The organism is Streptomyces mabaensis (assembly GCF_053763515.1).
The window spans coordinates 1-56,466 of sequence record NZ_JBSOPZ010000043.1 but is presented as its reverse complement, the minus strand read 5'-3'; the positions used below and the strand labels follow the sequence as shown (position 1 = coordinate 56,466).

Annotated in this window: 55 protein-coding genes (1 of these 55 only partly in view); 19 read left to right on the top strand and 36 right to left on the bottom strand. The window is 69.9% G+C overall.

Annotation, left to right across the window (positions count from 1 at the left end; translation table 11 throughout):
- The 17 genes from ACWV17_RS29645 to ACWV17_RS29565 form a co-directional block, all read right to left on the bottom strand.
- Positions 1-133: the beginning of a hypothetical protein gene (locus ACWV17_RS29645; protein ID WP_455362086.1), read on the bottom strand. 281 nt of this gene lie to the left of the window's left edge; only the first 133 of its 414 coding nucleotides appear in the window; its start codon is at positions 131-133; the stop codon falls past the left edge of the window.
- Between the two features lie 218 nt (positions 134-351).
- A complete protein-coding gene (locus ACWV17_RS29640; protein WP_455362085.1) occupies positions 352-687 on the bottom strand; it encodes a hypothetical protein in 336 nt (111 codons plus the stop codon).
- A 1-nt stretch (position 688) separates the two neighbouring features.
- Positions 689-952: a hypothetical protein gene (locus ACWV17_RS29635; RefSeq protein WP_455362089.1), complete on the bottom strand. Its 264-nt coding sequence runs from the start codon at positions 950-952 to the stop codon at positions 689-691.
- A 475-nt stretch (positions 953-1,427) separates the two neighbouring features.
- Positions 1,428-2,051 (bottom strand): OmpA family protein, encoded by a 624-nt coding sequence (locus ACWV17_RS29630; protein ID WP_455362084.1) that lies wholly within the window; start codon positions 2,049-2,051, stop codon positions 1,428-1,430.
- Positions 2,052-2,055: 4 nt separating this feature from the next.
- Positions 2,056-2,649 carry a hypothetical protein gene (locus tag ACWV17_RS29625; protein WP_455362083.1) on the bottom strand — a complete coding sequence of 198 codons (594 nt, stop codon included), beginning with the start codon at positions 2,647-2,649 and terminating at the stop codon, positions 2,056-2,058.
- A 32-nt stretch (positions 2,650-2,681) separates the two neighbouring features.
- Positions 2,682-3,350, bottom strand: coding sequence for a pilus assembly protein TadG-related protein (locus ACWV17_RS29620; RefSeq protein ID WP_455352761.1), 669 nt, complete (start codon positions 3,348-3,350; stop codon positions 2,682-2,684).
- On the bottom strand, positions 3,350-3,583 hold the full coding sequence (locus ACWV17_RS29615; protein ID WP_455362082.1) for a hypothetical protein: 234 nt from the start codon (positions 3,581-3,583) through the stop codon (positions 3,350-3,352). The genes ACWV17_RS29620 and ACWV17_RS29615 overlap by 1 nt, the downstream gene beginning before the upstream one ends.
- 230 nt (positions 3,584-3,813) lie before the next feature.
- A complete protein-coding gene (locus ACWV17_RS29610; RefSeq protein ID WP_455362081.1) occupies positions 3,814-4,899 on the bottom strand; it encodes a response regulator in 1,086 nt (361 codons plus the stop codon).
- Positions 4,900-4,945: 46 nt separating this feature from the next.
- Positions 4,946-6,286: a sensor histidine kinase gene (locus ACWV17_RS29605; protein WP_455362080.1), complete on the bottom strand. Its 1,341-nt coding sequence runs from the start codon at positions 6,284-6,286 to the stop codon at positions 4,946-4,948.
- A gap of 61 nt (positions 6,287-6,347) precedes the next feature.
- Positions 6,348-7,217, bottom strand: a complete 870-nt coding sequence (locus tag ACWV17_RS29600) for a DUF5936 domain-containing protein (protein WP_455352765.1) — start codon at positions 7,215-7,217, stop codon at positions 6,348-6,350.
- 13 nt (positions 7,218-7,230) lie between these two features.
- Positions 7,231-8,169, bottom strand: a complete 939-nt coding sequence (locus tag ACWV17_RS29595) for a type II secretion system F family protein (RefSeq protein WP_455352766.1) — start codon at positions 8,167-8,169, stop codon at positions 7,231-7,233.
- Between the two features lie 17 nt (positions 8,170-8,186).
- Complete coding sequence (locus tag ACWV17_RS29590) at positions 8,187-9,524, bottom strand: CpaF family protein (protein WP_455352767.1); 1,338 nt, start codon at positions 9,522-9,524, stop codon at positions 8,187-8,189.
- A 59-nt stretch (positions 9,525-9,583) separates the two neighbouring features.
- Positions 9,584-9,976, bottom strand: a complete 393-nt coding sequence (locus tag ACWV17_RS29585) for a TadE/TadG family type IV pilus assembly protein (protein WP_455362079.1) — start codon at positions 9,974-9,976, stop codon at positions 9,584-9,586.
- A gap of 4 nt (positions 9,977-9,980) precedes the next feature.
- On the bottom strand, positions 9,981-10,361 hold the full coding sequence (locus ACWV17_RS29580; protein WP_455362078.1) for a TadE family protein: 381 nt from the start codon (positions 10,359-10,361) through the stop codon (positions 9,981-9,983).
- 32 nt (positions 10,362-10,393) lie between these two features.
- Positions 10,394-11,650, bottom strand: a complete 1,257-nt coding sequence (locus ACWV17_RS29575) for an AAA family ATPase (RefSeq protein ID WP_455362077.1) — start codon at positions 11,648-11,650, stop codon at positions 10,394-10,396.
- Positions 11,651-11,656: 6 nt separating this feature from the next.
- Complete coding sequence (gene cpaB / locus ACWV17_RS29570; RefSeq protein WP_455352771.1) at positions 11,657-12,361, bottom strand: Flp pilus assembly protein CpaB; 705 nt, start codon at positions 12,359-12,361, stop codon at positions 11,657-11,659.
- 155 nt (positions 12,362-12,516) lie between these two features.
- The gene (locus ACWV17_RS29565; RefSeq protein ID WP_455362076.1) at positions 12,517-13,395 is read right to left on the bottom strand and encodes a hypothetical protein; all 879 of its coding nucleotides are present in this window, start codon (positions 13,393-13,395) and stop codon (positions 12,517-12,519) included.
- Between the two features lie 268 nt (positions 13,396-13,663).
- Between ACWV17_RS29565 and ACWV17_RS29560 the strand changes: the two genes are divergently transcribed.
- Complete coding sequence (locus tag ACWV17_RS29560; RefSeq protein WP_455362075.1) at positions 13,664-14,167, top strand: hypothetical protein; 504 nt, start codon at positions 13,664-13,666, stop codon at positions 14,165-14,167.
- A 117-nt stretch (positions 14,168-14,284) separates the two neighbouring features.
- Positions 14,285-15,376 carry a PDDEXK nuclease domain-containing protein gene (locus ACWV17_RS29555; RefSeq protein ID WP_455362074.1) on the top strand — a complete coding sequence of 364 codons (1,092 nt, stop codon included), beginning with the start codon at positions 14,285-14,287 and terminating at the stop codon, positions 15,374-15,376.
- On the opposite strand, the gene ACWV17_RS29550 is transcribed toward ACWV17_RS29555, so the two are convergent.
- Entirely contained in the window at positions 15,333-16,730 is a 1,398-nt protein-coding gene (locus ACWV17_RS29550; RefSeq protein WP_455362073.1) for an Nramp family divalent metal transporter, read from the bottom strand. The genes ACWV17_RS29555 and ACWV17_RS29550 overlap by 44 nt on opposite strands.
- Before the next feature lie 156 nt (positions 16,731-16,886).
- On the opposite strand from ACWV17_RS29550, the gene ACWV17_RS29545 reads away from it, so the two are divergent.
- Entirely contained in the window at positions 16,887-18,221 is a 1,335-nt protein-coding gene (locus ACWV17_RS29545; protein ID WP_455362072.1) for a M14 family zinc carboxypeptidase, read from the top strand.
- Between the two features lie 85 nt (positions 18,222-18,306).
- Here ACWV17_RS29545 and ACWV17_RS29540 read toward each other — a convergent pair whose 3' ends face one another.
- Positions 18,307-19,170: an ABC transporter permease gene (locus tag ACWV17_RS29540; protein WP_455362071.1), complete on the bottom strand. Its 864-nt coding sequence runs from the start codon at positions 19,168-19,170 to the stop codon at positions 18,307-18,309.
- Complete coding sequence (locus ACWV17_RS29535; protein ID WP_455362070.1) at positions 19,167-20,075, bottom strand: ABC transporter ATP-binding protein; 909 nt, start codon at positions 20,073-20,075, stop codon at positions 19,167-19,169. The genes ACWV17_RS29540 and ACWV17_RS29535 overlap by 4 nt, the downstream gene beginning before the upstream one ends.
- A 133-nt stretch (positions 20,076-20,208) precedes the next feature.
- Between ACWV17_RS29535 and ACWV17_RS29530 the strand changes: the two genes are divergently transcribed.
- Together ACWV17_RS29530 and ACWV17_RS29525 are read left to right on the top strand one after the other, a co-directional pair.
- Entirely contained in the window at positions 20,209-21,453 is a 1,245-nt protein-coding gene (locus ACWV17_RS29530; protein WP_455362069.1) for a sensor histidine kinase, read from the top strand.
- Positions 21,450-22,109: a response regulator gene (locus ACWV17_RS29525; protein WP_455362068.1), complete on the top strand. Its 660-nt coding sequence runs from the start codon at positions 21,450-21,452 to the stop codon at positions 22,107-22,109. The genes ACWV17_RS29530 and ACWV17_RS29525 overlap by 4 nt, the downstream gene beginning before the upstream one ends.
- Before the next feature lie 14 nt (positions 22,110-22,123).
- Here the strand turns inward: ACWV17_RS29525 and ACWV17_RS29520 are convergent, their stop codons facing one another.
- The 4 genes from ACWV17_RS29520 to ACWV17_RS29505 all read right to left on the bottom strand — a co-directional run bounded on the left by ACWV17_RS29520 (position 22,124) and on the right by ACWV17_RS29505 (position 26,314).
- The gene (locus ACWV17_RS29520) at positions 22,124-23,605 is read right to left on the bottom strand and encodes a GntP family permease (protein ID WP_455362067.1); all 1,482 of its coding nucleotides are present in this window, start codon (positions 23,603-23,605) and stop codon (positions 22,124-22,126) included.
- Between the two features lie 95 nt (positions 23,606-23,700).
- A complete protein-coding gene (locus ACWV17_RS29515; RefSeq protein WP_455362066.1) occupies positions 23,701-24,138 on the bottom strand; it encodes a RidA family protein in 438 nt (145 codons plus the stop codon).
- Entirely contained in the window at positions 24,135-24,896 is a 762-nt protein-coding gene (locus ACWV17_RS29510; RefSeq protein WP_455352784.1) for an IclR family transcriptional regulator, read from the bottom strand. The genes ACWV17_RS29515 and ACWV17_RS29510 overlap by 4 nt, the downstream gene beginning before the upstream one ends.
- Positions 24,893-26,314 carry a sugar kinase gene (locus ACWV17_RS29505; RefSeq protein WP_455362065.1) on the bottom strand — a complete coding sequence of 474 codons (1,422 nt, stop codon included), beginning with the start codon at positions 26,312-26,314 and terminating at the stop codon, positions 24,893-24,895. Before ACWV17_RS29505 ends, ACWV17_RS29510 begins: the two co-directional genes overlap by 4 nt.
- Positions 26,315-26,462: 148 nt before the next feature.
- Here ACWV17_RS29505 and ACWV17_RS29500 point away from each other — a divergent pair, with 148 nt between their 5' ends.
- Positions 26,463-27,749: an alanine racemase gene (locus ACWV17_RS29500; RefSeq protein WP_455362064.1), complete on the top strand. Its 1,287-nt coding sequence runs from the start codon at positions 26,463-26,465 to the stop codon at positions 27,747-27,749.
- Positions 27,750-27,760: 11 nt separating this feature from the next.
- Positions 27,761-29,374, top strand: coding sequence for an N-acyl-D-amino-acid deacylase family protein (locus ACWV17_RS29495; protein ID WP_455362063.1), 1,614 nt, complete (start codon positions 27,761-27,763; stop codon positions 29,372-29,374).
- A gap of 73 nt (positions 29,375-29,447) precedes the next feature.
- Here the strand turns inward: ACWV17_RS29495 and ACWV17_RS29490 are convergent, their stop codons facing one another.
- Complete coding sequence (locus ACWV17_RS29490) at positions 29,448-30,824, bottom strand: carbohydrate-binding protein (protein WP_455362062.1); 1,377 nt, start codon at positions 30,822-30,824, stop codon at positions 29,448-29,450.
- An 84-nt stretch (positions 30,825-30,908) separates the two neighbouring features.
- Positions 30,909-31,868, bottom strand: coding sequence for a LysR family transcriptional regulator (locus ACWV17_RS29485; protein ID WP_455362061.1), 960 nt, complete (start codon positions 31,866-31,868; stop codon positions 30,909-30,911).
- Positions 31,869-32,026: 158 nt separating this feature from the next.
- Between ACWV17_RS29485 and ACWV17_RS29480 the strand changes: the two genes are divergently transcribed.
- Positions 32,027-32,854 carry an arylamine N-acetyltransferase family protein gene (locus ACWV17_RS29480; RefSeq protein WP_455362060.1) on the top strand — a complete coding sequence of 276 codons (828 nt, stop codon included), beginning with the start codon at positions 32,027-32,029 and terminating at the stop codon, positions 32,852-32,854.
- An 11-nt stretch (positions 32,855-32,865) separates the two neighbouring features.
- Here ACWV17_RS29480 and ACWV17_RS29475 read toward each other — a convergent pair whose 3' ends face one another.
- The gene (locus ACWV17_RS29475) at positions 32,866-33,273 is read right to left on the bottom strand and encodes an ATP-binding protein (protein ID WP_455362059.1); all 408 of its coding nucleotides are present in this window, start codon (positions 33,271-33,273) and stop codon (positions 32,866-32,868) included.
- A gap of 92 nt (positions 33,274-33,365) precedes the next feature.
- Between ACWV17_RS29475 and ACWV17_RS29470 the strand changes: the two genes are divergently transcribed.
- Positions 33,366-34,160 (top strand): helix-turn-helix domain-containing protein, encoded by a 795-nt coding sequence (locus ACWV17_RS29470; RefSeq protein WP_455362058.1) that lies wholly within the window; start codon positions 33,366-33,368, stop codon positions 34,158-34,160.
- The gene (locus ACWV17_RS29465; RefSeq protein ID WP_455362057.1) at positions 34,157-34,420 is read left to right on the top strand and encodes a DUF397 domain-containing protein; all 264 of its coding nucleotides are present in this window, start codon (positions 34,157-34,159) and stop codon (positions 34,418-34,420) included. Before ACWV17_RS29470 ends, ACWV17_RS29465 begins: the two co-directional genes overlap by 4 nt.
- Positions 34,421-34,441: 21 nt before the next feature.
- On the opposite strand, the gene ACWV17_RS29460 is transcribed toward ACWV17_RS29465, so the two are convergent.
- Positions 34,442-34,873 (bottom strand): pyridoxamine 5'-phosphate oxidase family protein, encoded by a 432-nt coding sequence (locus ACWV17_RS29460; RefSeq protein WP_455362056.1) that lies wholly within the window; start codon positions 34,871-34,873, stop codon positions 34,442-34,444.
- Between the two features lie 266 nt (positions 34,874-35,139).
- Here ACWV17_RS29460 and ACWV17_RS29455 point away from each other — a divergent pair, with 266 nt between their 5' ends.
- Together ACWV17_RS29455 and ACWV17_RS29450 are read left to right on the top strand one after the other, a co-directional pair.
- Positions 35,140-36,351: a pyridoxal phosphate-dependent aminotransferase gene (locus ACWV17_RS29455; protein WP_455352795.1), complete on the top strand. Its 1,212-nt coding sequence runs from the start codon at positions 35,140-35,142 to the stop codon at positions 36,349-36,351.
- A gap of 82 nt (positions 36,352-36,433) precedes the next feature.
- On the top strand, positions 36,434-36,817 hold the full coding sequence (locus ACWV17_RS29450; RefSeq protein WP_455352796.1) for an SCO4983 family protein: 384 nt from the start codon (positions 36,434-36,436) through the stop codon (positions 36,815-36,817).
- Between the two features lie 146 nt (positions 36,818-36,963).
- On the opposite strand, the gene ACWV17_RS29445 is transcribed toward ACWV17_RS29450, so the two are convergent.
- Entirely contained in the window at positions 36,964-38,784 is a 1,821-nt protein-coding gene (locus ACWV17_RS29445) for a phosphoenolpyruvate carboxykinase (GTP) (protein ID WP_455362055.1), read from the bottom strand.
- A 208-nt stretch (positions 38,785-38,992) separates the two neighbouring features.
- On the opposite strand from ACWV17_RS29445, the gene trhA reads away from it, so the two are divergent.
- Together trhA and ACWV17_RS29435 are read left to right on the top strand one after the other, a co-directional pair.
- Entirely contained in the window at positions 38,993-39,703 is a 711-nt protein-coding gene (gene trhA / locus ACWV17_RS29440) for a PAQR family membrane homeostasis protein TrhA (protein WP_455362054.1), read from the top strand.
- Between the two features lie 17 nt (positions 39,704-39,720).
- Positions 39,721-40,371: a TetR/AcrR family transcriptional regulator gene (locus ACWV17_RS29435; protein ID WP_455362053.1), complete on the top strand. Its 651-nt coding sequence runs from the start codon at positions 39,721-39,723 to the stop codon at positions 40,369-40,371.
- Positions 40,372-40,409: 38 nt separating this feature from the next.
- Here ACWV17_RS29435 and ACWV17_RS29430 read toward each other — a convergent pair whose 3' ends face one another.
- The 5 genes from ACWV17_RS29430 to ACWV17_RS29410 all read right to left on the bottom strand — a co-directional run bounded on the left by ACWV17_RS29430 (position 40,410) and on the right by ACWV17_RS29410 (position 49,282).
- Positions 40,410-42,779, bottom strand: coding sequence for a galactose oxidase-like domain-containing protein (locus ACWV17_RS29430; RefSeq protein WP_455362088.1), 2,370 nt, complete (start codon positions 42,777-42,779; stop codon positions 40,410-40,412).
- Between the two features lie 65 nt (positions 42,780-42,844).
- On the bottom strand, positions 42,845-44,047 hold the full coding sequence (locus ACWV17_RS29425; RefSeq protein WP_455362087.1) for a glycosyltransferase: 1,203 nt from the start codon (positions 44,045-44,047) through the stop codon (positions 42,845-42,847).
- A gap of 2 nt (positions 44,048-44,049) precedes the next feature.
- Positions 44,050-45,699, bottom strand: a complete 1,650-nt coding sequence (locus ACWV17_RS29420) for an ArnT family glycosyltransferase (RefSeq protein WP_455362052.1) — start codon at positions 45,697-45,699, stop codon at positions 44,050-44,052.
- Positions 45,696-46,958: a glycosyltransferase gene (locus tag ACWV17_RS29415; RefSeq protein WP_455352802.1), complete on the bottom strand. Its 1,263-nt coding sequence runs from the start codon at positions 46,956-46,958 to the stop codon at positions 45,696-45,698. Before ACWV17_RS29415 ends, ACWV17_RS29420 begins: the two co-directional genes overlap by 4 nt.
- A gap of 284 nt (positions 46,959-47,242) precedes the next feature.
- Positions 47,243-49,282: a thioredoxin domain-containing protein gene (locus ACWV17_RS29410; RefSeq protein WP_455362051.1), complete on the bottom strand. Its 2,040-nt coding sequence runs from the start codon at positions 49,280-49,282 to the stop codon at positions 47,243-47,245.
- A gap of 121 nt (positions 49,283-49,403) precedes the next feature.
- Between ACWV17_RS29410 and ACWV17_RS29405 the strand changes: the two genes are divergently transcribed.
- The 3 genes from ACWV17_RS29405 to ACWV17_RS29395 all read left to right on the top strand — a co-directional run bounded on the left by ACWV17_RS29405 (position 49,404) and on the right by ACWV17_RS29395 (position 53,432).
- Positions 49,404-49,634: a hypothetical protein gene (locus ACWV17_RS29405; protein ID WP_455352804.1), complete on the top strand. Its 231-nt coding sequence runs from the start codon at positions 49,404-49,406 to the stop codon at positions 49,632-49,634.
- Positions 49,631-50,056, top strand: a complete 426-nt coding sequence (locus ACWV17_RS29400) for a DNA-binding protein (RefSeq protein WP_455362050.1) — start codon at positions 49,631-49,633, stop codon at positions 50,054-50,056. The genes ACWV17_RS29405 and ACWV17_RS29400 overlap by 4 nt, the downstream gene beginning before the upstream one ends.
- A 142-nt stretch (positions 50,057-50,198) precedes the next feature.
- Complete coding sequence (locus tag ACWV17_RS29395; RefSeq protein ID WP_455362049.1) at positions 50,199-53,432, top strand: tetratricopeptide repeat protein; 3,234 nt, start codon at positions 50,199-50,201, stop codon at positions 53,430-53,432.
- Positions 53,433-54,019: 587 nt separating this feature from the next.
- Here ACWV17_RS29395 and ACWV17_RS29390 read toward each other — a convergent pair.
- Positions 54,020-54,274, bottom strand: coding sequence for a hypothetical protein (locus ACWV17_RS29390; RefSeq protein ID WP_455362048.1), 255 nt, complete (start codon positions 54,272-54,274; stop codon positions 54,020-54,022).
- Complete coding sequence (gene mca, locus ACWV17_RS29385) at positions 54,267-55,142, bottom strand: mycothiol conjugate amidase Mca (protein ID WP_455362047.1); 876 nt, start codon at positions 55,140-55,142, stop codon at positions 54,267-54,269. The genes ACWV17_RS29390 and mca overlap by 8 nt, the downstream gene beginning before the upstream one ends.
- Positions 55,143-55,273: 131 nt before the next feature.
- On the opposite strand from mca, the gene ACWV17_RS29380 reads away from it, so the two are divergent.
- Both ACWV17_RS29380 and greA read left to right on the top strand, forming a co-directional pair.
- Positions 55,274-55,687: a DUF4307 domain-containing protein gene (locus ACWV17_RS29380; RefSeq protein ID WP_455362046.1), complete on the top strand. Its 414-nt coding sequence runs from the start codon at positions 55,274-55,276 to the stop codon at positions 55,685-55,687.
- 142 nt (positions 55,688-55,829) lie between these two features.
- The gene (gene greA, locus ACWV17_RS29375; protein ID WP_455362045.1) at positions 55,830-56,327 is read left to right on the top strand and encodes a transcription elongation factor GreA; all 498 of its coding nucleotides are present in this window, start codon (positions 55,830-55,832) and stop codon (positions 56,325-56,327) included.
- Positions 56,328-56,466 lie beyond the last annotated feature (139 nt).

Sequence of the window (56,466 nt, the reverse complement as noted above, 5' to 3'; positions counted from 1 at the left end):
CTGCGGTGACGTGTTCCCGAAGCCACTCGACCGGAAGCCGCTGGCTGAAGCCGTATGCGGCGGCCTCCTGCTCCAGGTCAAGGAGACGTTCGGTGTCGACGGCTCGGATGGTGCGGGGAGGAGATGCAGCCATGCCGGGATGATGCCAGATGGCCGCGGTGGGCCAGGCTGATGGATCAGCGCGGACGGCCGCGATCTGCCGCCGGGCGGCGTCCCAGATCTCCTCGAACGCGTCGGATGCTAGCCACTCGGGGTCATGGCCTTGTTGGTCTGCTCGACAGCGGTGAGTTTCAGCAGGTTCTTCAGCGGCTGGACGATCCCGGGTGATCTTTTCGTCGGTTGGCCGACGTGTCAGGGCATCGGTGTGAAGTCTGCAGTCTGGTCGAACAGGAATGGAGAGCCAGCCTCGGCCGGTTCCCAGCCCTGCGCCCGCGCCTCCTTGATGGTCGCGGCGACATGAGCTGGCCGAACAGGCTCTGCCTCAACGCCCAACCAGTTACTGGGGTGCGGCCGTCCAGTGGTGACTACCAACGTCGTGCCCGGACGGTCGGCGCCCCCGAGCTCGACTGCGTAAACCAACGGCGTCCAGCACAGGCCCTGCATGTAGGAGGGCTTCCTGCGAATCCGCCAGCGGTATGCGACCCCGTCGACAGTGATCCCGCGGGATCCCTTCTTGTTCAGCGTCACCTCACCCCGCACCCTCTCCCGTCATGGACTGTAGTCCCCTCCTCTGAATCGTCAGAGGATAGCCCTGGCAACAGCGACGACCTTCTTGCCGAAAGGAGTCAATGTCGTGGCTCGGATAGCCAACCAGTTGCGGCCCTGACGACCCGCTTGCCGAGTGGCGTGAGTTGCATGGGCGGCCTCGTTCGGCTCGTTCGAGCAGTGGGCCGCCCAGTTGCCGGGCCAGGCGGTTGATCTGAGTGACGAGGATGGGCCCGCTGACGCCCATGTCACGGGCTGCCGCGCCGAGGGTGGGGTAGGCGGAGGCTTTCACGAACCGTCGGAGTCACTCGTCAGCGGCGAGGCCGTTGAGCGCGGGTCGTAGCACGCGGGGTGCTTGTCTGGCTGTTCCCGGATGCGGAGGCTTTCGTTGTGGCTTGCGCTGCCGCGCGGACGTAGGGGGATCTTGTGCGTTCTGGCACGCTCCAGGCCCGGTCCTCCACCGCTGCACGCCGCTCGGCACGGGCGCTCACAGACGCAGCGAATTCCCCCACCGCACACCCTCAGCCACACACCGACTTCCTGTGCAGCCAAGGTTCCAGCGCAGCGAACGCAGGCGGGGTCGATCACTGCTCTCGCCACCCGGATAGGTGACGCTCCGACCTGCGAGTCTCACGGCGGCGGCATAAATGCCGCCGCCGTGCAGCTCTTGCTGAGATTATGCAGCGAGTTTTGAGACCCTACACCGGCCCGTTGGTTGAGCGTCAGCTCTGGGAGCCCTCTCCGCGGGGGAAGGACACCTCGACACGACGGTTCATCTTCCGGTTCTCTTCGGTGTTGTTCTCGGCAATCGGGAACTGCTCGCCGTATCCACGGATTTCGTAGGTGATATCCGCGGCGGCAAGCTCGCGGGCCAGCACCTTGTGCACGGCATCAGCACGCTGCTTGGACAGCACGTCACCGTGGGCGGAGGAACCGAGGTTGTCCGTGAAGCCGAAGACGCGGACCTTGTTGGCGTCCTGCTTCTTGATCTCCTCGGCGATCGCCTGGATACGCGCGTTGGCCGCACCGCTCAGCTTCGCGCTGTCCTTGCCGAAGAGGACCTCCGCCTGGAGGTTGAACTTGACCTCGGAGTTACTGTCCTCGCGACGCTCGTTACCGCCGTCATCGCCGATGACCTGCTTGATCTCAAGGACCTTGCCCGGAGCGAGCGTTGCGCCCTCCGGCAGCTTGAGGTCGGGGTCGTTGGCGTCGATCTCGCCTTCGAAGACCGAGGTGGCGGAGGGGTTGGGGTCATCGGCGAGGGCTGGAGCCGCGATGCCGGTCAGGGCTAGGGCGAAGGAGACAACGAATGGCGCCCGGCGAAAGGGAACTGTGGTGGTTCGCATGCCGTCACTCACTTCCGAGCGTGAGGGTGACGGACTGGAAGGTCGGCAGCATGAACGTGACCTGGGTGGTGCCTTCCGGCGGTGCCGGGAACTGCATAAAGACGGGGGTCTTGGAGTTGGCCTTGATGACAGGGATTCCGGTGGTGGCCAGCGGACGGTTCTCCGTGTCACGCAGAATGTAGTAGCGCTTCTTTTCCTTCGAGTCCACCAAGGTCGCGCCGCCCAAGGAGGCACCGCCAGCACCCTTCAAGATGGCCAGGTCCGGACCGGACCAGAACGTGGCGTCGTAGAAGTCTTTGCTGCCACTGTTCTTGACTACGCCCGTCACCGTGACAAAGCCACCGGAGTCACGAACCGCTGAGGTCACGTCGAGAGTGATGTCATCCTGGCCTTTGAGCGTGGCGATGACCTTTTCCTCCTCCTGCTTGGCGCTGCCCTTGTTCCCTCCGTCACCCTTTGACGAGGAGGACTTGGATTCCGAAGCCTTTTCAGGCTTGTCATCGCCACCACCGCAGGCTGCCAGGGTAAGAGTCAACGCTACGGCCGCGCTGACGGCCGCCGCCGTCCGACGCACCTGAGAGATCTGCCGCATGCTCATCACTGCTATTCCTCTGCTAGTTGTTCACTCGGTCAGTCGGCGTCGATGAGCCGGACTGAGAAAAGGTCCGCCACATCCGGGAGCCAGTCGTCGTTGGCCGGATCGATGGGCAGGTCCCTGCCATTGCACGTCAAGGTGCCGGGAGAGACAGGCTCGTCCTCGTCCTCGCCGTTCTCGGGGTCGTCGCTCTCACCCGGCTCCGGCTCCGGCCTCGATTCGAAGGTGCACAGCGGCTCGATGACTGCCGTGGCTTCGGTCACCGACTTCATGTCCTCGGTTCCCGGAATCACCGACTCGCCGAACGTATCCAGGCTCTCGACCTGCACCGTGAACCCGTCGCGGTGGCCGTCGTAGGGGTCACACTCGAGCACCCTTGCCTCGTTGATCTCCGCGAATCGCTCCGCCTCTGCGCAGGACTCTCCGTAGCCGAAGCCTTCTCCGTTGAAGAGATCGGACCAGTTCTCCGGGTTGAGTACCGAGCCGAGCAGGTCTCGCCCCAGCTGGTCCCGTGCCTCCTGAGCGGCTGCGAGCGCGGCGGCGTCTGCAGCCCCCTGGGCACCATTGCGGGTTGCCGCGGCCTGGCCGACCGCGAAATAGGCGAACGCGAGGAAGAGCAGACTCGCCACCACCGTGATGTAGATGGGGAAAGCCTGCCCTGCCTCGCGGTGCCTTGGTGCCAGAGCGTGGAGAACTCGCTGCATCAGCCGGCGGTGCCGACGACCGTCCGGATCGTGTTGCCGATCGTGGTGCCGATGTCCGTCATGCTGGCCACCACCGCGATGATCGCGATGACCGCGACCAGCATGCCGATGTACTCCACCGCGGTCTGGCCCTGGTCGGCCTTGCGGGTCATGCGCTCGACCGTGGTGTTCGCCCAGCCGTTGACGCGGATCTTGCTCTCGACGGCGGCCTTCAGAACGATGTTCTTCGACATGGTGTTCCCCTCCGGGTCCGGCCGACCGATTGCCGGCCGACTCGCAAGTTTCTTTGGCGTCTCCTGCGGTTCCGGCTTCCTCCCTGCCGGTGCCGCTTTCGACACGAGAAACGTACTCCGGAACCGGAGTACCGGAAGAGGGCCCCAGGGCCCAATCCAGGGCCCAAAGCGACGTTTGGGCCCCCCCGTTGGCCGCCTGGGTCTCACGACCCGGGCGCTCCGCCCCCCGTTCAGCCATGACCGGCCGTCCCCCCTCCCGTACCTGCACCGTTGCCGTGACCACGTGCCGTGCCGAGCCAGAGCGCGATGGCCTCGCTGCGGCTTGCGCTGTTCAGCTTGCCGAAGATGCGGTTGATGTGGTTCTTGACGGTCTTCTCGCTGATGAAGCAGGTGGCAGCGATCTGCTGATTGGTCATTCCGGCTGCGATCAGGTCCATCACTTCCACCTCCCTCGAACTCAGGCCGAACTCTTCCCTGGGACGCCGCTCCTGCGCAGGCGCCGCCGCGCGGGCCGGAGCGGGCCCCTGTTCCTGCCACGACTGTGCCACATTCGGTTGCAGATGCGAAGTCATGTGCGGGGGCTGCAACGAATCTGATACACGCGAGCCGGTGGGAGAGCCCGAGTTCGGCGCCCAGTACGGTCCGGTTTGCTGCGGGATTCCGTGTGCAGTTGCATCGCTTTGCGGATGAACCGGCGCATGAGGTCCGCCTTGGTACGGAACACCCGTGGTGTACACGGCGCCGAGCCCTTCCGGGAGCGGCTGCCGCGGCACCAGCCCTGGCCCGTTGCGCATATGCGCCAGCAGGGCGTTGGCCGCCGACGCGGTGAAGTGGGCCCGGCCCTCCTTGATGTCCCGTACCGCGCCCACGAGTTGGTCTGCGGTGAACTCGCCGTGGACCACATAGCCGCCCGCCCCGAGCCGAAGGGCCTCCTGAACGATCTCGCTCTCCCGGCTGTAGGTCAGCATCATGACCGGGGCTATGCGCACCAGGTGGGGCAGCACCGACATGCCGTCCACGCCGGGCATGCGGACGTCGAGCAGTACGACATCGGGACGGTGCTGCTGCGCCTCCTCGTATGCCTCTCGTCCGTCGGCCGCTTCCGCGACCACCTCGATGTCCGCTCGGCCGGACAGCAGAACGCCGAGTCCGGCGCGTACGACGGGGTTGTCGTCGGCCACGACGACACGAAGCGGCGCGGGTGCCGCGGGGCTGGGGAGGTCGGGGAAGCCTCCGGATGCCGCCGCCGGCGGGGGAACGGGGACATGACTGGGTGGGTACGAAGAACTGCGAGGGTACGAAGAATCGTCCGGCATGGTGCGGCCTCCTCTCTGGGTGTTGGGGGGAGAGTGGGGGGAAAATTCAGTGCGCGACAGGTGGTGCCGTTGCCGACCTGCCGGCGGGGAGCAGGGCCGAGACGGGGAGATCGAGACGGACTTCGGTCCCGCCGGCCGCCCGCCCCCGGCCGATGCGGATGCGGGCTCCGATACCGGCGGCACGCTCGACCATGCCGACGAGGCCGAAGTGGCCCGCCCGCTTCAGCTCGTCGAGCGACGTGCCCGGGGGCAGGCCTCGGCCGTCGTCGTACACGCTGATGCGCAGTACGCCGTCGACGACCCCGGCGGCCACATCCACGCGCGAGGGGCGGGCATGACGATGAGCGTTCTCCATCGCCTCGGTGGCAACGGTCAGCAGCTGCCTGGCGACGGCGTGCGGGACGGCGGGGACCGGTTCGGTGCCCAGCGTGCGCCAGGAGGACCGGAGCCCGGTCCTGCGCGTGAAGTCGCCGACCTTTGCCGAGAGTTCACTGGCGACGTCAACGCCCGTGGAAACCAGATCGCTCTGACGACGGAGGTCGGAGAGGAGCTCCCGGGACTCGGTGGCCGCGCGGCGGGCCGAGCGGGCCACCAGCTCGGCCTGGTGCTTCACGGTCCGCGGGTCCATCCGGTCCGCGGAGGTGGCCAGCCCTTCTGCGGCCAATGCCACGCCGTGCAGGGTCTTCGCTACCGAGTCGTGCATCTCGCGGGCCAGGCGCGCGCGTTCGCCCTCGACCGCTTCCGTGACGGCGAGCCGGGAGTGGACATCGCTGAGCGCCTGGGTGGCGGTTCCGAAGCGGAGCATCATGCCACGCAGGGCCACCCCCACCGCTCCGAGGATGACGCTGAGCCCGGGAAGGAGACTGGAGTCGGCGAGGGAGGCATCGAGGTGGGTGTTGGCCGCGTAGGCCAGAGCCATGACCAGGACGGTGAGAGCGGTGAAGAAGCCGGCGCCCCGCCAGCCGTAGACGAGTCCGGCCAGCAGAGGGGTGCAGATGGTGACATAGCTCAGCGGGCTCGCCGGCGATGCCGTGAACAGCAGGAGCGCCCCGAACAGGGCATCGACGCCGAGCAGCGCGGGGTGCTTGAGCAGCAGCGGCCCGAAACGCTCCCAGTCGCGGAAGAGCAGGTACGAGCCCATGAAAGTGACCAGGATCGCCAGACCGACGAGCCAGGTGGGCCAGCCGGGGGCGGTCCCGCGGAACGCGAAGGGCGTGGCCAGCGCGATCATCGCCAGCCGGAAGCCGAAGACCTGACGGCACATCGCCTGCAGAGCGCTGAGCTGGATCTGGAGTACGGGCTCGGCTTGGCCGGCAGTCGCAAGGCCCGCGACGCCGGTGCTGGTGATCAGCGCCGACCGGCCCTGGAAAAGCGGGTGTGTCGCCATGTTCTTCCCTCCCTCGCTGGTTCCTTCAGTGGTTCGTCAGCCTGGTGTCCGGGCGTACTCATCAGATGTTCATGCCGGATCCCAGGAACATGCCGACGCCGATGAGCAGGATGGTGGCCGGGACCATCAGCATGGTGACGATGCCGGTGGCCTGGGGGACGGCCTTGGCCGCCTTGCGGCGTGCGTTCTGCGCGTCCGTACGGCGCATGTCGTTGGCGATCGCGATCAACGTGTCGACGATCGGCGCCCCGAGTTCCTCGCCCTGCTGGAGTGCCGTGACGAACTGGGCGACCTGGTCGGACGCGTTGCGCTTGCGCAGCTCCTCGAAGGCGTCCCGGCGGCTGACGCCCATGTCCATCTGACGCAGGGTGATCTTGAGTTCGTCGGCCCAGGGACCGACGTACTTCTCGGACACCCGGTCCAGGGCCTGACGGAAGCCGAGACCGGCGGACACGACGACGGCCAGGACGTCGAGGAAGTCGGGCAGCGTCCGCTCGATGGCCGCCTTGCGTTCCCGCATGGCCGACCAGATGGCCACGTCGACCCACCAGATACCGAACGCCGCCATCCCGAGGGCGAAGAACGGGCGGCCGTTGCTCAGCATGGCGAGCGCGCCCAGGCCGCCGATGAAGCCGTAGACCGCGCGCCGGGCGGCATAGCGGTCCACCGTGAGACCACCGGGGTTGCCCGCCATGTCGAGTTTCTTGCGGAGCTTGTTGACCTGCTTGGGGCCCATCATGCGGAGCACCGCGGGGGCGTAGCGCATACCCAGACGGTCGATCCCGCCGCCGACGGCGCTGGTGCGGGTGGAGCCCACTTCGAGGGCGACGGCGAGGTCGCTCGGCAGCTTGGCGTCGGCCCGGTAGAGCCTGATGCCGTAGAAGGCGCCCGCGGTGCACAGGCCCGCGGCGAGTGCGAACAGCAGATCCATGGGGTGCCCTCTCTCAGACTTCGATCTTGGCGAGGCGGCGGACGAGGAAGAACCCGAGCCCGTACAGGGACAGGGACATCAGCACGACGACCTGGCCGAAGGCGGAGCCGGTGATCTTGTCGAGAGCACCCGGGTACAGGTTGTCGATGAACAGCAGACAGCCGAGGCCCATGGCGGGGACGATGTAGGCGGTCATGGTGACCTGGGAGAGCTGCGTACGCACCTCGCGCCGGGTTTCCTTGCGCTCCTCCAGGGTCTCGGTGAGGTTGCGCAGGGAGCTGACGATCGTGCCACCGGAGCGGTTCGAAAGAACGAGGGTGGTGACGAGGACGACCAGCTCACGGGAGGGCAGGCGTTCGGCCAGCTCGCCAAGGGCGTCGTCGATGGAATGGCCGACGGCGAGCGCGTTGGCGACCTTGCCCAGTTCCTCGCCGGCCGGCTCCTCAAGCTCCTCGGCGGCCATGGCGAGTGCCATACGCAACGCGAGTCCGGCCTGGGTGGCGTTGGCCAGAATGCGGGACAGTTCGGGCAGCTGGTTGATGAACTTCTCAATGCGCTTCTGACGCTGCCAGTTGAGGAAGGCGAAGGCCGACCACAGGGCAATGACGGCGGCGATGGGCCCGAAGAAGGAGGCCAGAAGCGAGCTGGCGACCAGCCAGAAGCCGGCGACAGCCGCCACCATGTATACGAAGAACTCGCCGGGAGTGAGATCGAGGCCGGTGGCCGAGAGCCTGAGTTCGACCTTCTTGCCGAACTTCGTCGTCCGCAGTTTGCGGTCCACGCCACGGAAGCGGCGACGCCGCCCCACCACGGGTATCTGCTGGGTCGACGAGAGTCGTTGGTACAGGGCTTCGCGCTGGGCCTTGCCCGACGCGTACACATGCACGCCCGCGACCGAGAGCACACAGAACAGCAGCGTGGCGCCGATCGTCAGCGGTGCGAGATTATCCATTTCCGGCTACCTACCTGCTACTTGGCTTCTCGGGTGGCGAGCTGTGCGTCGGACATCGCTACACCGAAGGCCTGCGGGACCGGCTGACTCGCCATGAAGAAGCGGTCGGCGATCCGGCGCGGGATCGGGTAGTACTCGAAGTGGCCGTGAATCCTGCCGTCGGCGGCCATGGGCTGCGCGAGGAAGCGGCACACCGAGACGATCTTGAAGGGCTCACGGCCGTGCGAGTCGATGATCGCGATCTCGGTGATCCGGCGGGAGCCGTCGGCGTGCCGGGTCAGCTGGACGATCACGTCGAGCGCGCTGTTGATCTGGTCCTGAAGCGCCTCGAACGGGACCTCCACCTCGGACATCGATGCCAGCGTCTGCAGACGCATCAGCGCGTCCTCGGCGTTGTTGGCGTGCACCGTGGCCAGGGAACCGTCGTGACCGGTCGACATCGCCTGGAGCATGTCAAGGGTCTCGCCGCCGCGGACCTCACCGACGATGATGCGGTCGGGGCGCATACGCAGTGAGTTGCGGACCAGATCGCGAATGGTGATCTGGCCCTTGCCCTCCACGTTGGGCGGGCGGGTCTCCAGACGGATCACGTGGGACTGCTGGAGCTGCAGCTCGGCGGAGTCCTCGATGGTGATGATGCGCTCGCCCTCGGGGATCAGCCCGGAGAGAGCGTTGAGCAGCGTGGTCTTACCGGTACCGGTGGCGCCCGACACGATGATGTTCATCTTGGCCTGGACGAGTCCGGAGAGCAGATACAGCATGTGCTCGTCCAGCGAGCCGAGGCCGATCATCTCGCGGAGCGTGAAGGCGCGGGGGAACCGCCGGATGGTCAGCGTCGCGCCGGTCAACGACAGCGGCGGAATGATCACGTTGACGCGTTCGCCACTCGGGAGCCGGGCGTCGACCATGGGATTCGCCTCGTCCACCCGGCGGTTGACCGTGGAAACGATGCGCTCGATGGTCTGCATGAGCTGTTCGTTCGAGGCGAAGCGCATCGGGAGGAGTTCCACCCGGCCGCCGCGCTCGACGAAGATCTGGTCCGGCCCGTTCACCATGATCTCGGAGACGGACGCGTCTTCGAGCAGCGGCTCCAGGATGCCAAGACCGAGGGCCTCGTCGACGACCCGGCGGATCAGCTGCGCACGCTCGACCGTGGAGAGGACCGGGCCTTCGCGGCTGATGATGTGACCGAGGACCCGTTCGAGCCGGACCCGGCGTTCGGCCGCCGCCAGCGCGGACATCTCCGCGAGGTCGATCTCCTGGAGCAGCTTCGCCCGGTAGGTGGCGACGAGATGACCGTCTTCACGGTTCCCGCTGTTGTCCTCGGGGACGCCCCGGCGCTCCAGAAGGCTCATCTGCGTAACTCCTCGGCATTGCTTGCTGTGCTGGCTGTGCTGGCTCGTTCGTCCGCTGGTCAGTCGCGGGGCATGGTGCTGGTGCGCTGCACCGGAGCGAAGTCGAGGCCCGGCACGATCGACGGGATCTCCACGGTGGCGGTCGCCTCCGCCTCGTCGAACCGGTCACCGAAGCCGACGTCGATGTCGGTCCCGTCGGCGATCCAGTCGCTCACCGCCGCTCTGCCCGCCGCTTCCGGATCGCCCGCGTTGTCGTGGGAGGCGATACGGGCAGCGGCGCGCGCCGCCGTACCGGCCTGCTGGATGGCGTAGGCCGCGATGCCGAGCTGGATCACGACGATCCCGATCAGAATCAGGAACGGCAGGAAACCGATGTACTCGACCGCGGTCTGGCCGCGGTCTCCACTCCGCCTGCGCTCAGTGCCCCCGACACGTGCGGCGCCTCCGGACATCGGATCAGCCCTCCTGCGGCGAACTGGCTTCGCCGGTCACGGTGAACGGAAAATTGACAAAGCCGGGAAAGAGCACGGGAACCGAGACTTTGACCTTCGCCCTGACCAGCTCGTGCACAGGATCGGGGTCGCATTCCGCCGTGAACTCGTAGTCCCTGTCGGCGACGCCGAGGCGTGCGCCCTCGTTGCACTCGTCGGTCCAGTCCTGATCGCCGCGCATGACGGCGACCTCGTGCGCGGCCTGGTCCGCGCCGTTTCCGGCGAGCGTGTACGCGTACCCCACCAGTACGGCCTGCCAGATCATGATGCACGTGGCGAGAATGATCGGCAGCATGCCGACGAACTCGACCGCGGTCTGGCCCCGGTCGCCGTGACGGCTGTTCACCCTCCTGAGCCGGAGAGGCCCGAGAAGCGTTCTCATCCCCCTGTCCCCCTTGTCCGGCGCCCGAAGGCGATCGAGCCGCGGTCGTTCGCCGGCTTGCCGCCCTTGCCTTCGTTGTCCGCCGTCTTCACCAGGCCGAGCTCCCCGGCGAAGCCCCACAGCGCCTGCTTGACCGTGCTTCTGGCCTCCAGGTCCTGCATCCGGCCGGCATCGACGGCTCCCTGCAGTTCCTTGAAGTTCGACGGGACGGCGACGCGCGCCACCCGGGTGCCGGTGATCCGCTCGATGAGCGGAGGCTGGATCTCGGTGTTGCGGGTGTAGCGGTTGACGAGCGTGATGGTCTCCTCGGCCTTACGGATCTGGAGCCGGTCCCACAGCCGCACCATGCGCTTGGCACCCCGGACCGCCACGACGTCCGGGGTCGTCACCAGTACGGCCAGGTCGGCCATCTCGACGGCCGTGGCGTTGGCGCTGCTCATCTGGCTTCCGCAGTCGATGACGACCACCTGGTACCGCTGGCGGAGTGCGCTGACGATCTGGCGGGCCACCCGGTCGGTCACCTCCTCGCCGCGCTCCCCCTCCCCGGGCGCGAGCAGCAGCCCGATCCCGGTCTGGTGGGTGAAGACCACGTCCTGGAGCACGCGCGGCGAGATGTCCTGGATGCCGGCCAGGTCCACGATCGAACGGCGGTACTGGACGTCCAGGTACGAGGCGATGTCTCCGGACTGGAGGTCCATGTCGACCAGCGCGGTGTTCTGGCCCGAGGCCCGTGCCGCCAGGGCGAGTTGGACCGCCGTGACCGTGGTACCGACCCCGCCCTTGCCGCCGGCGACGGCGACGACCGTACCGCCGGGTCCGGTGAACACGTCGCCGCCGTGTCCGAGGTGGCGGCGTACGCCCAGCGACCAGGCGGCCGCCGCCTGGACGCGGGTGACCAGTTCCTCGTAGCTGAGCGGAAGACCTATCAGTCCCCGCGCGCCCGAATCCATGGCGGCCGAGAACAGACCCGGGCTCGCATCGGCGGTGATGAGGACGACCCCGACCGCCGGGAAGCGCAGGGCCACCTCCCGGATCAGCTCCAGCGCCGGCACCGGGCCGATCCGCTCATGAACCAGCACGACCTCGGGCAGCTCGTCGATCGACTCGCCGGCCAGCCGGGCCAGCATGTCGATCAGTGTGGTCGAGTCGCCGACCGGTGTGGCAGGTTCCGCGTCGGGAAGCTGGCTCAGCAGAGTGGTGATGGACCGGGCGGCATCGGTGTCACCGACGGCCGGGAGGATTCTGGTGGTCATTCGACCTCACTGGTCCTTTTCGAGCTCATAGGTGCGCTCGCCGGGACGGATCGTGGTGTCGGAGCCCGGAGCGACGAGGGCCAGACGGACATGCTCCGCGAAGGACTCCGCGTACGCGACGCGCTGGGCGTCCAGGGTAGTGAGCGCGAAGGTGATCGGCACCGCCTCGGCCGGGCCGCCCTTGTCGTCCTTGTCCGGCTCCAGGGACGTGAGCCTGCCTACCGCGATCACCTGAGCGTTCGCCACGATGATCTTCGACGAGTTCAGCTCCTTCTCCTTACCGCCGGCGAAGGTGGCGAAGATGTTGACCGATGAGCCCGGCTGGATCTTTCCGGCGACACCGGTCGCGGCGTCGATCATGATGGCGATCTCCTGCTGTCCGGCCTTCAGTTCCGGACGCTTCACGATCATGTCGTTCTGCAGCAGCGAGCCCTTGCGCAGCTGGGTCACGGCGATCCTGCCCTTCAGCTGATTGAGGTCGGTCACCGCATTCTCGGACAGCCAGCGCTTGGGCATCGAAATCTTCTCGAACTGCGCGGAACTCAGCGCCGTGTACGGAGCGATGTCGGTCTTCACCCGGTACGCGGCCGTCTCGGGCCCGACCTTCGAGTTGACGTCGCTCATCACCGAAAGCACACCGGCGAACACACCGAAGGCGCAGAGGACCGACAGAAGCAGGAGTATGACGCCGCGGCGCTGGCGTGAGTTCATGGGAGGGACAACCTCGTTCAGGGACGTAGACGAAGCGGACAGGGAGCGGATGGTACGGGCGCGTGGTGCTGCGGGGAGGTACGCGAGGGGCCGGTCCGTGCGGCGGTACTGCGAGGCGAACGGTCCTCACGGTCCGCGACGGACCCGGTCGTCGGCTACGTCCCCCGGTACGTGGGTGCCCCTTGGTTCAGGACACCCGGGGTGTGAGTTTGGTTCTCGCGCGGGGCGAGCGGAGAGGTACAGAATCCGCAGCGGTCGCCGATGAGTTCCATCCCACACCAGTGGCAGTGCTCGCGCCGTACCGACGACACCAGCTGGTAGAGCACGGAGATGTCCGGAAGGTGGGCGGCGAACTCGATCAGCTTGCCCGTCCCCCACCAGCGCGAGGAGTCCGCGGGCAGCGCGGCCTCCTGGAGACCCTGCACCTGCCAGCCGGGGGCGAGAGTCTCCGTCACCCAGTCGGACTGCAACTGCCCCTTGGCCACCAGGAGCTGGGTGGCGAACTCGGGGCCCGCCAGCGAGCCGGCGCCGATCTTGATCAGCTGCGGGCTGGGGTTGGCCAGCACGCCGAACTGGGTTCCCGGAACCCAGGACTTGGCGTGCGACTTGAGGCTCACCGGCACCCGGTCGAGCTTGGCCACCGTGTTGAGCACGGCACCCGCATAGACGTAGTACGAAAGGAGCCGGGCCGCGGAGGCGACCACACCTGCGCTGAAGTCGCAGATCGAGAGCTGTCTCAACTGGCGGACCAGTACGGCGAGTCCGAGCGGCGGCAGATCGAGTTTGAGGAGAGCGATACGGTCGCTCTCCATGACCGAGCGGATGGTGTACAGGCGCTGCTCGAAAGCGGCCGGGATGGAGGACGGGTAGACCACGACGGCATATCCGTGCTGTTCGAGCATGACGCGCATGTCGACGAGGGCGGCTTCCAGGGGCTGGTCACCCGGGGACTGCAGCACCGCCGCGGGAGGAGTTTGCTGATCGGTCGGCGGCAGCACCAGGTCAGCGCTGGTCACCACAATCGCTGTCGGCACGTCAAGATCCCCGTCCACTCCGGTCGCCGGGCGCCCGGTGACCGCAGATCGTTACTGCTTAGTCCAACTGCCTCAGCACTTTATCCGCGCCCAACTCGTCAGAGAACAGCAGCCATTGACCACGCGGCGGCCAATACCCGCCCAGCGCGGCCGAAATCGGACAGCCCGAACGTGAAGGTTTCGTACCCTTGGCGACACCTCACCTTTGGGCCCGGGCTGGGTCCCCGGGCCCACGTCACAGCGGCCTCGGCTGCGTACGCTCGCGTCGGTGACGGCGATACAGGCGACACGGGCGATACGGGCGACACAGAGGGCGGCGATGATGCGGTACGACTACCCGAGGGCATCGGTCCGACAGGACGACAGGCGCCGAGGCGCGGCTTTCGCGCTGATGCGCGCGTGGGCCGCCGGCATCGTCGTGCTCGTCCTGACCGAATACCTTCAGGTCACTCTGGTGTACGAGCCCCTCGCTTCCGTTGCGCGGCTCGAGTCGTTCGGTGGCCGCCTGATGCTCGTACATCTCCCGAACGCGGTGTGCATCGCTCTCGCCGCCTGGGCAGCGGCCCGGGTGCATCGGGAGCCGTTCCGGACTGCGCCCGTGCAGCATGTGAGCGCGGCCGTCGCCGTCCCGGTCTCGGCGCAGTTGCTCAACATGGCCGTGCAGTGGGACGACCTGGCGGCCGAAGGGCTGCTGCTGTCGAATGCCGTGCTCGTGGTGGGCTGCGTCGCGGGCTGCGCGCTGGACCGCCTCCAGGACGACAACCTCCCGTAGCGAACTGTTCCGTCCGGCGGCGCTGCCGCGTCAGCGCGACGCCTCGCGATCACCCGTCCGGTGGAAATGATCCACTGATGGACCGCACCGGCCGGGCACTGCTGCAAGCCTGCGCATGTGACAGACGCACATGACAACACGCCCGTCGCCATTCCCTCCCCCGCTGCTGAGCTGCCAGCCGGCTTCTTCGAGCTGATCGACGAACTCAAGGACATCGTCAGGGGCGCACAGGTACGCGCACAGCTCAAGGTGAATACCGAGATGCTGGCCATGTACTGGGAGATCGGACGAACCCTGCTCGATCGACGAGAGAGGGAGGGGTGGGGCGCAAAGATCATCGACCGGGTATCGGCGGAGCTCAGGACGGAGTTCCCCAATCAACGCGGCTTCTCCCGCACCAATCTGAAGTACATGCAGCAGCTGGCCCGGCTCTGGCCCGAGCCAATTGGCCAGCAAGCTGCTGGCCAATTGCCCTGGGGCCACCTCCAGCTGCTGATGGACAAGTGCAAAGCCCGCTTCGAGCTGGACTTCTATGCTCAGCACGCGGTGCACTTCGGCTGGTCCCGAGACCGCCTGGACACCGAGATCCGCGGCCGTCTGCATCTCGCCGAGGGCGCGGCGGCCAACAACTTCGGCGTCACCCTGCCGGAGCAGTCCCAGGCGGTCACCGAGGTGGTCAAGGACCCGTATCGGCTTGACTTCACCCGGCTCGCCGACGATCACTCAGAGCGGGACCTCGAAGACGCGCTTGTCGCCAACCTTGTCCGGTTCCTCACCGAGCTGGGGGTCGGCTTCGCCTTCGTCGGCCGTCAGTACCCCCTCAAGGTCGGCGATCAGGAGTACCGGATCGACCTGCTCTTCTACCACTGCAGGCTGCACCGCTACGTCGTGATCGAGCTCAAGACCAAGGCGGCCCAGCCCGAGCACATCGGCAAGCTCGGCTTCTACGTCACCGTGGTCGACGACCTGGTCCGCGACAAGGAGCGTGACGATCCGACCCTCGGGATCCTCATCGCGAAGAGCCGCCACCCGGGCATGGCGGAGTACGCCCTGCAGAGCAACAACGCGCCCCTGGCCATCAGTACGTACGCCGCCCTGCCCGCGGAGATGCGGGCCCTGCTGCCCAGTGCGGAGGATCTGTCCCGCATCGCCTACGGGGCGCCGGTCACCAGGGCAGCTCCCGGACCTGCTGGACGCAGAGCACGATGAACAGCAGGCCCGCCGCCGCGAGCATCACGTTGCTCAGGATGCCGTTGCGCCATTCCGGCGGAGTCCGGGTGGAGTTGAGCAGCCAGATCAGCGTGAGCGCCAGGAACGGCATGAAGAACGCGCCCAGTACGCCGTAGACCACGACCAGGCCGAAGGGCTGGTCCAGCCAGAGCAGGGCCATCGGCGGGAAGGTCAGCCAGAGCAGGTACGCCCGGAAGGGCAGCGAGCGCTCCTTCGCGCCGGCCGCCACCTCCGCCACCGTGCCCGCGTCGGCGGGGACGCCCCGGCGGTCCCGCTGGACCCGCTCCACGAAGTCCGCGAACAGCAGGCTCACGCCGTGCCAGACGCCGATGAGCGAGGAGAAGGACGTGGCGAAGAAGCCGACCAGGAAGAGCTTGGCCGTAACCGTGCCGTAGCGGTCCTCCAGGATCGTGCCGAGGTCGATCAGGCCGCGGTCGCCCTTGGTGAGCGCGAGGCCGGACGAGTGCAGCAGTTCCGCGCCGACGATGAGCATCGCGACGACGAAGATGCCGGTGGTGAGGTAGGCGACCCGGTTGTCCAGGCGCATGACCTTCATCCAGCCGGAGTCGGTCCATCCCTTGGCGTTCACCCAGTACCCGTACGCCGCCATGGTGATCGTGCCGCCCACCCCGCCGATCAGACCGAGGGTGTAGAACAGCGAGCCGTCCGGCAGGACGGGGACCAGGCCGGCGAACGTGGCGCCCAGGTCCGGGCCGACGCGGATCGCGACGTACACGACGACCACGAACATCACGCCGATCAGCACCGTCATGACCTTCTCGAAGACGGCGTACTGGTTGAACCAGACGAAGACGAGCCCGATCAGGCCGGTGATGATCGCCCAGGTCTTGAGCCCCGGGCCGTCCGGGAACAGCGCGACGATGGGCAGGGCGCTGGACGACATCGCCGTCGCGCCGTACACGAAGCCCCAGATGACGACGTAGATCGCGAAGTAGACCGTGGTCCACCTGCCGATGCTGTGCCAGCCCTCGAAGAGCGTGCGGCCGGTGGCCAGATGCCAGCGGCCCGCCGCCTCCGCGAGGGAGATCTTGACGAGGCATCCGATGACGGCGGCCCACATGAGGGTGTAGCCGAACTTGCTGCCGGCGATGAGGGTGGCGACCAGGTCTCCCGCCCCGACGCCCGTCGCCGCCACGACGATGCCGGGACCGATGTACTTCCAGCTGGAGGCGCGCGGTGGGGGGAGGATCTTCCCCGTGCCCGTTGTGTTTGCTGCCGCCCCGCCCGATGCGCCGTCTGATGGGCTGCCTGATGCCCCGTCTGGTGCGCTGCCCGGCCCGCCGCCCGCGCTGCCGTCCGTGATGCCTGTCATATCCGGCCGTCGCCTTCCCGCTCGCCCCCTCGTGTGACTCACGTCACCCAAGCGCCCCACGGCTCGGCGCGCAAGAGGGCCCCCGCGCCCTATTGACCGGAGCATGCCATGCGCGCACGCTGTGCGCGGAGCCACCCCCACACTCCAGGAGAACCCATGCGACTTCGCATCAGAGGCAGAAAGGCCGCCACCTTAACGGCCCTCCTGGCGCTCGCGGTTGCCGCACCGCTCACCGCGACCGCCACCGCCTCTCCCCCGTCCCGGCCGTCCGCGGCGACCGTCGACGAGAACATCAGGCAGTACGAGATCCACGGCCCGTCCACCGTCGCCGCCCGCACGGCGCTGGCCGCAACCGGAGTCTCCATCGACGAGGTGGACGACCACTCGGTCGTCGTCAGCGCCGACGGCGCCGAGGCCAGGAAGCTGCGCGCGCTCGGGTACGCGCTCAAGGTCCTGCCCGGCCCGCCCGAGCGCAGCGCCGGACTCGCCGTACGGCCGCTGGACTTCCCGCCGGCCGACTCGAAGTACCACAACTACGCCGAGATGTCGGCGGAGATCAACCAGCGCGTCGCGCAGTACCCGTCCATCATGAGCAAGCGGGTGATCGGCAAGTCGTACCAGGGCCGGGACATCGTCGCGATCAAGATCAGCGACAACGTCGCGACGGACGAGAACGAGCCCGAGGTCCTCTTCACCCACCACCAGCACGCGCGCGAGCACCTCACCGTCGAGATGGCGCTGTACCTGCTGCGCGAGTTCGGCGAGGACTACGCGACCGACTCACGGATCAAGAACGCCGTCAACGGCCGTGAGATCTGGATCGTGCCGGATCTCAACCCGGACGGCGGGGAGTACGACATCGCCTCGGGCTCGTACCGCAGCTGGCGCAAGAACCGGCAGCCCAACGCCAACTCCTCCGCCATCGGTACGGACGAGAACCGCAACTGGAACTACAAGTGGGGCTGCTGCGGCGGCTCCTCCGGCAGCAAGGGCTCCGACACCTACCGGGGCGCCGCCCCCGAGTCGGCGCCCGAGGTGAAGGTCGTCGCCGACTTCGTCCGCAGCCGGGTCGTCGGCGGCAAGCAGCAGATCAAGGCGGGCATCGACTTCCACACGTACAGCGAGCTGGTGCTCTGGCCGTACGGCTACACGACCGCCGACACGGCCCCCGGCCTGACTCAGGACGACCGCAACGCCTTCGCCGCCGTCGGCCAGAAGATGGCCGCGAGCAACGGCTACACGCCCGAGCAGTCGAGCGACCTCTACATCACGGACGGGTCGATAGACGACTGGCTGTGGGGCAGCCAGAAGATCTTCGGCTACACCTTCGAGATGTACCCGGAGGGCTTCGGGGGCGGCGGCTTCTACCCGCCCGACGAGGTGATCGAGCGCGAGACCAGCCGCAACCGCGACGCGGTGCTGCAACTGGTCGAGAACGCGGACTGCATGTACCGGTCCATCGGCAAGGAGCAGCAGTACTGCGCCGGTTGATGTCCGTACGTGCGTGAAGGGCGCCCCGGGATGCTGTTCATCCTGGGGCGCCCGTCTGTACTCGGTAGTTGGCCGACCGGCCCTGTCACTGGTCGCGACGGCGCACGCTGGTCACGGCGAGTGCGGCTGCGGCGAGCGCCCACACCGCGTAGACGGTCCAGGCTCCGCTTGTCGTCCACGGGAACGCGGTCGGCGAGTGGTCGACCGCTACCAGCCGGAGCCACGCCTGCTGGGGCATGGCGTGCCCGGCGACTGCCGACCAGTGGCGGCCGTCGGTGAGGACCATGGGCAGTACGAAGATGACCACAACAGAGGCGGTCATGGTGGCCGCGGTGTGGCGGATGACGGCGCCGAGCGCCAGGCCGGCGAGCGCGCACACCGGCGCAAGGAGGGCGGACGCCAGCACGACGCGCAGGGCGCCCGGGTGGCCGATCGAGATACCCGCGTCCCGGCCGTCGAGAATCGCCTGGGTCAGACCGAACGAGGCCCCCGCGACGAACGCGCCGAAGACGGTCGTGACCGCCGTGACGACAACGGCCTTGGCCGCCATCACCGAACGGCGGGCCGGAACGGCGGCGAACGTCGTACGAATGGTGCCCGTGCTGTACTCGCCGATGATCGTGAGGGCGCCGATGACACCGAGTGCGAGCATCATGACCACGGCGGCGTTCCCGGTGAAGGCCTCCTGCAGCGGGATCCCGTCCGCGATGAAGTCGGCCCGGTCCGCCGCGTTCCGCTCCGTCCAGTGGCTGTACGTGTCGTAGGCGGTGCCCCCGTTGAAGGCGATGACGGCCAGGGCGGTGGCCCCGTACGCGATCCAGGTCGAGCGCAGGGACCGGAGCTTGATCCACTCGGCGGCGACAAGGTCGCGGAAGCGGGCACGGGGTTCGGTGGCGCCGGGTCCGCCGACGGGTACAGCCGTCGCCGATGTGGTCTCGGTCGCGGTCATCGGGACTCTCCTGCGAGGTACTGGACGCTGCCGGCGGTGAGTTCCATGAACGCCTCTTCCAGGGACGCGGACCGGGTGCTGAGGTGGTGCAGCGGGATGCGGCGCTCCAGCGCGATCTCGCCGATCCGGAGCGCGGTCAGACCGGTCACGGTGAGCAGCTCGCCCTCCGCGTGTACGGCCGCGCCTTCGGCTGTCAGCAGGTCCCTCAGAACGGTGGCGGCAGGCGTACCCACCGTGACGCTCTGCCGGGCACCGCGGGCCGAGAACTGCGCGAGGCTCTCCGCCGCGATCAGCTCGCCCCGGCCAATGACGATCAGCTGGTCGGCGGTGTGCTCCATCTCGGACATCAGATGGCTGGAGACGAACACGGTGCGGCCCTCGGCCGCGAGCCGCCTGAACAGGTCACGCACCCACTTCACGCCCTCCGGATCGAGGCCGTTGAGCGGTTCGTCGAAGAGCAGCACCGGCGGATCGCCGAGCAGGGCGGATGCGATGCCGAGCCGCTGTTTCATGCCGAGCGAGAATCCGCCGATGCGGCGCCGGGCGACCTCGGCGAGGCCGACCTCCTGCAGCACCTCCTCCACCCGGCGGTGCGGGATGCGGTTGCTGCGGGCCAGGGCGGACAGCTGCGCCACCGCGCTGCGCCCGCCGTGCACATCGTGCGCGTCGAGAAGGGAGCCGACATGACGCAGGCCGCGGGGGCGGTCGCGGAAGGAGCGGCCGTCGACGGTGACCATGCCGCTGGTCGGCGCGTGCAGGCCGAGGATCATCCGCAGCGTAGTGCTCTTGCCGGCACCGTTCGGCCCGAGGAACCCGGTCACCTGGCCGGGCCGCACGGTGAAAGTCAGGTCTTTGACGGCCGTCGTGCTGCCGTATCGCTTGGTGAGCTCATTGACTTCGATCACGGGAACAACCGTGCCGATCGGTGGCCCCGCCCGTCTTCGGACCGTCGCTGACAATTGCGGGCGCGGATGTCGACCCGGGTTGTACAACCACAGGCCGACGACCGCCCTGCGAGCACGCGCATACGATCGCGGCATGTCCGCCTCACCGCCCCTGCCGTTGCTCAAGCGCATACCGCCGGGCCTGTGGACGGCACTTGTGTGGTTCACGGCGGCAGTGCAGCCCATCGTCGAGTACGTCCTGATGCCGCCACAGCGGAAGTACTCGCTCAGCTATCCCCGGGACGGCCTGGACTCGCCCGGAGCTCAGGCGTTGCTTGCCCTCGCCTTTGTGCTGGTCCTGGCCGGCAGCGCGGTGCTGCGCCGCAGGACTTCGGTGGCGTACGGCCTGATGGTCGCCGGAACGGTCGTCTCAACGGTGGCCTGGCGCCAGGACGAGATCCCGCCCCTGCAGTTCCTTGGAGTGGACGTCGCCCTCTGCTACGTCGCGGCCACCCGGCCCCGGCACAGCTCGCTCACCGCGGCCGCCGGGGCGCTCGGCGTGCTCGCCGGTTACCTCGTCCTGCGGCTGATCACGGGGGACGACTCCGGTACCTCCCCCGAGCCGTTCGTGGCCCTGACCGTGGTCATCGCCTGGCTCATCGGCAACTCGGTGCATCAGGCCCGTGCCCACACCGAAGAGCTGCACGCCCGGGCCGCCGCCCAGGCCGTCACCGCCGAACGGCTGCGCATCGCCCGCGAGATGCACGACACGGTCGCCCACAGCATCGGCATCATCGCCCTGCAGGCCGGCGCCGCGGCCCGGGTCGTCGAGACCCAGCCGGCCAGGGCCCGCGAGGCGATGCTCACCGTGGAGCAAGCGGGGCGCGAGACGCTGTCCGGGCTGCGGCGGCTGCTCGGCGCGCTGCGCGAGGCCGACGAGGAACACGACCAGGGGCGTACACAAGCACCTCTGCAACCGGCCGCCGGCCTGGCGGACGTGGAGAGGCTCGCCGCGACGACCACGGCTGTCGGAGTCCGCGTGGAAGTGTGGTGGCAGGGCAGGCGCCGCCCGCTGCCCGCGGACATCGACCTCGCGGCGTTCCGGATCATCCAGGAGTCGGTGACCAATGTCGCACGTCACTCAGGTGCCGATTCCTGCCGGGTGAGCGTCCATTACGGCGAGGACGAACTCACCATCGAGGTCTCCGACCGCGGGAAGGGCGGCGGCACCCGTACGAACAACGGGTACGGCCTGGCCGGCATGCGCGAGCGGACCGCCCTGCTGCACGGCGATTTCACCGCCGGGCCGCGTCCCGGGGGCGGCTTCCTGGTAGCGGCCCGACTGCCCGTACCGGCAGCGGCAGGGACCGAGGCAGAAACAAAGACTGGAGCCAGATGACCATCCGCGTCGTACTAGCCGACGACCAGCCCCTGATCCGCGCCGCCCTGCAGATGGTCATCACCGATACCGCGGACATCGAGGTCGTGGGCGAGGCCGGAAACGGCGCCGAAGCGGTCCGACTGACCGACGAACTCGCCCCCGACATCGTGGTGATGGACCTCCGGATGCCCGGCATGGACGGCATCGAGGCCACCCGGCTGATCACCACGGGCGCCGGCTCCGCGCGCGTCGTCGTCCTGACGACCTTCGACGACGACGATTACGTCTACGGGGCGCTGCACGCCGGCGCGTCCGGCTTCCTCGTCAAGGACATGGCCTTGGACGACATCCTCGCCGCGGTGCGGATCGTCGCCGCCGGAGACGCGCTGATCGCGCCGAGCGTCACCCGTCGGCTGATCAAGGAGTTCGCCGGCCGCCCCACGGCGACGCCGCCACGGCGAGCAGAGCTCGGCGGCATCACCGCCCGGGAACGCGAGGTGCTCACCCTGGTCGGCCAAGGCCGGTCCAACGCTGAGATCGCCGACCAGCTCTGCATCAGCGTCGCCACCGCCAAGACCTACCTGACCCGGCTGCTCGCCAAGCTCGACGCCCGTGACCGGGTGCAGCTCGTGATCCTGGCCTATGAGGCGGGCCTGGTGGCACCGTCCCAGTGAGCGGACGAGAGGCCCTAGAGGGCCAGGCTCAGTGCCGCCGCGACCGCGAAGCCGGCGACCGAGAGGACGGACTCCAGAACGGTCCAGGACTTCAGCGTGTCCCGCTCGGAGATGCCGAAGTACTTGGCCACGATCCAGAACCCGCCGTCGTTGACGTGCGAGGCGAAGATCGAACCGGCCGAGATCGCCATGATGACCAGGGCCAGGAAGGCCTGCGAGTGGCCGCCGCCCTCCACCAGCGGCAGGACGATGCCGGCCGTGGTGACGATGGCGACCGTCGCCGAACCCTGGGCCACCCGCAGCACCAGGGAGATCAGGTAGGCGAGGACGATGACCGGCAGGCCGATGCCGTCGAAGGTGTCGGAGAGGGCCTGGGCGACACCGCTGGCCTTCAGGACCGCGCCGAAGACTCCTCCCGCGCCGACGACCAGCAGGATGTTGCCGACCGGCTTCAGCGAGGAGGTCGAGACGGACTCCAGGGACTTGCGGGACCAGCCGCGCCGGATGCCCAGCAGGTAGTACGCCATCAGCAGCGCGATGGTCAGCGCCACGAAGGGGCTGCCGAAGAACTCGATGACCGAGCGCAGGGTGGACGGGTCCAGGGCGATCGAGGAGAACGTCGCGGCGAGGATCAGGACCAGCGGGGTGCCGATGATGAGGAGGACCGTGGCGAGGGAGACCGGCGCCTCCTGGGTCGTGCGGCCGGCGGCCTGCTGCTCGGCGAGCACCTTGGCCTTGGCCTCTTCGGCCGCCTCGACCATGTCGTGCGGGACCTCGACGAAGAGGCGCTTTCCGATCCAGGCGGCGTACGCCCAGGCGGCGAGGACGGCCGGGATGCCGACGACGATGCCCATCAGGATGACCCAGCCGAGGGAGACCTTGAACAGGCCGGCGGCGGCGACCGGGCCGGGGTGCGGGGGCAGGAAGGCGTGGGTCATGGAGAGACCGGCCAGCAGCGGCATCGCGTAGAGCAGGATCGACCTGCCGGACCGCTTGGCGGCCGCGTACACGATCGGCGCGAGGACGAAGATGCCGACGTCGAAGAAGACCGGGATGCCGAAGATCAGGCCGGTGAGGCCCATGGCGAGCGGGGCGCGCTTCTCGCCGAAGAGGCCCAGCAGACGGCTGCTCAGGACTTCGGCGCCGCCCGAGACTTCGAGGATCGCGCCGAGCATCGTGCCGAGGCCGATGATGATCGCCACATGGCCGAGGATGCCGCCCATGCCGGACTCGATGACGGAGACGACGGCGGACTTCTGGACGGTGCCGAAGAGTTCGGTGACGGAGAGGCCGGCCGCGAGACCGACGGCTATGGAGACGGCGAGCAGCGCGACGAAGGGCTGGAGCCGGACCTTGATGATCAGCACGAGCAGCAGGGCGATGCCGAGGGCGGCGACGGTCAGCAGACCGGCGGTGCCGTCGATGAGGGTGAGGAGGCCGCCGGTGTGGGGAGTTGGCGGGGGTACGGCGGGGGCGGGAGCGGCGGCGAGGATCACGGGGGGACTCCGGTGGTATGGAACTGCTTCCGGGCAGGGGAGATCACGGCACGGCGCGCTGCGGGGCGCCGTGCCGCGGGTACGGCAGAGAGGGGTCAGCCGAGGACGGCCAGGGCGTCGATCTCGATGAGGAGGCCCTTGGGGAGGCCGACGTACACGGTCGTACGGGCGGCGGGGGCCTCCTTGAGGCCCTGCTCCTCGAAGTACGCGTTGTAGATCGCGTTCATCTCGGCGAAGTGGCCGACGTCGGTGAGGTAGACGCGCATCATCATCACGTCGTCCCAGCTCGCGCCGCCCTCCTCCAGGATCGCCTTGACGTTGGCGAAGGTCTGGAGGGTCTGCTCGCGCAGGGTCGGCCCGGCCGGGGTCGGGGCCTGGCCCGGCACGGCGGGCAGGAAGCCGACCTGGCCGGCGACCTGGAGGAGGTTGCCCTTGCGCACGCCGTGCGAGAACTTGGCCGGCGGGGCGGTGTGGGTGGGCGGGGTGAGCGCGGTTTTCTGGTGGTACTCGGTCTTCGCGGTGTTCTCGGTCATGAGGCTTCCTTGGGTGGGGTACGTCCTGAGTACTCCCGGCTGATCGCGTCGGCGGTGCGGCGGACCAGCGGGAGCAGGGTGAGGAGTTCCTCGGCGGTGACGACGACGTTCGGCGCGGAGACCGACATGGCGGCGACGACCCGGCCGTCCGCACCGCGGATGGGGGCGCCGATGCAGTTGATGGACTCCTCGTGGCCGCCGAGGTCGGTGGCCCAGCCCTGTTCGCGTACGGTCGCCAGCTCCTTGAGGAAGGCGCCGGCGTTGGGGATCGAACGGGGCGTGTACATGGGGTAGTCGAGCTTGTCGGCGAGCGCGCGCCGCTCGGCCTCCGGGAGGTCGGCGAGCAGCAGCTTGGCCACGGCGGCGACGGTGATCGCGACGGGCTTGCCGATCCGGGAGTACATCCGGACCGGGTAGCGGCTCTCGACCTTGTCGATGTACAGGACCTCCTTCTCCTCGTACACCGCGAGATGGACGGTGTGACCGCACTGCTCGTTGAGCGCGGCGAGGTGCGGGTGCGCGATCTCCCGTACGTCGAGGTTCTCGACGGCTTCCTGGGCGAGCGCGAAGAGGCGCGCGCCGAGGCGGTAGCGCTGGTCCTGCTGGCGGTAGACGAAGCCGTGCTCGTGCAGGGTGCGCAGCAGCCGCAGCGCGGTTGACTTGTGCACGCCGAGGCGGTCGGCGACCTGCCCGAGGTCTGCGGGTCCTTCCGCGAGCAGCGGCAGGATGCTCAGCGCGCGGTCGACTGTCTGGCTCATGCGGTACGTACCTCCACCTGGTCCTCCCCTGCCCCTGCCGCGGTCCAGCCGGGGCCGAGGTGCAGTGTCCCCCAGGCCGCGTCGTCAAGGCCGGCAAGGCGGTCGGCGTGGGCACGGGAGGGCGGGGTACCGAGGTCGCCGGGGACGGTGAGGGCGGCGGCGGCCATGAGATGCCCGTGCCGCAGCCGCTCGCGCGGAGCGAGTTCCCGGAGGGTGGCGGAGAGGAACCCGGCGGCGAAGGCGTCGCCGGCGCCGACGGAAGCGACGACGTCGACGCGGACGCCGGGCACGAAGGTGACGGTGTCGCGGGGCTGCTCTCCCCACCCACCCGCCCTGAGTCCGAGGGCCGCGGGCCCCCCGCCCCCCGGGCCGGGCGTGGCGGGCGCGGTGCCGGCCGGTGCGAGGGGCTCGCGGGTGTAGGCCGTCGCTCCCTGCGCGCCCTGCTTGACCACCAGGACCGCCGGTTCCGGGAGGGCCGCGCGGATCGCGTCGCCGTTCGTCAGGCCCCAGGCCGCCTCCGCCTCGTCCTCGCCGACGAACACGATGTCCGCGCCGCGCGCGAGGTCGAGCAGGGCGCGGGGGCCGGCGGCGTCGCGCCACAGGTTCGCGCGGTGGTTGACGTCGAACGAGACGAGGGGCCGGCCGGGGCGACGTGTGGTGAGCTCGCGCATCAGGGCGAGGCAGTCGTCGGAGAGGGCGGCGGTGATACCGGAGAGGTGCAGGATCCGGCCGGACCAGAGGTCCTCGTACGGCATCTTCCGCGAGGACATCGCGGAGGCGGCGGACCCGGCCCGGTAATAGGCCACCTCGGCAAGCCCGCCCCGCGGACCATTGCCGCCGTCCGCCGGCCCGGCGACCGCACCCGGCGCCACCGTCGCATCCGTGCCCGCCGCAGGCGCAGGCGTGGCGGGCACGACAGCGTCCCGCACGGCGGGAGCCGCGGCTGCGGGCGCACCCGGCGTAGCCACGGCCTCGGCAGTCACAGGCCCGCCGCCGGCCGTCGGCCCGGCGACCGTACCCGGCGCCGCCGCCGTACGCGCATCCGGCGCACCCACCGCACGCGCACCCCGCGCCGCCGTCACATCCGCGCCCCCCGCCGGAGGCGACGTCGCGCGTTCTCCTGCTGTGCGGAAGTAGATGCCCGTCGGGCGGCGCGGGTCGCGGTGGACCGCGGTCGTGTCCACTCCGTATGCCGCGATCGCCGCCACCAGGTGGTCGCCGAAGGCATCCGCGCCCACCCGGCTGATCCACCTCGCCGTGTGGCCGGAGGCCGCGACGCAGCAGGCGACGTTCGATTCCGCGCCGCCGATGCCGCGCTCGAACGACGGCACGTCGGCGAGGCGGCCGGGTCGCGTGGGCAGGAACGTGACCATGGACTCGCCGAGTGCGACGACGTCTGCCAGTACGGGGGCGGTCACGATCGCTCAGCCTCCTCTTCCGGTACTTCGGTCGGTCGCGGGCACCATTGACCCGCCGTTGGCTCGGATGTTAGACAGCGGTAAGCGAAACACGCAATGGGCGTTGCAAGGAATGCAACGCAGGCAACGCAGGACTCCGGAGGAACCCATGGCTGCCGACAACCCCGTCGGGCGACTCGCCCTCGAACCGGCCGACCACCGCTTCAAGGCCCTCCCGCCGGACGCCGAGGCCGCCGGGCTCACCGTCGGCGCCCTCGCCGCCGAGCGCCGCAACCTGTTCACCGGCGGGTTCACCACCCCCGTCCTCGCCCTCTCCGCCGAATCGCTCGCCCACAACCTCGCGCTCCTGGAGACGTACGCCGAGCAGCACGGCCTCGCCTTCGCCCCGCACGGCAAGACCTCCATGTCCCCGCAGCTCTTCGAACGCCAGCTGGAGCGCGGCGCCTGGGGCATCACCGCCGCCGTCCCCCACCAGGCGCGCGTCTACCGCGCGTTCGGCGTCCAGCGGATCTTCCTCGCCAACGAACTCGTCGACGCGGCCGCCCTGCGCTGGGTCGCCGGGCAGCTCGACACCGACCCCGGCTTCCGGTTCATCTGTTACGCCGACTCCGTGCGCGGCGTCGAGCTGATGGACGCCGCCCTGCGCGACGCGGCCGCCCGCCGCCCCGTCGACGTCGTCGTCGAGCTCGCCGCCGGCGAGGGTGCCCGTACCGGCGCCCGCACCGACGCCGACTGCACCGCGGTCGCCGACGCGGTCGCCGCCGCCACCACCCTGCGCCTGGCCGGCGTTGCCGGGTACGAGGGCGAGGTCCCGGACGCCGACAGCGACCGCGTCCACGCCTGGCTGCGCCGCCTCACCGCGCTGGCGGCCGACTTCGACAAGGCCGGCCGCTTCACCGGCGTCGACGAGATCGTCGTCAGCGCCGGCGGCAGCGCCTGGTTCGACGCGGTGGCCGACGTGTTCGCCGGCATCCCCGCGCTCTCCCGCCCCGTACTCAAGCTGCTGCGCTCCGGCGCGTACGTCTCCCACGACGACGGCCACTACAAGCACCTCACCCCCTTCAACCGGATCCCCGAAGAGGGCGCCCTCCAGCCCGCCTTCCGGCTCTGGGCCCAGGTCGTCTCCCGCCCCAGCCCCGAGCAGGCGTTCCTCAACGCGGGCAAGCGCGACGCCGCGTACGACCTCGGTCTGCCCGAGGCGCAGGTCGTACGCGACGCCCGGACCGGCGACGTCCGCCCGGCCACCGGCCTCACCGTCAGCGGCCTGTCCGACCAGCACACCTGGGTACGGACGGACGCGTCGGCCGCGCTCGAAGTCGGCGACTGGGTGGGCCTCGGTCTGTCCCACCCGTGCACGGTCTTCGACAAGTGGCAGCTGATCCCCGTCGTCGACGCGGACGGCACGGTCACCGACTTCGTCCGTACGTTCTTCTAGGGGCGCCCGCCATGGAACTCGTCATCCGCGACGCACGCCTCATCGACGGCACCGGCGGCCCCTCCTCCCGCGCCGACGTCGCCCTCGACGGCGGCCGGATCGTGGCCGTCCGGCACGAGGGGGACGGCGGCCCGCGCCCGACCGGCCGACGGACCCTGGACGCGGCCGGCCTCGCCCTCGCCCCCGGCTTTATCGACATGCACGCGCACAGCGACCTCGCCCTGCTGCGCGATCCGGACCACTCCGCGAAGGCCGCGCAGGGCGTGACCCTCGAAGTGCTGGGCCAGGACGGCCTGTCGTACGCGCCGGTCGACGACCGCACGCTCGCCGAGGTGCGCAGGCAGATCACCGGCTGGAACGGGGACGGCTCCGACATCGACTTCGACTGGCGCACGGTCGGCGAGTACCTGGACCGGCTCGACCGGAACTTCGGCGGGCAGGGCATCGCGGTCAACGCCGCCTACCTCGTCCCCCAGGGCACGGTCCGGATGTACGCGGTCGGCTGGGAGGACCGGCCCGCCACCCCCGCCGAGATGGGCCGGATGAAGCAACTCGTCGCACAGGGCCTGGAACAGGGCGCGGTCGGCATGTCGTCCGGCCTCACCTACACGCCCGGCATGTACGCGGGCGACACCGAGCTGACCGAGCTGTGCCGGGTCGTCGCGCAGTACGACGGCTACTACTGCCCGCACCACCGCTCGTACGGGGCGGGCGCACTCCAGGCGTACGAGGAGATGGTCGGCCTCACCCGGGAGGCGGGCTGCGCCCTCCATCTCGCCCACGCCACCATGAACTTCGGCGTGAACAAGGGAAAGGCGCCGGACCTGCTCGCGCTGCTGGACGACGCGCTGGCCGGCGGCGCGGACATCTCCCTGGACACCTACCCCTACACCCCGGGCTGCACGACACTCGTCGCGATGCTGCCCAGCTGGGCGAGCGAGGGCGGTCCGGAGGCGGTCCTCGCCCGGCTGCGGGACGACGAGACGGCGGAGCGGATCCGGTACGTACTGGAGGAGGTCGGCGCCGACGGCTGCCACGGGGTGCCCATCGAATGGGACACCATCGAGATCTCCGGCGTCTCCGACCCCGGGCTGGCCGGCTGGGTCGGCAGGACGATCGCGCACAGCGCGGCGGAACGGAACGAGGCCCCCTGGGTCACCGCCCGCCGCCTACTGATCGACGACCGGCTGGGGTCGACGATCCTCCAGCACGTCGGCCACGAGGAGAACGTCCGCGCGATCATGCGGCACCGCGTGCACACCGGCGGCAGCGACGGAATCCTGCAAGGCTTCAAGCCGCATCCGCGCGCGTACGGCACCTTCCCGCAGTACCTCGGCCGGTACGCACGCGAACTCGGCGTCCTCACCCTGGAGGAGTGCGTCGCGCACCTCACCTCCCGCCCGGCCGCCCGGCTCCGGCTGCCGGACCGGGGTCTCGTACGCGAGGGCTACCGCGCCGACCTGGTCCTCTTCGACCCGGAAACGGTGGCGGCGGGCTCGACGTTCGACCACCCGCGCACCCTGCCGACCGGTATCCCGCACGTCCTGATCGACGGCCGCTTCGTGATCGAGGACGGAAAGCGGACGGACGTCCTGGCGGGCCGGTCGGTCCGGCGTACGGCCTGAGCACGCCTGAGCACGTGCGTGCCACGGCTACCCCCCGGGAGCCGTGGCACGCGACGCTCAGTGCCCGGAACGCTCAGAGCCGCTGCCAGAGCGCCGGCACGTTGGGCGGCTCCCAGCCGGTCTGCGCCTGGTGGCCCTGGACGCAGCGGTAGGCCGCTCCGCCGTACGTGACCTGGGCACCCGCCTGGTAGACGGTTCCCGCGGCCCACGTACCGCCGGGCTCGCCCGGGTCGCCCGGGTCGCCGGGGTCGCCCGGGTCGCCCGGGTCACCGCTGGTCGTCTTCAGCGTCAGCCCGTACGCCTGGATCAGCGGGTTGATCGGCTGGTGGTACGTCGTACCGCCGCTGCGGCAGTTCCCCGACCCGCCGGAGGTCACGCCCTGCGCCTGGCTGCCGGATATGTAGGAACCACCCGAGTCGCCCGGCTCGGCGCACACCGTCGTCCGAGTCACGCCGCTGATGGTGCCCTCGGGGTAGGTGACGCTGGTGTTGTGCTGCTGGATGGTCCCGCAGTGCCAGCCGGTGGTGGAGCCGGAACGGCAGACCGAGGCACCGACCGGTGCCTGGACCGAGCCGGTGACCTGCACATTCTGACCGCCCTGGCCCTTGACGTGCGGGGTCGCGGTCCAGCTGCTGTTGGTCGCCACCCAGGCCATGTCCCGGCCGGGGAAGGTCGACGCCTGGAAACTGCCCTGGGCGACCTGGTTGTACCCGCTGGTGGTGGTGCCGGCCCGGCCGCAGTGGCCCGCGGTGGCGAAGCCCTGCGTGGTGCCGCGGGTGACGGCGAAGCCGACCGAGCAACGCCCGCTGCCACCCATGTAGTACGCCTCGCCGCCCCGGATGTCGTAGAGCGGGCGCGGCTGTTCGGTGGACCTCTCCACCGTGACGAGCGCCCGGTCGGCGCGGCTCGCGGCGATCAGCTTCTCGGCCGCCGCCGACTCGGCCGCGCGGACCACCACGGTGTTGGCGCGGACGTCGACGTACCAGACCGGCGCGCTGGTCGACCCGTTACGGGCCGCCGCACGGTCCAACGCGGCCTTGACACCGTCGAGTTCGTCCAGCGTGTGCGGAACGACCTTGGCACGCGCGCCCTTGGCGTTGATCGCGGCGGCGTCCGCGGCCCGGGTGGTGGCCACCGTGAGGGTGGCCGAGTCGGCCCCGTCCACCCAGGCGCCGGCGTACGAGCCGGCCAGCCGGTGTTGGAGCCGGCCCGCTGTCGCGCCCGCCTCCGCCTCGTTCACCAGCCGGTCCGCTGCCTCGGCTGGGGTGAGGCCGAGGTCGCGCTGCATCGCCCGGAGCAGTTCCGGCTGCGCGGCGCCGACGGCGAGGGTGCCGGCGGGGTCGGCGGCGGGGGTCTGCTGCGCGGTGGCGGCGCCCTGCAACGCGGTCAGGACCAGCCCTCCGGCAGCGGCGATGGCGACGCACGCCGCCCTGGCGTGTCTGTGGAGCATGGGGAGTCTCCTCGGTCTCGGGTGGGGATGTGCCGAAACCCTAGGAGCGCGAACCCCCTGACAGCAGACTTCAGTTGACCCCTCTCACCGCGTTATGGCGGTCGGCTCCCGGGAGGCCAGCCAGGCCGCGTAGCTCGTACTGCGCCCGACGGCGTCGGTGTGCGCGGCACGGACGTGTGCGAGCACCGCGGGGGCGGTGGCGGCCGCCCGCCCCTTGGGGTGCCAGCCCAGCAGGTGCCGCCAGATCAACGGCGTACCGGCGAGTGGCCTGGTCACCATTCCGGGCGTGGCGGGGAACGTCGCCCGGCACAGTCCTACCGCCCGGCTGACCTGGACCAGGTGGACGCAGGACGCCGTGTCGGTCTCGTACACACAGGACGGCGTGAATCCGGCGTCGGCGCATGCGGCAGCGAAGCAGTCCGCGAAACAGCCGTCGCCCGGTACGTCCGTCCACGCCTCGGCCGCCAGCTCCGCAAGCCCGATCTCGGTGCGCGCGGCCAGCGGGTGGTCCACGGCGAGCATGACGAAGACCGGGTCTCTCGCGACCTCGCTCCACACCAGCCGGTCTGGTTCGGGCGGCACGCTCTCCCCGCAGGTGCCGATGAGCGCGTAGTCCAGCCGTCCTTCGGCGGCGCAGGCGGCGATCTCCCGCTCGGACCAGGAGGTGTGGGTCGCGACCGGGGCGCCGGGCTCGGCGGCGGCCAGCCGGTCGACCAGCCCGCCGAGGAGGGGACCGTGCGTTCCACCGAGCCGGAAACCCGGCTTCTGCACCCGGGTGCGCGCGAAAAGCAGTGCCTCCTCCTGCAGTTCGTGAACGGCTGGCAGGAGGACGCGGGCGCGGTCCAGCACGAGGTCCCCGAGGGCGGTAGCGCGTACGCCGTCACGCCCGCGCTCGAAGAGCAGGCCGCCCAGAGACCGTTCGATGCGCTTCAGCTGGGCGCTGAGAGCGGGCTGGGCGAGTCCGAGCACGGTGGCCGCCTTGGTGAGGCTGCCCGCGTCGGCTATGGCCCGGATCGTCTTCAGATGCCGCAACTCCAAGTCCATGCACTGAGCTTGGGCCCCGTGGAGCGTGGCGGCAATAAGAAGGTCCGGACCAAGTGGGGGAGCGGACGGCCTAGGACCAAAGCCTAGGACCGAAGGAGGTAGACCGGTCCCCGCGCGGGCCGATGCCGCGCCCGGGCGGACTGCGTAAGGTCGACCACATGGCCGATACAGAGAATCCCCCGCAGTTCGACCTCGACGCCTACCTCGGCCGGACCGGCTGGTCCGGGGAGCGGCGCGCGGACGCCGGGACACTGCGCTCCCTGCACCTCGCCCACATGTACGGCATCCCGTTCGAGAACCTGGAGCCGCTCGGCGGGGCGGCCCCCTCCCTCGCTCCCTCCGACCTGGTGGCGAAGCTGATCCGCGGCGGCCGGGGCGGGTACTGCTACGAGCACAACACCCTCTTCGCCACCGTGCTGGAGGCGTTCGGTTTCGGTGTCACGCGCCTGGCCGCGCGCGTCGTGCTGGGCGCCGACGGGGCGATCCGGCCGCGTACGCACATGCTGCTGCTGGTCGACGTGCCGGGCGAGGCCGGGCCGTATCTCGCCGATGTCGGCTTCGGCGCGGGCGGCGCGCTGCTCGAAGCGGTCCCGCTGGTCGCGGACACCGAGTTCCGCGACGGGTACCGGCGCCACCGCCTCGTCCACCGGCCGCACCGCGGGCCGCTGGAGCTGTGGGTGCTCCAGGCGTACGAGGGCGGGGCGTGGACGGATCAGTACGAGTTCACCCTGGAGCCTTACGAGGCACCGGACTTCGACGTCATCAACTGGCACGTCGCGACGAACCCCCGCTCGCCCTTCTCCCAGACTCTCTACGTCCAGCGCACCACGCCGGACGCCCATCTCGCGCTCCACGGCCAGCACTTCGTCGAGACGAGCCCGGACGGCTCCCGCAAGGAGCGGGAGTTGTCCGGACCGGACGAGGTCGTGGACGTCCTGACGGCCGACTTCGGCATCGCCGTACCGGCGGGCCTGTTCGGGAGCTGACCATGCCGGGGTCACAGCCCCTGCACCTCGAACCAGACCGTCTTGCCGATCCCGCACGCGCGCGGAAACGCGCCCCACGCGGCGGCGAGCGCGGCCACTAGCGCCAGGCCGCGCCCCGACTCGTCGTCCGGCCCCGCGTGACGCAGCTGCGGAAGCGTGCCGTTGGCGTCGGACACCTCGACGCGCAGGGCGCCCTCGCGCAGGACGCACCGCACCCACACCTCGCGGCCGGGCGGGACGCGGGCGTGCCGGCAGGCGTTGCTCACCAGCTCGCTCAGCAGCAGGACGGCCGTGTCGGACACGTCGTCAGGAACCTTCCACTCGCGCGCCTGCCCGGCGAGAAACGCCCGTGCGCGGCCGACACTGCGGGGCGTACGCGGGAGCCGCCACTCGATGGGCTGGTCCATGTGCTCGTTCATGGCTCATACGGTGCTGGTGCGGGCATAGCCTCTGGAGTAACGACGTGGGTACGCACGGTGCTTGTACCCGGCGGGTACCAGGGGAGGTGGCCGTGACGGAGACGTGGCGGTACTGCGGCAACCAGGTCAAGCTGTGGCGCACGCAGGCGGGGGTCAGCCGCGAGGAGCTGGGCCGGGAGGCGGGCTACGAGTACGAGACGGTCAAGTCGATGGAACAGGGCCGCAGACGCCCGACGGTCCGGCTGCTCCAGATCGCGGACCAGATGTGCGGGGCGACGGGGAAGCTCGTCGCGGCCCAGGAGTTCCTGAAACCGGAGCCGTTCCCGGCGCGTTCGCAGGAGTTCATGGCGGCGGAGGCGGAAGCGATCTCTCTGCATTCGTACGAGCCACTACTGATCCCCGGATTGCTCCAGACCGAGGACTACGCACGGGCGTTGATCAGCGAGAGTTGCCCGCCACTGGACGACGAAACGGTGGAGGAACGGGTGGGCGCACGGCTGCGGAGACAGGACGCGCTGACCCGCAGGAGGAGCACGGTCTACGGGTTCGTGGTGTACGAGGCCACGCTGCGCACGATGGTCGGCGGACGGGACGTCATGCGGAGGCAGCTACGGCACCTGGTGGAGGTGGGCGAGCTGCGCAACGTCTCGATCCAGGTGCTGCCCATGGGCCGGTGCAGCGGCGTGGCACTCAACGGCCCGTTGGTCCTGCTGGAGACCCCCGACCACGAACAATGGGCCTGGGCCGAAGGCCAGAAGACGAGTGCGCTCTACGCCGAACCCGGCAAGGTCAGTGCCCTGACGCAGGCACATGGCATGATCCGCATGAACGCCCTCAGCATCGCGGAATCGGCGGAGTTCATCGGGAAGGTGGCGGAAGAGCTATGAGCGAACGACTCAGGTGGTTCAAGTCCAGCTACAGCGACAGCGAGGGCTCCAACTGCATCGAAGTCGCCCTGGACTGGCGGAAGTCCACGCACAGTGACAGCGAGGGCAGCGCCTGCGTCGAGGTCGCCGCCTGCCCTCACACCATCCACGTCCGTGACTCGAAGCTCGGTGAGCGCGGCCCGCAGTTCGCTGTTCGCGCCGCCGCCTGGACCGCGTTCCTGACCGAGATCCGGTACTCGGAACCCGAGCGCCCCTTCTGAGGCAGAGGCAGGGGTGGTCGCTCAGACCTGTCCGAGGTCCGAGCTCACCCAGCGCTGCGGTCGCATATGGATCACCAGCTGCTCGCCGTGGTTCTCCCAGGCGAAGTCGACATAGCCTTCGACCTTCTCCGGCGGCAGGTAACGCGCGGAGAGCTCCACCAGCTCCTCCCTCGTGGCGGCTCGCGACGACACGACCGGCCCCTCCACCGACACATAGCGGATGGTGGGCTCGTGCCGGTCCACCATCAGACTGAACCTGCCCGCCGCCTCGATCATCCCGGCCTTGCGGGAGTCGCGTCCGGTCATGATCCAGATGTCGCCGCCCGGTGCGTACTGGTACCAGATCGGCACCGTGAGGGGCGCTCGCTCGTCCCCCTTGCCCGCGTCGACCGCGAGCGCGGCAATGTGCGGCTCGGCGAGGAACTGCTCACGTTCTTCACGGGAAAGGGCCACGGGACTCTCCTTCGCGATCGGACTGTCTGTGCCCTTTCAACTCCTTCGACGCGTCCACGATTCCCCCCGGGGGTGATGTGGACAACACCGATCCGCCGCCAACAGCGTTCGGCAACGGAATCCGTAGGTTGCGGTCGCGTTACGGTGGCGCTTTCGAAGGGCTCGGGCCGCTCCCGCCGAGCGATGCACCAATCGGGACATTCTTGTCGCGAGCTTGTGGCACAAATCGTGAGGCGAGCGCCCCGGCGGCCCCGTAAGCTCCCCGCATGCAGGTGATCCAGTCAACGAAGCTCGCCAACGTCTGTTACGAGATCCGGGGCCCTGTGCTCGAGGAGGCGATGCGGCTCGAGGCAGCAGGTCACCGCATCCTCAAGCTCAACACCGGCAACCCGGCCGCCTTCGGTTTCGAGTGCCCTCCCGAGATCCTCGAGGACATGCTGCGCAACCTCGGCAGCGCGCACGGGTACGGCGACGCGAAGGGGCTGCTGTCCGCGCGGCGCGCGGTCATGCAGCACTACCAGACCAAGGGCATCGAGCTGGACGTCGAGGACATCTACCTCGGCAACGGTGTCTCCGAGCTGATCCAGATGTCGATGCAGGCGCTGCTGGACGACGGCGACGAGGTGCTCGTACCGGCCCCGGACTATCCGCTGTGGACCGCGTCGGTCTCGCTCGCCGGCGGTACGGCCGTGCACTACCGCTGCGACGAGCAGTCCGACTGGATGCCCGACCTCGCCGACATCGAGCGGAAGATCACCGACCGCACCAAGGCGATCGTCATCATCAACCCGAACAACCCGACGGGTGCGGTGTACGACGACGAGATGCTGCGCTCCCTGACGGAGATCGCGCGCCGGCACAACCTGGTCGTCTGCTCCGACGAGATCTACGACAAGATCCTCTACGACGGCACCACGCACACCCCGACCGCCGCCATCGCGCCGGACCTGCTGACGCTGACGTTCAACGGGCTGTCCAAGAACTACCGGGTGGCCGGCTACCGCAGTGGCTGGCTGGCGGTCTGCGGCCCGAAGGCGCACGCCTCGTCGTACATCGAGGGTCTGACGATCCTGGCCAATATGCGGCTCTGCGCCAACATGCCCTCGCAGCACGCGGTGGCCACGGCGCTCGGCGGGCGCCAGTCGATCGAGGACCTGGTACTGCCGGGCGGACGGATCCTGGAGCAGCGGAACACCGCGTACGAGCTGCTCACCCAGATCCCAGGGGTGACGTGCGTGAAGCCGAAGGGCGCGCTGTACCTCTTCCCGCGGCTCGACCCGACGGTCTACAAGATCAAGGACGACCGGGCCATGGTCCTGGACCTCCTCCGCGCCGAGAAGATCATGGTCGTGCACGGTACGGGCTTCAACTGGCCGGAGCCGGACCACTTCCGGATCGTCACCCTGCCGAACACCGAGGACCTCGCGGACGCGGTGACCCGGATCGGGAACTTCCTGGACGGTTACAGCCAGCCATAGTCCGACAGTCCGACCCGACTCAACTTTAGACTCGATCCAAGCTAGGATGGTCTCCTGACGACCCGCGCAGGAGGCCATCCCCATGTACGAGCCGATCCGCACCAAGTCGGTCCACCGCATGGACCGTGCCGCGGCCGCCGACTATCCGCACCGCAGCCGCGAGGAGGAGCTGGACATCCAGCTCGCGGGCCATCTGGCCGCGCTCCTCGCCGTCACCGACGAGCTGGGTCTCGACGACGCCGCCGAACACATCGCCCGGCAGGTGGCCCGGCTCCGGGGCGCCCCGCCCGCCCGGCACGCGGGCCTCACCTCCGCCGGCACCGACGCCCTGCACCGCCGCGCCCACGACATCGCGGGCCGCGCGCTGGTCGTCGCCGCGTCCCGTGCGGACACCGCCGCCGCGATCCTCGCGGCCGAGCGGATGGACGTACACGCCGCCGCGCTGGAACTGGCCGGCGCCCACTGACGGCCCCGGTCCGCGTGCCGCGGAGGCGCGCGGACCGGGTGCCACTCGCCTGCGGCGCGCATGGCCGAGTGCTGTGTGCGGACGCGCCGACGGCGGGCCTCCCCAGAAGGAAGCCCGCCGTCAGGTCAACAGCCGCGCAAGAGCGACTAGCCCAGGCGCTTCACCAGGGCGCGGTACTCGTCCCACAGCTCCTTCGGGGTGTGGTCACCGAAGGTGTTGAGGTGCTCGGGGACCAGCGCCGCCTCCTCGCGCCAGACCTCCTTGTCGACCGTGAGCAGGAAGTCGAGCTCGGCCTCGGAGAGGTCGAGGCCGTCGGTGTCCAGGGACTCCTTGGTCGGCAGGATGCCTATGGGGGTCTCGACGCCCTCGGCCTTGCCCTCCAGGCGCTCGACGATCCACTTCAGGACGCGGCTGTTCTCGCCGAAGCCGGGCCACACGAACTTGCCCGCGTCGTTCTTGCGGAACCAGTTCACGTAGTAGATCTTCGGGAGCTTCGCGGCATCGGCGTTCGCGCCGACCTTGACCCAGTGGCCCATGTAGTCGCCCATGTTGTAGCCGCAGAACGGCAGCATGGCGAACGGGTCGCGGCGCAGCTCGCCGACCTTGCCCTCGGCGGCGGCGGTCTTCTCGGACGCGACGTTCGCGCCGAGGAAGACACCGTGCTGCCAGTCGAAGGACTCGGTCACCAGCGGTACGGCGGTGGCGCGGCGGCCGCCGAAGAGGATCGCCGAGATCGGCACACCCTTCGGGTCCTCCCACTCGGGGGCGATGATCGGGCACTGGCCGGCCGGCACGGTGAAGCGGGCGTTGGGGTGGGCGGCCGGGGTGCCGGACTCCGGCGTCCAGTCGTTGCCCTTCCAGTCGATCAGGTGCGCGGGCAGCTCCTCGGTCATGCCCTCCCACCACACGTCGTTGTCGTCGGTGAGCGCGACGTTGGTGAAGACCGAGTTGCCCCACATGGTCTTCATGGCGTTGGCGTTGGTGTGCTCACCGGTGCCGGGCGCGACGCCGAAGAAGCCGGCCTCGGGGTTGATCGCGTAGAGGCGGCCGTCCTCGCCGAACCGCATCCAGGCGATGTCGTCGCCGATGGTCTCGACCGTCCAGCCGGAGATCGTGGGCTCCAGCATGGCGAGGTTCGTCTTGCCACAGGCCGACGGGAAGGCGGCGGCGACGTACTTCGACTCACCCTGCGGCGGGGTGAGCTTGAGGATCAGCATGTGCTCGGCCAGCCAGCCCTCGTCGCGCGCCATGACGGACGCGATGCGCAGGGCGTAGCACTTCTTGCCGAGCAGGGCGTTACCGCCGTAGCCGGAGCCGTACGACCAGATCTCGCGCGCCTCGGGGAAGTGCGAGATGTACTTGGTGGAGTTGCAGGGCCACGACACGTCCGCCTCACCCTCGGCGAGCGGCGCGCCGAGCGTGTGGACGGCCTTGACGAAGAAGCCGTCGGAGCCGAGTTCGTCGAGGACCTGCTGTCCCATGCGGGTCATGGTGCGCATGGCGACGGCCACGTAGGCGGAGTCGGTGATCTCGACGCCTATGGCGGAGAGCGGCGAGCCGACCGGGCCCATGCAGAAGGGCACGACGTACATCGTCCGGCCCTTCATCGAGCCGCGGAAGATGCCCTTCTCACCCGCGAAGATGTCCTTCATCTCCGCCGGGGCCTTCCAGTGGTTGGTCGGGCCCGCGTCCTCCTCCTTCTCGGAGCAGATGAAGGTCCGGTCCTCGACGCGCGCGACGTCGGTCGGGTCGGAGGCGGCGTAGTACGAGTTCGGGCGCTTGATCGGGTCGAGCTTCTTGAAGGTGCCCTTGGCGACGAGCTCGTCGCACAGGCGCTCGTACTCGGCCTCGGAACCGTTGCACCAGACCACCTGGTCGGGCTCGGTGAGGGCAGCGATCTCGTCAACCCAGGAGATCAGCTCCTGGTGGTTGGTGGGAAGGGTGGGAGCCGCGATGTCGCGCGCCACGATTGCTCCTTGATGAGGGGTTTTTGTATGTATGCCCCTTGGGGGCTGCGACCCGGATACTTCGTAGCCCGCTCATCCGGTGCCGACCGCACTCATCTGATCATCGGTGCACTTCGCCCATATGTCCAGAGGACCTCTCACGTGAGCATTGCCACTCGACAACCGAGTACCCGTGCGTAACCTACGGTCGCGTAGGTAGCATGGGCCCATGAATTCAGCCGCATCCGACGATTCCTCCGGGGATCGCGGGCCGGGGGGTCCGGTGGAGATTCCCCTGCCCGCTCTGGTCAAACCGAAGCTGCGCGGCTGGCTGCACGCCGGCATGTTCCCGGCCGTCCTGGTCGCGGGGGTGGTGCTGCTCGCGCTCACCGACTCCACGCGCGCCCGGGTCGCGTGCGGGATCTACATCCTGACCGCGTGCCTGCTCTTCGGCGTGAGCGCCCTCTACCACCGCGGCACCTGGGGCCCGCGCGGCGAAGCGATCCTGCGCAGACTCGACCACGCCAACATCTTCCTGATCATCGCGGGCACCTACACCCCGCTGACCATGCTGCTCCTGCCCGAATCCACGGGACGCACGCTGCTGTGGGCGGTCTGGGCGGCGGCGCTGGCGGGGATCGCCTTCCGGGTCTTCTGGGTCGGCGCCCCGCGCTGGCTCTACACCCCCTGTTACATCGCGATGGGCTGGGCCGCCGTCTTCTTCCTGCCCGACTTCATGCGCACGGGCGGGATCGCCGTACTCGTCTGCGTGATCGTCGGCGGGCTGCTCTACAGCGCCGGCGGCGTGATCTACGGGATCAAGCGACCCAACCCCTCGCCGCGGTGGTTCGGCTTCCACGAGGTGTTCCACTCGCTGACCCTCGCCGCCTTCGTCGTGCACTACGTCGGCATCTCACTGGTGGCCTACCAGCACGCGTGAGCCGCGACAATGAGCCCATGGCGCCCCCACGTACCCCCGCAGGCCTCGACGGACTCGCCGGTCTCGCCGACGACTCCCCCAGGCCCGGGCTGCGCGAGCGAAAGAAGCTCAGGACCCGGACCGCGATCCGGCGGGCCACGTACGCGCTGATCGCCGAGCACGGGTACGACGCGACCACCGTCGAGCAGATCGCGGAGGCGGCCGAGGTCTCCCCCTCCACCGTCTTCCGGTACTTCCCCACCAAGGAGGACATCGTCCTCACCGACGCCTACGACCCGGTGCTGGAAGCGGTACTGCGCGGCCGCCCGGCCGGTGAGCCGCCCCTGGAGTCGCTGCGGTTCGTCATCGCCGAGGTGCTCCGGACCGCGCTCGACGAACGCGACGGGCGCGAGGAGATGATCCGGCGCACCAGGCTGCTGGTGGAGGTGCCCGCCGTCCGGGCCCGGATGACCGACACGATGTCCACGACAGCGGTCCTGCTGACCCGCGCGCTCGCCGACCGCACCGGGCGCGCCCCCGACGACCTGGAGCTGCGGGTCTTCACCGCCGCGGTGCTGGGCGCGCTGCGCGAGGTGACGGTCTACTGGGGCGAGCGCGGCTTCCGGGACGACCTGCCGACGCTGGTCGACCGGGCCCTGGACACGATGAAGGGCGGCCTGGCGCTCTGAGCACCGGCCGCCCTCCACCCGTACGTCACCTCAGCGGGTCACCGCCTGCGCAGGTCCCCCTTCCCGCAGGTACGCCCGTCCCGGTCCGGGTCCAGCCGCAGCGGGTCGTCCTTGCCGTTGACCTTCAGCCGGCCGTAGTCGTGGGTCGCGAGCCAGTCGCAGCGGGCCTTCGTCGTCGCCTTGACCGACTTCGGGAAGACGGTCGGGACACAGACGTTGGCCGTGCCGTAGTGCCGGTCGCAGCCCGCGATCGTCGGCGCGACCGGAGCCGAACCGCGCTTCTTCAGCCGCTTCTTCGGCGCCAGCTCCGGATCGTCGGCGAACGCGTGGACGTGCGCCGACGGGGCGTCCGCGGCCAGCGCCGCCGGGCCGCCGAGGTGCACCCACTTCGCCACCGACGGGATGCCGTTGGCGTCGACCGCGTAGAGCATGTACCAGCCGGGCGGAGCCAGGTTCGGGTTGCTGGTGACATTGAGGTCGATGTTGTTCCCGTCGACCGTCAGCGGCAGGTCCACGAACCGCTGGTTGGGGTCGGAGGAGTGGGTCACCGCGGCCGGACGGATCAGCTCCGCCTTGGCGATGGGCCGGTCGACCGTGATCCGCTGGGTGTCGCCGTACGTCCACTGCGTGTCGATGACCGACGTGATCTGCGGGCGCGCGCCCTTGAGCAGGTACGGCGGCGTGTAGACCGACACGTTGTGGTTGAAGGTGCCGTTGCCGGGGTTGTCACCGACCGCCATCACGCGGCCGTCCGGCAGCAGGAACGCCGACGAGTGGTACGTCCGCGGGATCGGGTCCGTGGCCAGGCCCGCCTGGTAGGTGTTCGTCGCCGGGTCGAAGAACGACGCCTCGTACACCGGGTCGGCCCGGTCGTGCATACCACCGCCGGTCTCCAACACCTTGCCGTCCGGCAGCAGGACCGCGGAGACGTACATCTTGCCCTCGGCGCCCGTCTGCGGACGCTTGCCCAGGCCCTGGTCGACCTGGCCCTGCGGGATCAGCGGCCCCGGCGTGTAGACCGGGTTGGGCTCCTTGAGGTCGATGATGTCCGTGTACCGGTTCGCGACCGGGTTGGTCTCGTTGTTGCCGCCGCCGACGGTCAGGACCCGCTGGTCCTGGGCCGGGGGCAGCAGCACGCTCGCCGACTCGTCGCGCTGGTCCTTGCTCTGCAGACCGGGCACGTCGGTGATGGTGTTGGCGTCGTAGTCGTAGATGGAGGCGCCCGTCCCCGGCGTGCCGTTGCCGAAGGTGTGGCTGCCGGAGTAGAAGAGCCGGCCGTCCTGCATCAGGATCATCGACGGGTACAGGCCCCAGAAGGACCAGGTCTGCTTGACCTCGTTCAGCGGCAGCCACTTGTTCTGCGCCGCGGAGAACTTCTCCGCCGTCACATTGCCGGTGGAGTCCTCCTTCAGACCGCCGAAGGAGATGACGTCGCCGTTGCCGAGGATCGTCGCCGACGGGTACCAGTGCCCGCCGTTCATGTCGTTCGTCTTCGTGTACGTCTCGGTCGCCGGGTCGAAGGTGTACGAGTCCTTCAGCCCCTGGTAGCCGATCTTGCCGTCGGCGGACGGGTAGCCCTTGTTGCCGCTCATCACCAGCACCCGGCCGTCCGCGAGCTGCACATGGCCGGCGCAGAACATGTCGACGGGCGTGGGGATGGTCTTGAAGCTGCCGTTCGCCGGGTCGTACACCGCGGAGGTGAACGTGCCGGCCGCGAACATCGTCGGGTCGTTGCCGGAGCCCGCGATCAGCAGCACCTTGCCGTTGTGCAGCACCACCGAGTGCATGGACCGCACCGGGTTCTTCACCGGCAGGACGTCCCAGCGGCCCTTCTCACACTCCACGGGCGTCGCCGTGCACGTCGGCTCGGGCGCCGGCGGGGTGACTTCCTCCATCACGTAGTCGTCGGTGGTGACACTGCCCGTGCCGTACACCGACACGCCCCACGCGATCTGCTCGGTGCCGGGCGGCACTACGGGCGTACGGACCTCGGTCCGCTGGTAGGCCGGGCTGACCGGGAGGGTCTTCAGGTCGGTCCAGTACTGCCAGCCGGCCGTGGTGTCGCGCCGGAAGAGGGTGACCGAGGTGTCGGGGGTGTCGCTCTTGTACCAGAGCGACAGGTCGTACTGGCGGTCCGGCGTCACCTTGGGCGCGCATGCCGTGTTCTCGGTGATCAGCGCCTTGCGGTCACCGTCCACCCGCCGGGTCAGTGTCACCTTCATCGCCTTGGTGCCGGAGTGCGCGTCGGCGACGGTGGCGAAGGTGAAGTCGTTGTTCCCCCAGCCGGACTTCGACCAGCAGGCCGGCATGTCACCGGTGCCCGCCGTCTCGAAGCCCGGATTGGAGATCAGGTTGGGCGGCCCGGCCGAGGCCTGCTGCGGTACGGAGATCAGCAGCCCCGCCGTCATGGCGCCGACGGCCAGCATCGCCTGTCTGCGGCGCCTGCGGCCCTTCGGGATCGTGGATGGTGGCATTACGCGGTCCTTTCTGTGCGGCTCCCTCTGCTACTGCGGCTGCTCTTGCGCGGCAGATAGACCAGGGCTTCGGTGGCCGCGAACCGCAGCACGAAGGTGGTCAGCAGCGCGAGCGTGGTGGCGGGCAGAACCGCCAAGTGGAACTGGCCCACGAACAGGGCGATCAACGGGATCCGCAGCAGCAGATCGGCGTTGGCCAGCAGCGCGAACCGGCCCACCCGGTCCGCCCAGTGCCGGTGCGCACGGCGGTCGCGGAACAGCAGCACCTCGATGAGGAGGAAGTTCCACACGACGCCGAACTGGTTGGCCACGATCTCCGCCGGCAGGTAGTGCATTCCGGCGGAGACGAGGAGGGAGAGAGCGACCAGGTTCGGTACGAACCCGGTGAGCCCGATCAGCCCGAAGGCCAGCATCCGGGCGAGTGGCGAGGCCGTACGCAGCGCGGACAGGTGCCCCAGGAAGCGCAGGCCCTCCTTCGCCGTCGACTTGGACTCGCCGGCGAACCGGTCCTGGAAGACGAACGGCACCTCGGCGACCTTCTCCGGCCGGCAGCGCACCGCGAGTTCCAGCAGGATCTTGTAGCCCAGCGGGCGCAGCGCGTCCGCGGTCACCGCGGACCGCCGGATCGCGAAGAAACCGCTCATCGGGTCGCTGATGCCGTGCAGCCGGCGCGGGAAGAGCGCCTTGGCCAGCCAGGTGGCGCCGCGCGAGACGGCGATACGGTAGCCGCCGGCCAGTCCGGCCCGGCTGCCGCCACGGATGTAGCGGCTGGCGACGACGAGTTCGGCGTCCGACCGCTCGCCGGCCGCGACCAGGTCGGGTACGAGGGCGGGCGGGTGCTGGAGATCGGCGTCCATGACGACGATCCAGTCCGAGCCGGCCGCCCGGATGCCCTCGACGACCGCGCCGCCGAGGCCGCCGACCGGGCTGTCGCGGTGGATGACCGAGACCGGAAAGGGGCAGTCCGGCGCCGCCTTGCCGATCACCTCCGGGGTGTCGTCGGTGGAGTCGTCGACGAAGACGACCTCGCAGGGCAGCCGGGAGGGCACCGACTCGGTGAGCCGGCTCAGCAACTCCCGTACGTTGGCAGACTCGTTGAAGGTCGGGATGATGATGGTGACGGCACCGGGCTCGGCCACCTCGGCGGCCCGGAGTTCCGGATCACCCAGCTCCTCGGCGCCTGTCGATCCTGTCGGATACACGCTCACTGGTCATCAGCTCCCGTGATCTTCCGGATCTCGATCCGGTCCTCGCCCTCGCCGAAGACGGCGACCGGCGTCGAATGCTCCAGTGCGGCCTTGACGTTGGGCAGATCGACGGCGTCCCGGCGAACGGTCGGGGACGAGACCACGAAATCGATGTCCTGCCAGCCGTTCGGCATCGTCTTCGTCACCGCGGGGTCGAGGTCGGCCTTGTAGAACCAGATCGCGCCGAGCCCCGGCTCGTACCCGTGGTGCACCAGGTCGAGCCAGAGCGCGTCGTCCACCAGCACCCGGGCGTCCGCCGGCTTCGGAACCTCCGTGCCGAGCCAGGCGGCTGCCTCCCGGTAGGGGCCGTTGGCGTCCTCGGTCAGCGCCGCCTGGTTGCCCTCGTACCAGCGCGGTACGACGTACACGGCCGCGGAAGCCGCCAGTACGACGGCCACCGCCCAGCGCCCGTACACCGTCGCCTTCCGCTCGTTCTCGCGCCGCCGCCTGCGCAGTACCGCGTGGGCCACGCTCGCCGCGCCGCCGGCCAGCACCAGCGCCAGGAACGGCAGCGCCTGGATGACGTACATCGCGGGCAGGTAGCCGGACGGGCGCATCGCGACGACGGCGAGGATGGCCACCACCAGCGCGGGCCCGGCGAGCGCCCGCGCGGTGACCGACCAGCGGGTGGTGAGCAGCAGCAGGGTCGCGCCGGCCAGTCCGCCGAGCGGCAGCACCCGGTCGTAGTACAGCCAGGACTGGAAGACGCCGTGCGAGCCGGAGCCGGAGTCGAAGATGGAGCCCGAGCCCTCGCGGCCCATCTGGTACGTGATGCCGTCGATCAGCGACACATGGCCGGGCCCCGGGAACAGCTCGTTGTTCAGCAGCGCGAACAGCGGGTACGACAGGCCGATCAGGGCGCAGGCGGTGATCGCGCCGGTCACCGCGAACTTGCGGGTGTCCTTGTGGCTGTGCCGCCACATCGTCACCAGCAGCGCGGGCAGCACCACCAGCATCGTCTCCTTGGTGAGCACGCCGACCGCGGCGGCGAGCCCGGCACCGAAGTGGTGCCACAGGTGACGGTTGGGGGACGCGGCCAGGCAGAACGCCAGCAGCATCCACATGACCGCGATGTTGTCGAGGAAGATCTCGCGCTGGAGGACGACCGAGAGCGGCGACAGCCCGAACAGCACCATCGCCAGCGCGGCCGCCCAGCGCGGCAGGAACAGCCGGCGCGCCAGGACGTACAGCATCACCGCGCACGCGGCGCTGACCAGCAGCATCGCGAAGCGCATGGTGGCCACGGTCATCGACTCGGGCGCGATCAGTGACGGGATCCAGGTGAGGCCGGCTATCTGGATCCAGCCGAGCGGCGGGTGGTCGTACCAGTACGTGTAGTGGGCGAGGCCGTCGCCCTGCTGCACGGCCCAGGCCTGTGCGAGGTAGGTGCCCTCGTCGTCGCTGAGCGTCGGGAAGTGGGTGATGTTCCAGCCCTGGACGAGCATGATCACGGCCAGCAGACCGAAGCAGAGCAGCAGGTCGGGCTTCGAGCTGCGGAAGCGTACGACGGGCCGGAGGTATCCGGGGGTCACCGCCTCCGCGGCCGGCCGCTGTGCGGGGAGGGTGGCGATGTCGGTGTCAGTGGCCGTGGGCAGAGTTGCGGTCACCGGTGGACGTCCTCTCGGGTCTCGGTGAGGTGCGCGCCGACGTGGCTGGTCAGCTCCCACTCGTTGCGGCCCCGCTGCTCCCGCCAGACGGCGCGCATCGCGGCGCCGGCCAGGAGGATCTGGTAGAAGGGGCCGCCGATGATGAGCTTGAGGTAGTGGACGAAGCGGACGCGGAGGCCGTACTGCTTGCCGAAGTCGTGCAGTCCGACGATCTCGAAGACGAACGTGACCATGGCCGTGACCAGGGGCAGGAAGGTCACGATGGCGATGCCGACGGGGACGTCGAGGAAGAGCGCGATACCCGCGTTGAGCGGGATGATCACACCGGAGAACGCCTGGAGAAACGGCGTCATCAGGGTGTAGCGGGCCAGCAACCGCTGGCCGAGGCCCGGGAGTTGCTTCCAGTCCTTCTTCCGGTAGACCTGGAGGAAGCCCTGGTTCCAGCGGGTGCGCTGCTTGAGCAGGCTCACCAGGCTGCCGGGGGTCTCCTCGCGGGTGACCATGTCGCTGTCGTACGCGACGACGACCTTCTTGCCGACGCTCGACAGCCGCACGCCCAGGTCGCAGTCCTCGGCGAGGCAGTTGGGGTCCCAGCCGTCCGCCTCGCGCAGCACGTCCGTACGGACGAAGACGGTGTTGCCGCCGAGCGGGATGAAGCCTTTCTGCGCGTGCAGGTGGAGGCGGGAGCGGAACCAGAAGAAGTACTCCAGGCAGTTGCGCAGGCTGTACCAGCTGGAGTGGAAGTTGATCAGCTGGACGCCGCCCTGGACGACATCGGCGCCGGTGGAAGTGAAGGCGTGGTCCACATGCGCGAGCAGTTCGGGGTGGACCTGGTCCTCGGCGTCGAAGACGCCCACGATGTCGCCGCGGCAGTGCGGGAGCGCGGTGTTGAGGGCCTTGGGCTTGTTCTTGACCTCGTGGGTGTCGGTGATGACCCGCACCCGGAGCGGGTCGCCGGCCGCGGCGCGCTCGGCGACGGCGGCGGTCTCCGGATCGTCGTGCCCGACGATCACGATGATCTCGAAGTTGCTGTGGGTGGACTCCAGCAGGCGCTCGATCGTGTGCTGGAGCACCGCCTGCTCGTGCCGGGCCGGCAGCAGCAGGGAGAAGGAGAGTCCGGTGCCGCCGTGCGGGCGGGCGAAGCTGGTGCTGGCGAGCGTCTCGGGCGTGCGCCAGGCATGCATCTGCCACCAGAGCGTGAATGCCGCCATCCAGAACAGCGCCAGCGAAACGGCAGCAATAAACACAGAAGTGAACAAAAGGCCCCCCCTTGGACCTGCTGAGGCGCCTCGCGCCGCAACATCGCGTAAATCCCCCAAGGGGCGGATCGCGGCCGGACCCCCTGTCCGGCGCTGCCCCTGTCTTCCCCCTCCGCGCACTCCCCAGTACGCGCGTCCGAGTCTCTCGTGGAGAGAATAGGGGGAGAAGGTGAAACTCAGACACTGAACAGATAAAAAGCGTGTTTCTGAACTGGCGTGCGATCAAGAAACGTTGACGGCGTGTACGGTGCCCCCGCACACGCCCGCGCACCACACCCGCCGGCTCACGCGCCCGAACGCGCCCCCAACTGCCCCGCCAGAGCGTCGTGGTCCGACGTCGGCGCGGCACACACGAAATGCCGGCAGACGAACGCCGCGGGCCGCCCCTCGGCCAGCGGCCGGTCTGCCAGCAGCGGCATCTCGTCGCTCCCCGGCTCCCCCATGGCGACCACCGCGCCCGGCGCCGTCCCCAGCAGCGCCGTCCGGTGCAGTTCCCGCGTCCGTACGTCGTCGGGCGCACCCACCACGGCCACCTCGCGCGGCCCGTCGAGCAGCGCCTCGGCGACCGCCAGCCCCCAGCCGATGAACCTCGGCGCACGCGGCCCCAGCGCCTTCACCACACCCAACGCCCGCTCGGCGGCGGTGCGATGCGCCTCCGAACCGGTGTGCGCGGCGTACGACAGCAGCGCGCCCGCCGCCGCCGTCCACCCCGACGGCGTGGCACTGTCGGTCGGGTCCTGCGGCCGGCGGATGAGCTGCTCGGCATCGTGCGCGGTGTCGAACAGGACCCCGCCGTCCCCGGTGAACTGGTCCAGCACGATGTCCGTCAGGAACCCGGCGAACTCCAGCCACACGCCCTCGCCGGAGACCGCGGCCAGCGCGAGGAACCCCTCGGCGACGTTCGCGTAGTCCTCCAGCACGCCGGCGTTCGCGCCGACGTGACCGTCCTTGGAGGTCCGGGCCAGCCGGGCCCTGCTGTCCATGTGCACCCGCACCAGCAGATCGGCGGCCTCGGTCGCCCGCTCCACCAGGTCCGGCCGGCCGAAGTACGCCCCCGTCTCGGCGAGCGCGGCGATCGCCAGCCCGTTCCAGGCGGCCACGATCTTGTCGTCCCGGCCCGGGCGCGGCCGCTCCTCACGGGCGGCCAGCAGCCGCTCCCGTACCGACGCGACCCTGGCCGCGTCCACGACACCGTCGCCCTGCGGCAGCTGAAGCACGGAGGCCCCCTCCTCGAAGGTGCCCTCCTCGGTCACCCCGAAGTACCGCGCGGCGAACGCGGCGTCCTCCTCCCCCAGCACCTCGCCCAGCTGGGCCGGCGTCCACGCGTAGAACGCGCCCTCGACATGCTTGCCGCTACCGTCGTCACTATCGGCGTCCAGCGCCGAGGCGTACCCGCCCTCGCGCGTGCGCAGCTCCCGCACCATGAAGTCGGCGGTCTCCAGCGCCACGCGCCGGGCCAGATCCGAACCGGTGGCCCGCCACAGGTGCGCATAGACCCGGCAGAGCAGCGCATTGTCATACAGCATCTTCTCGAAGTGCGGCACGACCCACTTCCGGTCCACCGAGTACCGCGCGAACCCGCCGCCGAGCTGGTCGTAGATCCCGCCGCGCGCCATCGCCTCGCAGGTGTCGGCCGCCATCTGCAACGCGCCCTCGGCGCCGGTGCGCGCGTGGTGCCGCAGCAGGAACTCGACGGTCATCGACGGCGGGAACTTGGGCGCGCCGCCGAAACCGGCATGGTTGGCGTCGTACTCCCGGGTCAGCCCGAGCAGCGCCTGCGCCAGCTCCTCCTCACCGGGCACCCCGGCCCCGCCGTACGACAGCGTCCGCCCGGCCAGATCCCGCACGATCTTCCCGGCGACCTCGCCGACCTCGTCGCGCCGGTCGGCCCAGGCGGCCCGGATGCCCTCCAGGATCTGCGGGAAGGAGGGCATGCCGTGGCGGGGCTCGGGCGGGAAGTAGGTACCGAAGTAGAACGGCTCGGCGTCGGCCGTCAGAAAAACGGTCATGGGCCACCCACCCTGCCCGGTGGCGGCCTGCACGGCCTCCATGTACACAGCATCGACGTCGGGCCGCTCCTCGCGGTCGACCTTGACGTTGACGAAGTGCTCGTTCATGAAGGCCGCGGTTTGTTCATCTTCGAAACTTTCGGCGCTCAAGACATGGCACCAATGGCAACTGCTGTACCCAACACTGAGCAGAATCGGAACCCCTCGCCGCCGCGCCTCCTCGAAGGCCTCGGGCGACCAAGGCCACCAGTCGACCGGGTTGTCGGCATGCTGGAGCAGGTATGGAGACGTCTCGTGAGCCAGGCGATTCGGCATACTCCCATCCTGCCTCACGGCACCGGCCCCACGACCCGTCCCTCGGGGCCACGGTGTGACGTACACACACGGCCGCACCGCATCCCCGCTAACCTCGGAGAGGATCAAAGGAGAACCCGCCATGAGCAGCCAGCACGCGCACCACGCCCACGCCGGACCTCCCGCCGCCTATGACGTCGTCGTCTCCCTCATAAAGCGACGGGGGAAGAAGGGACCCTTCGCCTACCGCCTCACCCGCCGCCGTCCCGCGCCGGACCCCTTCGGCGCGTTGATCGCCGAGGTGGAGGCCGAAGGCGGACCCATCACTGACGAGGAGAAGGCGGCAGCCCGAGCGAGGTATGAGAGCGCGTGAGCCGCAACAAGGGCAGGACCGGCGCCACCGTCCCACCGGGTGCGGTGGTGCTCGACTGTCAGGCCGTGTCCCTCGCCTTGTCCAAAGACCGCACCTTCGCCGCCTATCTCCAGAGCCTCAAAGACGAAGGGCGGGCATTCGCCGTGTCGGCACTGACGATCCTGGAAGCCACCAACGGGAAGACGAGCGTCCCCGCGCTCCGACACTACCTGTCCGGAGTTTATGTGCAGGCGGTCCTCCCCGAAGACGGGTTCAAGGGCGTCGAGCTGCTGGGCGAAAACCTGCACGGCCAAAAGTACGCGATCGACGCCGCCATAGCGGCGATGGCGATTCGTATCCGCGCACATCGCGTCCTCACGTCGGACAAGGACGACATGGACAAGCTCCTGGCTGACACCGGGATCAAGGTCACCAAGGTCTGAACCCCCCGGCGGCACAGTTGCGTACACGGCTTCTGGAGCCCTGAGCCTCACGACCTGTCACGTGATCTCCTGACTCCCTCGCGCTCGCGCGCCCCACGCACGACACTGGTCGTCGAACCGAAGCTCTCGGAGGGGGATCCACATGCGGGACGGCCATCGGGCGGAAGCCGAGAGGCTGTTGGCACGGGCCGTGGAGGAAGAGGTGCGGCGGACCGGCGGGCGGGCCGACCGGGCCGTGCTGCTCGCGCGGGGCCGGGAAGGGCTGGACGCCATGGCCGCCGCGGCGGCCGAGGAGTACACCGCGTACCTGCACGCGCTCGACGAGGCGGCCGCCGGGCAGCAGCCGCTCGGCGAGCGGCTCAGCCGGGAGTCGCTGGGAACACCCGTGCTGGTCACGGCGGTTGCGGCGGCCGCCGCCGTCGGGGCGGACCTGGCGCTCGGTACCGGGGCCGGGCCGGCGCTCGGGGCCGGGGCCGTGGTGGCCGTCGCCGGGGCGGCGACGACCGTACTGAAGGCGACCGCCTCGCACTGGCCGGCCGCCCATCGCCGGGCCGGCGCGCTGGCCCAGCCGGGCGGGGCCGAACAGCTGCGGCTGCAGTGGCTGACGGCGCTGGAGGTACGGGGCATCCGCCCGTTCCTGGACCAGCAGCGGATGGTGGCCGCGGCGACCCGTACCGGCGGCGGGCGGGCGGCGCAGCAGAAGGCCGTGGCCGGGCCGTCGCTGCGCGGCACCGACCGGAGCGCGGCGGCCCGGCGGCGCAGTGTGCTGGAGCAGTCGTTCGGGCATCTGCCGGAGCCGGCCGGGCCGTTCACGGGCCGGCGCCAGGAGATGGCGCGGATCGTGCAGTGGGTGCAGGCGGCACGGGCGAGCACCGAGACAAAGCCGGTGGTCGTGGTGCTGCACGGTGCGCCGGGGGTGGGGCGGACGACGCTCGCGGTACGGGCGGCGCACCACCTGAAGGACCAGTTCCGGGGGGCGTGTCTGGTCGACATGCGCGGCGACAGCCGGGACGAGGCGCCGCTGCCGACGCGGGACGCCCTGCTGCATCTGCTGAACCGGCTGGGCGCGCCGCGTGAGCAGTTGCTGTTCCGGGAGCGGTCCTCGGCGGAGCAGCAGGTCCGCCGGCTGGGCGAGTTGTACCACCAGCAGCTGACCGGCCTGCCGGTGGCGGTGGTGCTGGACGACGTGCGGGACGCGGCGCAGGTGCGGACGCTGGTGCCGGAGCGTTCGGAGAGCCTGGTGCTGGTGACCGCGCGGGAGCCGCTGGAGCTGCCGGCGGACCTGCCGGCGTGGGTGTACCAGCTGCCGGTGGAGGCGATCGACGAGGCCGGCGCGGAGGAGCTGCTGCGGGCGGTGGCGGAGGACGCCGCGTACGCGGATGCCCCGTACGACGGGGAGGCGGCTTCGCTGGTACGGGAGTTGTGCGGCGGGCTGCCGCTCGCGCTGCGGATCGCGGGGTCGTCGCTGGGGCCGCGTACGCCGCGGGCGCTGGCGACGGACCTCGGTGCGTACGGGCCGGTGGAGCCGGTGGAGCGGGCCCTGTGGCTGCGTTACACGGACCAGCCGGAGCAGGCGCGCCGGCTGGTGCGGCGGCTCGCGCTGGCCGGGCGGGCGAGTCTGGGTACGGCCGCGGCGGCGGCGCTGCTCGCCACGGACGAGCAGGAGGCGGAGCGGCAGCTGTCGGCGCTGGCGGGTGCGGGGCTGCTGGACCGGGTGCGGGGCAGCCGCTACCGGCTGCACGACGCGGTACGGGCGTTCGCGCACGCGCGGCTGGTCGACGAGGAGGACCCGGCCGAGCGGTCGGCCGCGCAGGAGCGGCTGATCCGCAGCTACGCGGAGCTGGCGGACTCGGTGATCCGGCTGGTGGACGGCAAGACGTCGACGCGTGCGGATCAGTTCGGCGGGCATGGGTTCACGTCGCTGGACGCGGCCCTGCGCTGGCTGGACGACGAGTCGAGCTTCATCACGGCGGCGCTGCGGCACGCGGAGGGGGTGGACCAGCGGGCGGTCCTGGATCTGCTGGGCGCGCTGTGTGACTACTGCCTGCTGCGCGGTGATCTGTACCGGCTGGGCGAGATCAGTGAGCTGACGCAGGCGGTGGACCAGGGGCTGCTGGTGCGGTCGGTGCAGTGGCGTACGGGCATCGCGGCCCGGCAGCTGGGTGAGCTGGACAAGGCGCGTACCACGCTGTCGTCGGTGGTGGACCTCTACTTCGAGGCCCACCACGAGGCGGGCGCGGCGCGGGCGCTGTGTTCACTCGGGATCACGCTGCACCATCAGGGCAACCTCACGGAGGCGTCGGCCAAGCTGCGGGAGGCGCTGCGGCTGCAGTCCGGCGACGAGCTGGCGGCGGACCGGGCGTGGACGCTGCACGCGCTGGCGGCGGTGGAGCGGGACCGGGCGCAGCTGGCGGAGGCGCTGACGCTGCTGACGACGGCGCTGACGCTGCACCGGGACAGCGAGAGTCTGCACGGGCAGGGGTGGGCGCACTTCCAGCTGGGGCAGCTGTATCTGCGGGTGGGTGACGTACCGCGGGCGGAGTCGGAGCTGCGCGAGGCGCTCGATCTGTACGGCCGTACGCGCGACGGCCGTGGCGAGGCGTGGGCGCTGACGCAGCTGGCGCGGGCCCGGCTGGTGGACGGCGACCCGGCGCCGGCGGTGGACCAGCTGCGGCAGGCGCTGTCCCGGCACCGGGAGGCGGAGGACGCGCGCGGGGAGGCGTGGACGCTGTACTACCTGGGGCAGGCGCTGGAGGAGCGCGGGGAGACGGATCAGGCGGTGCGGGAGCTGGAGCGGTCGCGGACGATGTTCTCCCGGATGCGGGACGTGTACGGGCTGGCGTGCGCGCGGCACCACTCGGGCCGGGTGACCCGTGACCAGCGGGCGGCGCAGACGGGGAACCTGCGGAACTCGGGTTTCGCCCGGCAGCTCCTGGTCGACGCCCGCCAGGACTTCCAGCGGATCGGGGTGGCGCACGGGGAGGCGTGGACCTGCCTGGAGCTGGCGGTGATCGACGCGGGAAACCACCGCGCCCCGCAGGCGCTGGAGCTGTGCGACGAAGCGGCGCGGCTGTTCGCGTCGTACGGCGACCACCGCGGCGGCGACTGGGCCCGCTTCCTGCGCTGCACGCTGCTGCCGTACGCCTCGGCGGGCGGCTCGGAGGTCGGCGTCGCGGTGGCGCAGGAGGAACTGGCCCAGCTCCTGCGCACCCCGCACCCGGCGCGGGACGGCAAGCTGGAGGACTGCGCGGAGGCGTACGCGCTGATCCTGGAGCGTGGCGTGAAGCTGGAGGAAGGCTGGCAGGCCTGGCACCTGTCCATGATCCCGAACCGCCACGCACGGGAGGTCATGGGAGTCCGAGTCCCGGCGGCGTAACGGCGCGCGGCGCGGGGACCGGGCCGGAAGGCTTGCCCCGGTTTCGGCCCCCGGGCCCCGGGGACCGCTGGCGCCGGCCGGCACGCAGCGTCCCCACGGCGGTCCGCCGCGCATGCGGGGCCGCGCTTCGGGGGGGCGAGGGGGGCTTGCCCGCGGTTTCGGAACGCGGTCGGCCGCCGCGGCCCCGGGGCCGCGGGGCGCAGCCGCGCTTCAGGGGCCGGGGGCTTGCCCCCGGTTCAGGGGCGCGGCTGGCAGCGACCGCCCCTGGGGCCGCTGGCGGTCGGCGCGGATGCGCAGCCGTGCCTTGGGGGGCGGGGGCTTGCCCCGGTTTCGGGGCATGATCGGCATCACCGGCCCCGGGGCCGCGGCGGCCCGGCGCACATGCGGGGCCGCTTCGGGGGCCGGGGGCTTGCCTCCGGTTCAGGGGGCGCGGTCGCCGGCCCCGGGGACCGGGCCTGTCCGGCACGCAGCGTCCGCGGCGGTCGGCGCGCCAGCGCAGCCGTGCCTCGGGGGGCCGGGGGCTTGCCCCCGGTTTCGGGAAGGGGCGGGGCGGGGAGAGGCCCGCGCAGCGGCGGCCCGCCCCCGGGTCAGCCCCGCTCTGGCTTGGCCGGGGCCGACGCCGCCGACTCCCGCGGCTCCGCCGCGTCCGGCGCTTCCTCGAAGTTGACCCGGCCCATGTGCCGGTTCATCGACTTCATCAGCAGCCACACGCCAACCGCCAGCGCTGCGAAGACGAGGAAGCCGAGGACACCCGGGGTGACCTTGTTCTTGTCGAAGTCCGCGGCGAGCGGGACGAGCTGGGTCAGTGCGTGCGTAGCGTGAGTAGCGCTCATGTCAGGCATTGTCCCGGATGCCCGCGAACAGGTCGTCCTCGGGGAGGGAAGTGTCCACGAGCGACTTGACGAGCTCGTACTCCTCGGTCGGCCAGACCTCCTTCTGGAGGTCCAGCGGCACCCGGAACCAGCCCCCGTCGGGGTCGATCTGCGTCGCGTGCGCGAGCAGCGCCTTGTCGCGGATCTCGAAGAACTCCCCGCACGGCACGTACGTGGTCAGGGTCCGCTCCGCGCGCTGGAACTCCTTCCAGCGCTCCAGCCACTCCCCGTACGGGGAGTCCATGCCGCGCGAGAGCAGCGCCTCGTGCAGGGCGACCGTACGCGGCCGGTTGAAGCCCTGGTTGTAGTACAGCTTCTGCGGCTGCCACGCCGGGCCGGCCCCGGGGTACTTCGTCGCGTCGCCCGCGGCGTCGAAGGCCACCATCGAGATCTTGTGGGTCATGATGTGGTCGGGGTGCGGGTAGCCGCCGTTCTCGTCGTACGTCGTGATGACCTGCGGCCGGAACTCGCGGATCAGCTTCACCAGCGGCTCGGCGGCCGCCTCCACGTCCTGGAGCGCGAAGCAGCCCTGCGGCAGCGGCGGCAGCGGGTCGCCCTCGGGAAGGCCGGAGTCGACGAAGCCGAGCCACTCCTGCTTGACGCCGAGGATCTCGCGGGCCTGGTCCATCTCGCGGGCCCGGACCTCGTGGATGTTCTCCTCGATGTAGATGTCGCCCTGGAGCTTGGGGTTGAGGATGGAGCCGCGCTCACCGCCGGTGCAGGTCGCGACCAGCACGTCCACCCCCTCGGACACGTACTTGGCCATGGTGGCCGCGCCCTTGCTCGACTCGTCGTCGGGGTGGGCGTGAACGGCCATCAGTCGAAGCTGCTCAGTCAAGACTCGATCCTCAGTGATTCGTCGCGATGGGCGGCTTCTATAGTGACCGAATCGGTGGGCGGAAAATTCCTGAGTCCAGACCTGGGTTCAGACCCAGCCTCAGACCCCAGCCCCCGACCGGAAGGATGATCATGAGCATGGTTCGCGAGCAGCAGGTGCCCGAGGGCCGGTACGGCCGTTCCGCGGACGCGCGCGCCGACCGCCAGCTCAAGATCGTGGGCGCGGTCCTGGGGACCGGCCTGATCGCGCTGCTCGGCTGGTTCGGTTACAGCCACGTCGTCGCCAAGGACATCAGCGCCGAGCTGATCAAGTTCAAGGTGGTGTCGGACACAGAGGTGCAGGTGCATCTCGAGGTCCGCAAGGACACCGACGCGAGCGGCGTCTGCACGCTCAGCTCGCAGGACGAGCAGCATGCCGAAGTGGGCCGCAAGGATGTGCGGTTCGACCAGCGCGCCGACCGAGTCGACGAGATCGTCAAGCTGCGTACGACAGGCCGCGCGACCATGGTGGAACTGGTCGGATGCCAGTCCGGCACCGGCCGCTGACCCACCCGGCGGCACACTTCGGGCGCCCGGCGTCCTCCCCCTTTTCCGCCTGAATTGTTAGGCTCGTGGTTTCGCCCTCCCATGAAGGCACATCCTTTGGGTAGGGCGATGCTTTGTATCCCAGTACCGACGAGGAGCACCTGTGACCCAGACGACCGAGAGCGTCACCTGGCTGACCCAGGAGGCGTACGACCAGCTCAAGGCCGAGCTGGAGTACCTGTCGGGTCCCGCACGCACGGAGATCGCAGCCAAGATCGCGGCGGCCCGTGAGGAGGGTGACCTGCGGGAGAACGGCGGTTACCACGCGGCCAAGGAGGAGCAGGGCAAGCAGGAGCTCCGGGTGCGCCAGCTGACCCAGCTGCTCGAGCACGCGAAGGTCGGCGAGGCCCCCGCGACCGCCGGAGTGGTGGCGCCCGGCACGGTGGTCACGATCGCCTTCGACGGCGACGAGGACGACACGATGACGTTCCTGCTGGCCTCGCGCGAGTACGCGTCCTCGGGCATCGAGACGTACTCGCCGCAGTCCCCGCTGGGGACCGGTGTGAACGGCAAGAAGATCGGCGAGGACGCGGAGTACGAGCTGCCGAACGGCAAGAAGGCCTCGGTGAAGATCCTCGAGGCCAAGCCCTACTCCGGCTGACGCACCACCGTACGCACGAACACGCAGGAGCCCCCGGCCGCACATGTGTGGCCGGGGGCTCCTTTGCGGGTACGTACGCCCTTGCGGTCGGGCGGTCGCCGATCTGTACTTGCGGACCGCCAGCGTTCGGAAGAACCCG

Bases quoted from the DNA above. Each gene is read 5' to 3' on its own strand.
- ACWV17_RS29635 (WP_455362089.1), bottom strand. From the start codon at position 952: ATGGGCGTCAGCGGGCCCATCCTCGTCACTCAGATCAACCGCCTGGCC.
- ACWV17_RS29630 (WP_455362084.1), bottom strand. From the start codon at position 2,051: ATGCGAACCACCACAGTTCCCTTTCGCCGGGCGCCATTCGTTGTCTCC.
- ACWV17_RS29625 (WP_455362083.1), bottom strand. From the start codon at position 2,649: ATGAGCATGCGGCAGATCTCTCAGGTGCGTCGGACGGCGGCGGCCGTC.
- ACWV17_RS29620 (WP_455352761.1), bottom strand. From the start codon at position 3,350: ATGCAGCGAGTTCTCCACGCTCTGGCACCAAGGCACCGCGAGGCAGGG.
- ACWV17_RS29615 (WP_455362082.1), bottom strand. From the start codon at position 3,583: ATGTCGAAGAACATCGTTCTGAAGGCCGCCGTCGAGAGCAAGATCCGC.
- ACWV17_RS29610 (WP_455362081.1), bottom strand. From the start codon at position 4,899: ATGCCGGACGATTCTTCGTACCCTCGCAGTTCTTCGTACCCACCCAGT.
- ACWV17_RS29605 (WP_455362080.1), bottom strand. From the start codon at position 6,286: ATGGCGACACACCCGCTTTTCCAGGGCCGGTCGGCGCTGATCACCAGC.
- ACWV17_RS29600 (WP_455352765.1), bottom strand. From the start codon at position 7,217: ATGGATCTGCTGTTCGCACTCGCCGCGGGCCTGTGCACCGCGGGCGCC.
- ACWV17_RS29595 (WP_455352766.1), bottom strand. From the start codon at position 8,169: ATGGATAATCTCGCACCGCTGACGATCGGCGCCACGCTGCTGTTCTGT.
- ACWV17_RS29590 (WP_455352767.1), bottom strand. From the start codon at position 9,524: ATGAGCCTTCTGGAGCGCCGGGGCGTCCCCGAGGACAACAGCGGGAAC.
- ACWV17_RS29585 (WP_455362079.1), bottom strand. From the start codon at position 9,976: ATGTCCGGAGGCGCCGCACGTGTCGGGGGCACTGAGCGCAGGCGGAGT.
- ACWV17_RS29575 (WP_455362077.1), bottom strand. From the start codon at position 11,650: ATGACCACCAGAATCCTCCCGGCCGTCGGTGACACCGATGCCGCCCGG.
- cpaB (WP_455352771.1), bottom strand. From the start codon at position 12,361: ATGAACTCACGCCAGCGCCGCGGCGTCATACTCCTGCTTCTGTCGGTC.
- ACWV17_RS29550 (WP_455362073.1), bottom strand. From the start codon at position 16,730: ATGACAGGCATCACGGACGGCAGCGCGGGCGGCGGGCCGGGCAGCGCA.
- ACWV17_RS29545 (WP_455362072.1), top strand. From the start codon at position 16,887: ATGCGACTTCGCATCAGAGGCAGAAAGGCCGCCACCTTAACGGCCCTC.
- ACWV17_RS29540 (WP_455362071.1), bottom strand. From the start codon at position 19,170: ATGACCGCGACCGAGACCACATCGGCGACGGCTGTACCCGTCGGCGGA.
- ACWV17_RS29530 (WP_455362069.1), top strand. From the start codon at position 20,209: ATGTCCGCCTCACCGCCCCTGCCGTTGCTCAAGCGCATACCGCCGGGC.
- ACWV17_RS29525 (WP_455362068.1), top strand. From the start codon at position 21,450: ATGACCATCCGCGTCGTACTAGCCGACGACCAGCCCCTGATCCGCGCC.
- ACWV17_RS29515 (WP_455362066.1), bottom strand. From the start codon at position 24,138: ATGACCGAGAACACCGCGAAGACCGAGTACCACCAGAAAACCGCGCTC.
- ACWV17_RS29510 (WP_455352784.1), bottom strand. From the start codon at position 24,896: ATGAGCCAGACAGTCGACCGCGCGCTGAGCATCCTGCCGCTGCTCGCG.
- ACWV17_RS29500 (WP_455362064.1), top strand. From the start codon at position 26,463: ATGGCTGCCGACAACCCCGTCGGGCGACTCGCCCTCGAACCGGCCGAC.
- ACWV17_RS29495 (WP_455362063.1), top strand. From the start codon at position 27,761: ATGGAACTCGTCATCCGCGACGCACGCCTCATCGACGGCACCGGCGGC.
- ACWV17_RS29490 (WP_455362062.1), bottom strand. From the start codon at position 30,824: ATGCTCCACAGACACGCCAGGGCGGCGTGCGTCGCCATCGCCGCTGCC.
- ACWV17_RS29485 (WP_455362061.1), bottom strand. From the start codon at position 31,868: ATGGACTTGGAGTTGCGGCATCTGAAGACGATCCGGGCCATAGCCGAC.
- ACWV17_RS29480 (WP_455362060.1), top strand. From the start codon at position 32,027: ATGGCCGATACAGAGAATCCCCCGCAGTTCGACCTCGACGCCTACCTC.
- ACWV17_RS29475 (WP_455362059.1), bottom strand. From the start codon at position 33,273: ATGAACGAGCACATGGACCAGCCCATCGAGTGGCGGCTCCCGCGTACG.
- ACWV17_RS29465 (WP_455362057.1), top strand. From the start codon at position 34,157: ATGAGCGAACGACTCAGGTGGTTCAAGTCCAGCTACAGCGACAGCGAG.
- ACWV17_RS29455 (WP_455352795.1), top strand. From the start codon at position 35,140: ATGCAGGTGATCCAGTCAACGAAGCTCGCCAACGTCTGTTACGAGATC.
- ACWV17_RS29450 (WP_455352796.1), top strand. From the start codon at position 36,434: ATGTACGAGCCGATCCGCACCAAGTCGGTCCACCGCATGGACCGTGCC.
- trhA (WP_455362054.1), top strand. From the start codon at position 38,993: ATGAATTCAGCCGCATCCGACGATTCCTCCGGGGATCGCGGGCCGGGG.
- ACWV17_RS29435 (WP_455362053.1), top strand. From the start codon at position 39,721: ATGGCGCCCCCACGTACCCCCGCAGGCCTCGACGGACTCGCCGGTCTC.
- ACWV17_RS29430 (WP_455362088.1), bottom strand. From the start codon at position 42,779: ATGACGGCGGGGCTGCTGATCTCCGTACCGCAGCAGGCCTCGGCCGGG.
- ACWV17_RS29410 (WP_455362051.1), bottom strand. From the start codon at position 49,282: ATGCCGAATCGCCTGGCTCACGAGACGTCTCCATACCTGCTCCAGCAT.
- ACWV17_RS29405 (WP_455352804.1), top strand. From the start codon at position 49,404: ATGAGCAGCCAGCACGCGCACCACGCCCACGCCGGACCTCCCGCCGCC.
- ACWV17_RS29395 (WP_455362049.1), top strand. From the start codon at position 50,199: ATGCGGGACGGCCATCGGGCGGAAGCCGAGAGGCTGTTGGCACGGGCC.
- ACWV17_RS29390 (WP_455362048.1), bottom strand. From the start codon at position 54,274: ATGCCTGACATGAGCGCTACTCACGCTACGCACGCACTGACCCAGCTC.
- ACWV17_RS29380 (WP_455362046.1), top strand. From the start codon at position 55,274: ATGAGCATGGTTCGCGAGCAGCAGGTGCCCGAGGGCCGGTACGGCCGT.